This window comes from Bradyrhizobium oligotrophicum S58, from assembly GCF_000344805.1.
Classification (GTDB): domain Bacteria; phylum Pseudomonadota; class Alphaproteobacteria; order Rhizobiales; family Xanthobacteraceae; genus Bradyrhizobium; species Bradyrhizobium oligotrophicum.
On the sequence record NC_020453.1, the window covers coordinates 1489113 to 1545043 of the forward strand.

54 protein-coding genes and 1 tRNA gene (1 of these 55 only partly in view) are annotated in these 55931 nt (G+C 64.7%); 30 read left to right on the top strand and 25 right to left on the bottom strand.

Annotation, left to right across the window (positions count from 1 at the left end):
• The 12 genes from S58_RS06420 to S58_RS06475 form a co-directional block, all read left to right on the top strand.
• Positions 1-982 carry the final stretch of a M3 family oligoendopeptidase gene (locus tag S58_RS06420; protein ID WP_015664445.1) on the top strand. It extends 1007 nt beyond the left edge of the window, so 982 of the gene's 1989 nt are visible here — the last part of the coding sequence; its start codon lies beyond the left edge, outside the window; the stop codon is at positions 980-982.
• A gap of 79 nt (positions 983-1061) precedes the next feature.
• Entirely contained in the window at positions 1062-1286 is a 225-nt protein-coding gene (locus S58_RS06425; protein WP_015664446.1) for an AbrB/MazE/SpoVT family DNA-binding domain-containing protein, read from the top strand.
• Positions 1283-1678, top strand: coding sequence for a type II toxin-antitoxin system death-on-curing family toxin (locus S58_RS06430; protein ID WP_015664447.1), 396 nt, complete (start codon positions 1283-1285; stop codon positions 1676-1678). Before S58_RS06425 ends, S58_RS06430 begins: the two co-directional genes overlap by 4 nt.
• Before the next feature lie 108 nt (positions 1679-1786).
• On the top strand, positions 1787-1939 hold the full coding sequence (locus S58_RS06435; RefSeq protein WP_015664448.1) for an aa3-type cytochrome c oxidase subunit IV: 153 nt from the start codon (positions 1787-1789) through the stop codon (positions 1937-1939).
• Between the two features lie 138 nt (positions 1940-2077).
• Positions 2078-3205 carry a Re/Si-specific NAD(P)(+) transhydrogenase subunit alpha gene (locus S58_RS06440; protein WP_015664449.1) on the top strand — a complete coding sequence of 376 codons (1128 nt, stop codon included), beginning with the start codon at positions 2078-2080 and terminating at the stop codon, positions 3203-3205.
• A gap of 11 nt (positions 3206-3216) precedes the next feature.
• Positions 3217-3534, top strand: a complete 318-nt coding sequence (locus S58_RS06445) for a proton-translocating transhydrogenase family protein (RefSeq protein WP_015664450.1) — start codon at positions 3217-3219, stop codon at positions 3532-3534.
• A 45-nt stretch (positions 3535-3579) separates the two neighbouring features.
• On the top strand, positions 3580-4977 hold the full coding sequence (locus S58_RS06450) for an NAD(P)(+) transhydrogenase (Re/Si-specific) subunit beta (RefSeq protein ID WP_015664451.1): 1398 nt from the start codon (positions 3580-3582) through the stop codon (positions 4975-4977).
• A gap of 18 nt (positions 4978-4995) precedes the next feature.
• On the top strand, positions 4996-5796 hold the full coding sequence (locus S58_RS06455; RefSeq protein WP_015664452.1) for an alpha/beta hydrolase: 801 nt from the start codon (positions 4996-4998) through the stop codon (positions 5794-5796).
• Between the two features lie 100 nt (positions 5797-5896).
• Positions 5897-7231, top strand: coding sequence for a sodium:proton antiporter (locus S58_RS06460; RefSeq protein WP_015664453.1), 1335 nt, complete (start codon positions 5897-5899; stop codon positions 7229-7231).
• Positions 7232-7345: 114 nt separating this feature from the next.
• Positions 7346-8443: a calcium:proton antiporter gene (locus tag S58_RS06465; protein ID WP_015664454.1), complete on the top strand. Its 1098-nt coding sequence runs from the start codon at positions 7346-7348 to the stop codon at positions 8441-8443.
• Between the two features lie 15 nt (positions 8444-8458).
• Positions 8459-8743 (top strand): cupin domain-containing protein, encoded by a 285-nt coding sequence (locus S58_RS06470; protein WP_015664455.1) that lies wholly within the window; start codon positions 8459-8461, stop codon positions 8741-8743.
• A gap of 237 nt (positions 8744-8980) precedes the next feature.
• Positions 8981-9904: a hypothetical protein gene (locus tag S58_RS06475; RefSeq protein ID WP_015664456.1), complete on the top strand. Its 924-nt coding sequence runs from the start codon at positions 8981-8983 to the stop codon at positions 9902-9904.
• A gap of 206 nt (positions 9905-10110) precedes the next feature.
• Here the strand turns inward: S58_RS06475 and rpsU are convergent, their stop codons facing one another.
• From rpsU to purE, 3 genes are all read right to left on the bottom strand, one after another.
• Positions 10111-10413, bottom strand: coding sequence for a 30S ribosomal protein S21 (gene rpsU, locus S58_RS06480; RefSeq protein ID WP_009028248.1), 303 nt, complete (start codon positions 10411-10413; stop codon positions 10111-10113).
• A 167-nt stretch (positions 10414-10580) separates the two neighbouring features.
• On the bottom strand, positions 10581-11690 hold the full coding sequence (locus S58_RS06485) for a 5-(carboxyamino)imidazole ribonucleotide synthase (protein WP_015664457.1): 1110 nt from the start codon (positions 11688-11690) through the stop codon (positions 10581-10583).
• Positions 11687-12175, bottom strand: coding sequence for a 5-(carboxyamino)imidazole ribonucleotide mutase (purE, locus tag S58_RS06490; protein WP_015664458.1), 489 nt, complete (start codon positions 12173-12175; stop codon positions 11687-11689). The genes S58_RS06485 and purE overlap by 4 nt, the downstream gene beginning before the upstream one ends.
• A gap of 163 nt (positions 12176-12338) precedes the next feature.
• On the opposite strand from purE, the gene S58_RS06495 reads away from it, so the two are divergent.
• Entirely contained in the window at positions 12339-12995 is a 657-nt protein-coding gene (locus S58_RS06495; RefSeq protein WP_042340594.1) for a GGDEF domain-containing protein, read from the top strand.
• Between the two features lie 57 nt (positions 12996-13052).
• Here S58_RS06495 and S58_RS06500 read toward each other — a convergent pair whose 3' ends face one another.
• Together S58_RS06500 and S58_RS06505 are read right to left on the bottom strand one after the other, a co-directional pair.
• On the bottom strand, positions 13053-13304 hold the full coding sequence (locus tag S58_RS06500) for a hypothetical protein (RefSeq protein ID WP_042340595.1): 252 nt from the start codon (positions 13302-13304) through the stop codon (positions 13053-13055).
• Between the two features lie 80 nt (positions 13305-13384).
• Complete coding sequence (locus tag S58_RS06505) at positions 13385-13597, bottom strand: hypothetical protein (RefSeq protein ID WP_015664462.1); 213 nt, start codon at positions 13595-13597, stop codon at positions 13385-13387.
• Here S58_RS06505 and S58_RS37290 point away from each other — a divergent pair.
• Positions 13596-13781, top strand: a complete 186-nt coding sequence (locus tag S58_RS37290; RefSeq protein WP_144058256.1) for a hypothetical protein — start codon at positions 13596-13598, stop codon at positions 13779-13781. The two genes, S58_RS06505 and S58_RS37290, sit on opposite strands and share 2 nt — an antisense overlap.
• Here the strand turns inward: S58_RS37290 and S58_RS06510 are convergent.
• Positions 13754-13960, bottom strand: coding sequence for a YdcH family protein (locus S58_RS06510; protein ID WP_015664463.1), 207 nt, complete (start codon positions 13958-13960; stop codon positions 13754-13756). The two genes, S58_RS37290 and S58_RS06510, sit on opposite strands and share 28 nt — an antisense overlap.
• 290 nt (positions 13961-14250) lie before the next feature.
• Here S58_RS06510 and S58_RS06515 point away from each other — a divergent pair, with 290 nt between their 5' ends.
• Entirely contained in the window at positions 14251-14436 is a 186-nt protein-coding gene (locus tag S58_RS06515) for a YdcH family protein (RefSeq protein ID WP_015664464.1), read from the top strand.
• Between the two features lie 152 nt (positions 14437-14588).
• Here the strand turns inward: S58_RS06515 and S58_RS06520 are convergent, their stop codons facing one another.
• Positions 14589-15692 (bottom strand): NAD(P)/FAD-dependent oxidoreductase, encoded by a 1104-nt coding sequence (locus tag S58_RS06520; protein ID WP_015664465.1) that lies wholly within the window; start codon positions 15690-15692, stop codon positions 14589-14591.
• 210 nt (positions 15693-15902) lie between these two features.
• On the opposite strand from S58_RS06520, the gene S58_RS06525 reads away from it, so the two are divergent.
• The 5 genes from S58_RS06525 (at position 15903) to S58_RS06545 (ending at position 23237) form a co-directional block, all read left to right on the top strand.
• A complete protein-coding gene (locus S58_RS06525; protein WP_015664466.1) occupies positions 15903-18608 on the top strand; it encodes a sensor domain-containing protein in 2706 nt (901 codons plus the stop codon).
• 131 nt (positions 18609-18739) lie between these two features.
• Complete coding sequence (locus tag S58_RS06530; RefSeq protein ID WP_015664467.1) at positions 18740-20290, top strand: glycerol-3-phosphate dehydrogenase; 1551 nt, start codon at positions 18740-18742, stop codon at positions 20288-20290.
• 51 nt (positions 20291-20341) lie between these two features.
• Positions 20342-21511 carry an ABC transporter ATP-binding protein gene (locus S58_RS06535; RefSeq protein ID WP_015664468.1) on the top strand — a complete coding sequence of 390 codons (1170 nt, stop codon included), beginning with the start codon at positions 20342-20344 and terminating at the stop codon, positions 21509-21511.
• A complete protein-coding gene (locus S58_RS06540; RefSeq protein WP_015664469.1) occupies positions 21508-22422 on the top strand; it encodes an ABC transporter permease in 915 nt (304 codons plus the stop codon). Before S58_RS06535 ends, S58_RS06540 begins: the two co-directional genes overlap by 4 nt.
• On the top strand, positions 22422-23237 hold the full coding sequence (locus S58_RS06545) for an ABC transporter permease (RefSeq protein WP_015664470.1): 816 nt from the start codon (positions 22422-22424) through the stop codon (positions 23235-23237). Before S58_RS06540 ends, S58_RS06545 begins: the two co-directional genes overlap by 1 nt.
• 312 nt (positions 23238-23549) lie before the next feature.
• Here S58_RS06545 and S58_RS06550 read toward each other — a convergent pair whose 3' ends face one another.
• The 5 genes from S58_RS06550 to S58_RS06570 all read right to left on the bottom strand — a co-directional run bounded on the left by S58_RS06550 (position 23550) and on the right by S58_RS06570 (position 29847).
• Positions 23550-24536: an alpha/beta hydrolase family protein gene (locus S58_RS06550; protein ID WP_015664471.1), complete on the bottom strand. Its 987-nt coding sequence runs from the start codon at positions 24534-24536 to the stop codon at positions 23550-23552.
• A gap of 7 nt (positions 24537-24543) precedes the next feature.
• Positions 24544-25395 (bottom strand): carbohydrate ABC transporter permease, encoded by an 852-nt coding sequence (locus S58_RS06555; RefSeq protein WP_015664472.1) that lies wholly within the window; start codon positions 25393-25395, stop codon positions 24544-24546.
• Positions 25392-26267 (bottom strand): carbohydrate ABC transporter permease, encoded by an 876-nt coding sequence (locus S58_RS06560; protein ID WP_015664473.1) that lies wholly within the window; start codon positions 26265-26267, stop codon positions 25392-25394. The genes S58_RS06555 and S58_RS06560 overlap by 4 nt, the downstream gene beginning before the upstream one ends.
• A gap of 116 nt (positions 26268-26383) precedes the next feature.
• Positions 26384-27766: an ABC transporter substrate-binding protein gene (locus S58_RS06565; protein ID WP_042338877.1), complete on the bottom strand. Its 1383-nt coding sequence runs from the start codon at positions 27764-27766 to the stop codon at positions 26384-26386.
• A gap of 131 nt (positions 27767-27897) precedes the next feature.
• Positions 27898-29847: an AsmA family protein gene (locus S58_RS06570; protein ID WP_015664475.1), complete on the bottom strand. Its 1950-nt coding sequence runs from the start codon at positions 29845-29847 to the stop codon at positions 27898-27900.
• Positions 29848-30157: 310 nt separating this feature from the next.
• On the opposite strand from S58_RS06570, the gene S58_RS06575 reads away from it, so the two are divergent.
• Positions 30158-30886 carry a CoA transferase subunit A gene (locus tag S58_RS06575; protein ID WP_015664476.1) on the top strand — a complete coding sequence of 243 codons (729 nt, stop codon included), beginning with the start codon at positions 30158-30160 and terminating at the stop codon, positions 30884-30886.
• A complete protein-coding gene (locus S58_RS06580) occupies positions 30886-31536 on the top strand; it encodes a CoA transferase subunit B (RefSeq protein ID WP_015664477.1) in 651 nt (216 codons plus the stop codon). The genes S58_RS06575 and S58_RS06580 overlap by 1 nt, the downstream gene beginning before the upstream one ends.
• A gap of 7 nt (positions 31537-31543) precedes the next feature.
• Here the strand turns inward: S58_RS06580 and S58_RS06585 are convergent, their stop codons facing one another.
• The 4 genes from S58_RS06585 to S58_RS06600 form a co-directional block, all read right to left on the bottom strand.
• On the bottom strand, positions 31544-33262 hold the full coding sequence (locus S58_RS06585; protein ID WP_015664478.1) for a nucleoside phosphorylase-I family protein: 1719 nt from the start codon (positions 33260-33262) through the stop codon (positions 31544-31546).
• A 170-nt stretch (positions 33263-33432) separates the two neighbouring features.
• Complete coding sequence (locus S58_RS06590) at positions 33433-34314, bottom strand: SUMF1/EgtB/PvdO family nonheme iron enzyme (protein WP_015664479.1); 882 nt, start codon at positions 34312-34314, stop codon at positions 33433-33435.
• Positions 34315-34366: 52 nt separating this feature from the next.
• On the bottom strand, positions 34367-35461 hold the full coding sequence (gene nirK / locus S58_RS06595; RefSeq protein ID WP_015664480.1) for a copper-containing nitrite reductase: 1095 nt from the start codon (positions 35459-35461) through the stop codon (positions 34367-34369).
• Between the two features lie 339 nt (positions 35462-35800).
• A complete protein-coding gene (locus tag S58_RS06600) occupies positions 35801-36010 on the bottom strand; it encodes a hypothetical protein (RefSeq protein WP_015664481.1) in 210 nt (69 codons plus the stop codon).
• Between the two features lie 195 nt (positions 36011-36205).
• On the opposite strand from S58_RS06600, the gene hemN reads away from it, so the two are divergent.
• Positions 36206-37558 carry an oxygen-independent coproporphyrinogen III oxidase gene (hemN, locus tag S58_RS06605; RefSeq protein WP_015664482.1) on the top strand — a complete coding sequence of 451 codons (1353 nt, stop codon included), beginning with the start codon at positions 36206-36208 and terminating at the stop codon, positions 37556-37558.
• Between the two features lie 107 nt (positions 37559-37665).
• Positions 37666-37857, top strand: coding sequence for a DUF1858 domain-containing protein (locus S58_RS06610; protein ID WP_042340596.1), 192 nt, complete (start codon positions 37666-37668; stop codon positions 37855-37857).
• On the opposite strand, the gene S58_RS06615 is transcribed toward S58_RS06610, so the two are convergent.
• Positions 37858-38577, bottom strand: a complete 720-nt coding sequence (locus S58_RS06615) for a Crp/Fnr family transcriptional regulator (RefSeq protein ID WP_015664484.1) — start codon at positions 38575-38577, stop codon at positions 37858-37860. It lies immediately after the preceding gene.
• 164 nt (positions 38578-38741) lie between these two features.
• On the opposite strand from S58_RS06615, the gene S58_RS06620 reads away from it, so the two are divergent.
• Complete coding sequence (locus S58_RS06620; RefSeq protein ID WP_083938515.1) at positions 38742-39953, top strand: NnrS family protein; 1212 nt, start codon at positions 38742-38744, stop codon at positions 39951-39953.
• Here the strand turns inward: S58_RS06620 and S58_RS06625 are convergent.
• Entirely contained in the window at positions 39938-43375 is a 3438-nt protein-coding gene (locus tag S58_RS06625; RefSeq protein WP_015664486.1) for a PAS domain S-box protein, read from the bottom strand. The two genes, S58_RS06620 and S58_RS06625, sit on opposite strands and share 16 nt — an antisense overlap.
• Before the next feature lie 589 nt (positions 43376-43964).
• On the opposite strand from S58_RS06625, the gene S58_RS06630 reads away from it, so the two are divergent.
• The 4 genes from S58_RS06630 to S58_RS06645 all read left to right on the top strand — a co-directional run bounded on the left by S58_RS06630 (position 43965) and on the right by S58_RS06645 (position 46371).
• The gene (locus tag S58_RS06630) at positions 43965-44399 is read left to right on the top strand and encodes a phasin (protein ID WP_015664487.1); all 435 of its coding nucleotides are present in this window, start codon (positions 43965-43967) and stop codon (positions 44397-44399) included.
• Positions 44400-44660: 261 nt separating this feature from the next.
• Positions 44661-44737: transfer RNA gene (locus tag S58_RS06635), tRNA-His, on the top strand.
• Positions 44738-45057: 320 nt separating this feature from the next.
• Positions 45058-45411: a hypothetical protein gene (locus S58_RS06640; protein ID WP_015664488.1), complete on the top strand. Its 354-nt coding sequence runs from the start codon at positions 45058-45060 to the stop codon at positions 45409-45411.
• A gap of 282 nt (positions 45412-45693) precedes the next feature.
• Positions 45694-46371: a ParA family protein gene (locus S58_RS06645; protein ID WP_015664489.1), complete on the top strand. Its 678-nt coding sequence runs from the start codon at positions 45694-45696 to the stop codon at positions 46369-46371.
• Between the two features lie 96 nt (positions 46372-46467).
• Here the strand turns inward: S58_RS06645 and S58_RS39290 are convergent, their stop codons facing one another.
• From S58_RS39290 to trxB, 4 genes are all read right to left on the bottom strand, one after another.
• Complete coding sequence (locus tag S58_RS39290) at positions 46468-46602, bottom strand: hypothetical protein (RefSeq protein WP_277996605.1); 135 nt, start codon at positions 46600-46602, stop codon at positions 46468-46470.
• Positions 46603-46803: 201 nt separating this feature from the next.
• Positions 46804-47724, bottom strand: coding sequence for a 4-hydroxy-tetrahydrodipicolinate synthase family protein (locus S58_RS06650; protein WP_015664490.1), 921 nt, complete (start codon positions 47722-47724; stop codon positions 46804-46806).
• A 444-nt stretch (positions 47725-48168) separates the two neighbouring features.
• Positions 48169-49092, bottom strand: a complete 924-nt coding sequence (locus tag S58_RS06655; protein ID WP_042338881.1) for a LysR family transcriptional regulator — start codon at positions 49090-49092, stop codon at positions 48169-48171.
• 7 nt (positions 49093-49099) lie between these two features.
• Complete coding sequence (gene trxB, locus S58_RS06660) at positions 49100-50065, bottom strand: thioredoxin-disulfide reductase (RefSeq protein WP_015664492.1); 966 nt, start codon at positions 50063-50065, stop codon at positions 49100-49102.
• A 283-nt stretch (positions 50066-50348) separates the two neighbouring features.
• Here trxB and S58_RS06665 point away from each other — a divergent pair, with 283 nt between their 5' ends.
• Positions 50349-50828 (top strand): Lrp/AsnC family transcriptional regulator, encoded by a 480-nt coding sequence (locus tag S58_RS06665; RefSeq protein WP_015664493.1) that lies wholly within the window; start codon positions 50349-50351, stop codon positions 50826-50828.
• 158 nt (positions 50829-50986) lie between these two features.
• Here the strand turns inward: S58_RS06665 and S58_RS06670 are convergent, their stop codons facing one another.
• The 3 genes from S58_RS06670 to carB all read right to left on the bottom strand — a co-directional run bounded on the left by S58_RS06670 (position 50987) and on the right by carB (position 55786).
• Positions 50987-51391, bottom strand: a complete 405-nt coding sequence (locus S58_RS06670; protein ID WP_015664494.1) for a DoxX family protein — start codon at positions 51389-51391, stop codon at positions 50987-50989.
• 245 nt (positions 51392-51636) lie between these two features.
• The gene (gene greA, locus S58_RS06675) at positions 51637-52113 is read right to left on the bottom strand and encodes a transcription elongation factor GreA (RefSeq protein ID WP_015664495.1); all 477 of its coding nucleotides are present in this window, start codon (positions 52111-52113) and stop codon (positions 51637-51639) included.
• Positions 52114-52321: 208 nt separating this feature from the next.
• Positions 52322-55786, bottom strand: coding sequence for a carbamoyl-phosphate synthase large subunit (gene carB / locus S58_RS06680; RefSeq protein WP_015664496.1), 3465 nt, complete (start codon positions 55784-55786; stop codon positions 52322-52324).
• Positions 55787-55931: the final 145 nt, after the last annotated feature.

Genomic DNA, 55931 nt, shown 5'->3' on the forward strand with positions numbered 1-55931 from the left:
GGTGGCGTCGGTGCGCGCGGCCTATCCGAAGCTGTCGCATCGCTACTATCAGCTCAAGGCGCGCTGGTTCAAAAAGAAGAAGCTCGCGCATTGGGACCGCAATGCGCCGCTGCCATTCGCCGCCAATGCCACCATCGCCTGGCCGGAAGCGAAGAACATGGTGCTGACGGCCTATCGCGGCTTCTCGCCGGAAATGGCCGACATCGCGCAGCGCTTCTTCGACGACAGCTGGATCGATGCGCCGGTGCGGCCGGGCAAGGCGCCCGGCGCATTCTCGCATCCGACCACGCCGTCGGCGCATCCCTATGTGCTGATGAACTACCAGGGCAAGCCGCGCGACGTGATGACGCTCGCGCATGAGCTCGGCCATGGCGTGCACCAGGTGCTCGCGGCCAAGAACGGCGCGCTGATGGCGCCGACGCCGCTGACCTTGGCGGAGACCGCAAGCGTGTTCGGCGAGATGCTGACCTTCAAGCGGCTGTTGTCGGAGACCAAGGATGCCAGGCAGCGCCAGGCGCTGCTTGCCGGCAAGGTCGAGGACATGATCAATACGGTGGTGCGGCAGATCGCGTTCTATTCGTTCGAGCGCGCCGTGCACACCGAGCGTAAGAACGGAGAGCTCACCGCGGAGCGGTTGGGGCAGATCTGGCTGTCGGTGCAGACCGAGAGCCTCGGCGAGGCGATCGAGATCAAGCCGGGCTACGAGAATTTCTGGATGTACATCCCGCACTTCATCCATTCGCCGTTCTACGTCTACGCCTACGCGTTCGGCGACTGTCTGGTGAACTCGCTCTACGCCGTCTACGAGCACGCCGCCGACGGCTTTGCCGAGCGCTATCTGGCGATGCTCGCGGCCGGCGGCACCAAGCACTATTCCGAGCTGCTCAAGCCGTTCGGCCTGGACGCCAAGGATCCCAAATTCTGGGATGGTGGCCTGTCGGTGATCGCCGGCATGATCGACGAGCTCGAGGCGATGGGGTAAGGGTGTAAAACATTTGTTGAACGCAACAACGGGCGTGTTATACATCTGTATAACGCGCCCGTTTTCGATGGATCGGCCCATGAAGATCGAGATCAAGAAGATCGGTAATTCCGACGGCCTGCTGCTGCCGCGCGAGCTGATGCAGCGGCTCGATCTCAAGCGCGGTCAGCAGTTGCATATCGTTGAGTTGCCCGGCGGCGGGTTCCAGGCGCTGCCCTACGATCCGGATTTCGAGCGGACGATGGAGATCGCTGACGAGATCATGGATGAGTATCGCGACACCCTTGCCGCGCTCGCCAAATGAGCGAGCCGCAAGAGCCGCTCGGGATCACCTACGAGCAGGCCATCGCGATCCACGCCCGGCAGCTGCGCAGGTTCGGCGGCGCGCCTGGACTGCGCGACGAGGGCATGCTGCGATCGGCCCTGGAGCGGCCGATCAACAAATGGAGCTATGAGCAGGCGACGCTGCCTGAGCTTGCTGCAGCCTACGCATTTGGCTTGGCCAAGAACCACGCCTTCGTCGATGGCAACAAGCGCATCGCCTTCATGGCGATGATGACGTTTCTGCGAAGAAACGAGATAGCGTTCGCGCCGGATCCGGCCCACGCCACGACCGTCATCCTCGCCCTCGCTGCCGGCGAGGTCAGCGAGGCCAGCCTGACCCGCTGGATTCGCGATAATTGGCCTCCCCAATAGAGCGATCGGAAAAACCGATAAAACCACCTTGCATGCCAGCCGTTGCCCTTGCATCGGCTTTGAGGTATGCGACCTTAACAAAGCAATTTCTTCTTTTGGGGGACCCCGATGGCAAACCATGGCGAGATCGCCTACTCGACGGCTGACGGCAACGACTATGCGGCGCATGAGGCGACCTATGAGGGCTTCATCAAGCTGGTGAAGTATGGCTCGATCAGCGTCGCTCTGATCGTCATCTTGATGGCTATTTTCCTCGTTTAATGTCGCCTCGGCCCGCCGGCGTCCCCGCCGACGGGCTTTCAGTTGACTGCCGAAGCCGATCGCTCACCAAGCGTCGTGCTGAAGCCAGTAGACGTCCCGCCCTTTAAAGCTCGCGCGCGCATTCGCGCCGGAGGCCTCATGAAGATTGCCGTCGCCAAGGAAATCGACCCGTTGGAGCCGCGGGTCGCCGCCTCTCCCGACACGGTGAAGAAGTTCAAGGCGTTGGGCGCCGAGATCGCCGTCGAACCCGGCGCCGGCATCAAGTCCGGCCTGCCGGATTCGGAGTTCACGGCGGCGGGCGCAACCGTGAGCGCGGATGCGCTCAAGGACGCCGACATCATCATCAAGGTGAAGCGGCCGGAAGCCTCCGAGCTCGCCAATTACCGACGCGGCACGCTGGTCTTCGCGATCATGGACCCTTACGGCAACGACGCCGCGCTCAAGGCGATGGCCGATGCCGGCATTGCCTCGTTTGCGATGGAGCTGATGCCGCGCATCACCCGCGCGCAGGTGATGGACGTGCTGTCGAGCCAGGCGAACCTCGCCGGCTACCGCGCCGTCATCGAGGGCGCCGAGGCGTTCGGCCGGGCCTTTCCGATGATGATGACCGCGGCCGGCACCGTGCCGGCGACGAAGGTCTTCGTGATGGGCGTCGGCGTCGCCGGCCTGCAGGCGATCGCGACCGCGCGCCGGCTCGGCGCCATGGTCTCGGCCACCGACGTGCGTCCGGCCACCAAGGAGCAGGTGGAAAGTCTCGGCGCCAAGTTCCTGGCGGTCGAGGACGAGGAGTTCAAGAACGCGCAGACCGCCGGCGGCTACGCCAAGGAAATGTCGAAAGAGTACCAGGCCAAGCAGGCTGCTCTGACGGCGGAACACATCAAGAAGCAGGACGTCATCATCACGACCGCGCTGATCCCCGGCCGTCCCGCTCCGCGCCTTGTCACCATGGAGATGGTGAAGTCGATGCGCCCGGGCTCCGTGCTGGTCGACCTCGCGGTCGAGCGCGGCGGCAACGTCGAGGGCGTCAAGCTCGGCGAGACCGTCGAGATCGACGGCGTCAAGATCATCGGCTACCCCAATCTCGCAGGCCGGGTCGCCGCCTCGGCCTCCAGCCTCTACGCGCGCAACCTGTTCTCCTTCATCGAGACGATGATCGACAAGAAGGACAAGGCGCTCGCCGTCAATTGGGACGATGAACTGGTCAAGGCCACGGCTTTGACAAAGGACGGCGCCATCGTCCACCCGAACTTCCAGCCGAAGGCCTAAGGAGCAAAGCCATGGAGCATGTCGTCCAAGCCGTCGATCCGTTCGTCTTCCGGCTGTCGATCTTCGTGCTGGCGGTTTTCGTCGGCTATTTCGTCGTGTGGTCGGTGACGCCGGCGCTGCACACGCCGCTGATGTCGGTCACCAACGCGATCTCCTCGGTGATCGTGGTCGGCGCGCTGCTCGCGGTCGGCGTTCCCATGGTGTCGAGCGGCAGCGGTCTGGCGCGGGCCTTCGGCTTCATCGCGCTGATCTTCGCCTGCGTGAACATCTTCGGAGGCTTCCTGGTCACCCAGCGCATGCTGGCGATGTACAAGAAGAAGTCCAAGTAACAACGCCGCACGACGCGGGATGACAGGCACAACGGGGCATCTGCAATGAACGCCAATCTGTCGGCACTCCTTTATCTCGTGGCAGGTGTGCTGTTCATCCTGTCTCTCCGCGGGCTGTCGAGCCCGGCCTCCAGCCGCCAGGGCAATTTCTTCGGCATGGCCGGCATGGCGATCGCGGTCGCCACCACCCTGGCCGGGCATCCGCCGGCGGATGCGATCGCCTGGATCCTCGTGATCCTCGGCGTTGCGATCGGCGGCGGCATCGGTGCGGTGATTGCGCGCCGGGTGCCGATGACGTCGATGCCCGAGCTCGTCGCCGCCTTCCACTCGCTGGTCGGCATGGCCGCGGTGCTGGTCGCCGCCGGTGCGTTCTTCGCGCCGGAAGCCTTCGACATCGGCACGCCCGGCAACATCCATCCGCAGAGCCTGGTCGAGATGTCGCTCGGCGTCGCCATCGGCGCGCTGACCTTCACCGGCTCGGTCATCGCCTTCCTCAAGCTGTCCGCGCGGATGAGCGGCGCGCCGATCATCCTGCCGGCCCGTCACATCATCAACATCGCACTCGCCGTGGCGCTCGTCTTCTTCGTGGTCCGCCTGGTGATGACGGGCGGCGGCTTCGACTTCCTGATGGTGACGCTGCTGGCGCTGGCGCTCGGCGTGCTGATGATCATCCCGATCGGCGGCGCCGACATGCCGGTCGTGATCTCGATGCTGAACTCCTATTCGGGCTGGGCCGCGGCGGGCATCGGCTTCACGCTCGGCAATTCGGCGCTGATCATCACCGGCGCGCTGGTCGGCTCGTCCGGCGCGATCCTGTCCTACATCATGTGCCATGCGATGAACCGGTCCTTCATCTCGGTCATCCTCGGCGGCTTCGGCGGCGAGACGGCTGCGGCCGGTGGCGGCACGGGTGAGCAGAAGCCGGCCAAGCTGGGCTCGGCCGACGATGCGGCCTTCATCATGAAGAATGCCTCGAAGGTCATCATCGTGCCCGGCTACGGCATGGCCGTCGCTCAGGCGCAGCACGCGCTGCGCGAATTGGCGGATACGCTGAAGAAGGAAGGCGTCGAGGTGAAGTACGCCATTCACCCGGTTGCAGGCCGCATGCCGGGCCACATGAACGTGCTGCTCGCCGAAGCCAACGTGCCCTATGACGAGGTGTTCGAGCTCGAGGACATCAACTCGGAATTCGCCCAGGCCGACGTGGCGTTCGTCATCGGCGCCAACGACGTCACCAACCCCGCGGCGGAGGAGGACAAGACCTCGCCGATCTACGGCATGCCCGTGCTGCAGGTCTGGAAGGCCGGCACCGTGATGTTCATCAAGCGCTCGCTCGCCTCCGGTTATGCCGGCATCGATAATCCGCTGTTCTACCGCGACAACACGATGATGCTGCTCGGCGACGCCAAGAAGATGACCGAGAACATCGTCAAGGGCATGTAGCCGACGACGTCGGGAGCCGTGGCCTTTCTCAAATGGCTCCTGATCGTCGTCGTCGCGATCTACGCAAGCGTGCTTGCGTTTCTGTTCGTCCGCCAGCGCGCGATGCTGTTTCCAATCCCGCCGGTCGGCCGCATTGCGCCGGCCGCTGCGGGATTTGCGCAGGCCGAAGAGCATGTGCTGACGTCGGCCGACGGTGAGAGGGTCATCGTCTGGCACGTGCCGGCGAAGCCCGGCCGCAAGGTCGTTCTGTATTTCCCGGGCAATGGCGATTTCCTCGCCGGGGTAGTGTCACGTTTCAAGGCGCTGACGGCCGACGGGACAGGCCTCGTGGCGCTGTCGTATCGAGGCTATGCGGGCTCCAGCGGCAGCCCGAGCGAGCATGGGCTGCTTCAGGACGCCGCGGCCGCCTATGCGTTCACGACCGAGCGCTACGAGCCGGCACGGATCGTGGCCTGGGGCTTCTCCCTCGGCAGCGGCGTTGCCACGGCGATCGCGGCGGAGCATCCGATCGCCAGGTTGATCCTCGAGGCGCCGTATACGTCCACCGTGGACGTCGCTTCCGAGATGCTCAAGGTCGTTCCGGTCAGCCTGCTGATGCTCGACCGCTTCCATTCCGATCAGCGTATCGCCAACATCCGTGTCCCGCTTCTGATCATGCATGGCGAGAAGGATCCGGCGATTTCGATCCGGTTCGGGGAACGATTGTTCGCGCTTGCGCATGACCCCAAGCGCTTCGTACGGTTTCCCGACGGCGGACATAATGACCTGGATCTTTTTGGTGCGACCGCGACCGCAAAGAGTTTCATCGACGGCCCGTAGCGCCCGTGAGGCGCGGTGGCCGGCTCTGCTCGCGGCTGTCGCCGTCCTTGCATGTCTGCCGCTTCGAGCGCACGCCGCCACCGGGCTCGACGGTGCTGCGATGACCTGGCCGTTCGCGCTGCCGTTTGCGGGATTGCTGCTGTCGATCGCGCTCGGCCCGCTGCTGTTTGCCGGCTTCTGGCACCATCATTACGGGAAGATCGCCGCGGCATGGGCCCTGGTGACCCTGGCGGCGCTGACCTGGCGGGCTGGGCTCGGAGCTGCGCTCGCGTCTTTCATTCATGCGCTGCTCGCCGAATATCTCAGCTTCATCGTGCTGCTGTTCGCGCTCTATACCGTCGCCGGCGGGATCCTGGTGACCGGCGACATCAGGGGCACGCCTGTGACCAACACCGCCATCCTGGCGCTCGGCACGATCATCGCGAGCGTCGTCGGCACCACGGGCGCCGCGATGATCCTGGTGCGTCCGCTGATCCGCGCCAATCTGGCGCGGCCGCACAATGTGCATGTGCTGATCTTCTTCATCATCCTCGTCGCCAATGTCGGCGGCGCGCTGAGTCCGCTGGGTGATCCGCCGCTGTTCGTCGGCTTCCTGCGCGGGGTCGACTTTTTCTGGACGATGCGGAACATCTGGTTGCAGACCATGATCGTGGCCGGGCTGCTGCTCGTCGTCTTTGCCGCAATCGACGCGTGGCGCTTTCGCACGGAGCCGGCTTCAAAGGCTCCCGAGAAGAAGGAGCCGGTTCGTGTCCGCGGGCTGGTCAACGTCGTCCTCATCGCGGCCATCGTCGCCGACATCATGGTCTCGGCTGTCTGGAAGCCGGGCATCTCCTTCGAGGTCGTCGGGACGCATGTCGAGCTGCAGAACCTCGTCCGTGATGGCATCCTCGTCGTGATTGCCGGCCTGTCGCTCTGGCTCACGCCCGACGAACACCGCGAGGCCAATGGCTTCAATTGGGAGCCGATCCGCGAGGTCGCGAAGCTGTTCGCCGCGATCTTCACCGCGATCGTGCCGGTCATCGCCATGCTGAATGCGGGCCACAGCGGCTCGTTCGGCTGGCTGCTGAATGCCGTGACGACGCCGACCGGTGCGCCGCGCGAAGTCGCCTATTTCTGGTCCACGGGATTGATGTCGGCATTTCTCGACAACGCCCCGACCTACCTGCTGTTCTTCGAGCTCGCCGGCGGGGATCCCAAAGTGCTGATGGGCGAATTGTCGGGCACGCTGGCGGCGATCTCGATGGGCGCAGTCTACATGGGCGCGCTGACCTACATCGGAAACGCGCCGAACTTCATGGTCGCAGCAATCGCCAATGAGCGCGGCATCAAGATGCCGAGCTTCTTCGGCTACATGCTGCGGGCCGCTGCCGTCCTGATCCCGCTGTTCGTGCTGTTGACCGTGCTGCCGATCCATCCACTGTTCAGCTCCAGTTGAAGCCCGCCAGAATCGGATCTGGAGACCGGCGGGTCCGAGCTGCTATGAACGTGTCGGGGTGACGATCGGCTCGTCGTCGCGCATAGTCGGCCAGAACAGAAGGGGCGACGGACCATGAGCGTGAAGGGCGCGACGCCGGCATCATCGGTGATCTTCCCGGGCCTGGCGGTCGCGCTGGTCGCGATCGTGACGGCGACGCATTATGACTTCACGCCTTCCGCCTCCGGCCTGGTCTTCGCCGCGGTGCTGCTGGTGATCCTGTTCGGCACGGTGTTTGCGGCCGTTCATCACGCCGAGGTCATCGCGCACGAGATCGGCGAGCCGTTCGGCACGCTGCTCCTCACCTTGGCCGTGACGGTCATCGAGGTGGCGCTGATCGCCACCATCATGCTCGGCGACAAGGCGGCTCCGGCGCTGGCACGCGACACGGTGTTCGCGGTCGTGATGATCGTCTGCAACGGCCTGGTCGGTATCTGTATCTTCATCGGCGGCCTGCGCTACCGCGAGCAGGATGTCCTGGTCTCCGGGGCCAATTTGTATCTGAGCGTGCTGTTCACGATGGCGACCATCACGCTGGTGTTGCCGAATTATACGCTGACTTCGCCCGGTCCGGTCTATTCGGCCGTGCAACTCGGCTTCGTCAGCGTCGTCACGATCCTGCTCTACGCCGTGTTCCTGTACACCCAGACCACCCGCCATCGCGATTATTTCGTCGGCGCCGCTGCCGGGTTCAGCGATGACGATGTCCGGCTTCCGCCCGCCAAGATGGCGCTCAGTGTCGGGCTCCTGCTGCTCGCGCTGCTGGCGGTGGTGCTGCTCGCCAAGAAGTTCTCGCTGGTGGTCGATGCCGGCGTTGCGGCAACAGGCGCGCCGCCGGCGGTCGCAGGCGTGCTCGTGGCGCTGCTGATCCTGCTGCCGGAGAGTGTCGCCGCCCTCTCGGCAGCCCGCGCCAACGACCTGCAGAAGAGCATCAATCTCGCGCTGGGCTCCTCGCTCGCGACCATCGGGATGACCATCCCGGCAGTGGCGGTCGCCGCCTATGTGCTCGACAAGCAGCTCGTCCTTGGGCTGGACGCGCAGGGGACGGTGCTGCTGGTCCTGACCTTCGTCCTGAGCATGCTGACCTTCGGCACCGGACGGACGAACATCCTGTTCGGGCTGGTACACATGGTCGTATTCGCGATATTCCTGTTCCTGCTCTTCGTGCCCTGATTCCAAGAGATCCCCATGCTCAGCGCCCAATCCGATGTCCAGGTCGATACGCCCGAGGTCCGCGTCACGGAGTGGCGGCTGGCGCCCGGCAGTGCCACGGGTCGCCACATTCATGAGATGGATTACGTGATCGTGCCAGTCACCGCGGGCGAGATGACGATCGTGGCGCCCTCAGGCGAGCGCTCGAAGGCGCAGCTCGCGGTAGGGAAATCCTACTTCCGCAAGGCGGGGGTGGAGCACGACGTGCTTAACGAAACCGGATCTGAGATCGTCTTCCTGGAAGTTGAACTGAAGCCGTAACCAATTCTTTACCGGGATGCCGCTGATTGTGGTATCTCGAGCCGGCGATCCGAAAGCTGTGGCAGTGCCCGCGTGGTCTCGGACTGCGGCACGGCTTCGGTCTCAAAGGGTTTCAGGAAAACGACTTTCCGGCGTTCGCTCCCCGTGTCGCTGCTGGGCTGCGCGCTTCGGAAGGTGGGGAATGGTCCCTTAATTGTGCCTCAAAGTTCCCGCAAATACCGCGCGGGAGTGGTCAGCATGCTGAAATATCTCACCAAGTTCGCCATGGAGATCGTCCCCTCGGTGGTCGCCACCATCATCGGGGCGTACATCGTCAATCACTACATCAATACCAAGCCCGACGCGCCGCCATCGACCGTGGCCTCGATCGCGTCGGCTGCCTATGCCAAGCTGACCGGCTCCAAGTCCGATACCAAGGCCGACACTCCCAAATCCCTCGACAAGGGGGCCGACGGCGCCAAGCTGGAGGCCAAGGCCGACGCGAAGCCGGCTGAAACCTCTGCCGAGGTTTCGAATGTTCCCGCCCCGGGAATCAAGGCAAAGGGCATGTCGGAGAAGTCGCTGGCGGACAAGGCGGCCGAAAAGGCGGTCGAGGTGAAGCCGACGGAGACCGCGAGCCTGCCGGCCGAAACGGCGCGGCATCCGGTCTCGCCGCGCGAGAAGCTGATTGCGCGCGGTGCGCCGGCCGACGCGCCGGCAGCCCAGCAGGAAGACCGCCGCGACGCCGCCGATCTGGCGCGAGCTGCGATCGAAAGGTTGCGCGCCAGCGAGGGCAGGGGCGAGAAGCCAGCTGCCGAGAAGCCGTCTGGCGATGCCGGTCGTGACACGCCGCGTATCGTAACGGTGGCCCCGCAGGTCACTCCCGTGCGTCCGCTGCCGCCGCCGATCACCGTGTCCACGCCTCAAGCCGATCAGAGCGTCGCCGCTTCGACTGCGCCTGGTTCGATTGCGCCTGGTTCGTCCGGTGCGAACCCGTCCTACACGGGATCACTGCAGCCTGATGGCCGTCCCACGCCGCCAGCCGAGATTCCTGCGCGCCAGTTGCGTCCGCTCGACCTGCGCGCCGAGAGGGATCCGTCGATCAAGGACCAGATGTCCAGCGTGGCACAGGACATGATGTCCGCGGCCAAGTCGGTGTTCCACTCGGTGCTGCCGAAGTAACGCCGGTCCGACCAGATCAGGTGCTACGATCTATCGAAGCGGCGGACCGGTTGGTCCGCCGCTTTTCGTTTGATCGCCTGAAATTGGCTGATCGCCCGGGATCGGCAGCCGGCTGATCAAAGCAGCGCCAAAAAAAAGCACCAAAACAAAAACGCGAGCCCCAAGGGGCCCGCGCTTTCAGAAATCGTCGGATTGATCTGTGCCGATCAGCGCGGCGCGCCCGGACGGGGACCTGCGCCCGGACCACGACCGGCGCCACGATCACCACCTGCGCCGGCGCCGAACACCGGCTTCGGCTTCATCGGCAGCAGGCCTTCACGCTGCAGCTTCTTGCGGGCCAGCTTGCGCGCACGGCGCACGGCTTCGGCCTTCTCGCGGGCTTTCTTCTCGGAGGGCTTCTCGTAATGGCCGCGGAGCTTCATCTCGCGGAAAATGCCCTCGCGCTGCATCTTCTTCTTGAGCGCCTTGAGGGCTTGATCGACATTGTTATCGCGAACGAGAACCTGCACGCGGCATCCTCTTTCTCAGTCTATCGGTTTGAATTCGGCTGAAGCAAAGGGCCGGCAAATGGCCTCGCCCTTAACCTTGAGGGCGCCCGTGTATCAGACAAGCCCGCCCCTGTCCACCCGCTGACGGGCTCTTAACGGCAAGTTTCACGAGGTGGAAGCGGTTTATTTCAGCCCTGCTTGGGAGGGAGTGGCGAGACCTGGGTGACGTGCCCCATTTTGCGGCCCGGGCGAGCAGCGCCCTTGCCATAAAGGTGCACGGTTGCGCCGGGAACCGTGAGCCATTGCTCATAGCTGTCGATCTCGTCGCCAATCAGATTGGTCATCGTGACATGCCCGTGGCGTAGCGGCTTGCCCAGCGGCCAGCCGGCGATCGCCCGGATGTGTTGCTCGAACTGCGAGATCGAGGCGCCATCGAGGGTCCAGTGACCGGAATTGTGCACCCGGGGTGCGATCTCGTTGACCAGCACGCCGGGCGCGCGCCCGTTTGATACGACGAACATTTCCACGGCCAGCACGCCGACATAATCGAGCGCGGTCGCGATCCGGCTCGCGATGTCCCTGGCTTCTTCGGCGAGCGCATCCGGAATGGCCGCCGGCGCGCGCGACACCTTCAGAATGTGATCGCGATGCTCGTTCTCGGTGACGTCGAAGCACTCGACCTGTCCATCGGCGGCCCGTGCCGCAACCACCGAAATCTCGCGCTCGAACGGAACGAAGGCCTCGAGAATTGCCGATTTGGTGCCGAGCTCGGCCCAGACCCGCTCGAGGTCGTCGCCCTGGTGGATCTTGACCTGGCCCTTGCCGTCATAGCCGAACCGCCGCGTCTTCAGCACGGCCGGCTGGCCGATCAGAAAGGCCGCTTCGCGCAAAGCGGCCAGCGAGGACACGTCGGCATAGTCAGCGGTCCGGATGCCGAGAGAGGTGACGAAATCCTTCTCGGTCAGCCGATCCTGCGTCGTCTCCAGCGCAGAGCGGCTCGGCAGCACCGGGCGCCGTGCCGCCAGCACCATGGCGGCGGCCGAGGGCACGTTCTCGAACTCATAGGTGACGACGTCGACGTCGTTTGCGAACAGCTCCAGTGCTTCGACGTCGGCATATTCAGCGCAGGTGGCGTTGAGGACCACGTCGAAGGCGGGGGAGTCCGGGTCTGGTGAGAACACCTGGCAGCGCAGTCCGAGCCGCGCCGCGGCAAGGGCCAGCATGCGGCCGAGCTGGCCGCCGCCCAGGATGCCGATGGTGTCGCCGGGCTTCAGCTTCACCCGATTGGACCCGGTCACGCCGCGCCCTCCGGACGTTCGGCGATCGCATTGGTCTGCGCCTGGCGCCAGGCCGAAAGGCGGTCAGCCAGCGCGGGATCCGACAGCGCCAGTACGCTTGCCGCCAGCAGCGCCGCATTGATCGCGCCCGACTTGCCGATGGCGAGTGTTCCGACCGGAATTCCGGCCGGCATCTGGACGATGGAATAGAGGGAGTCGACCCCGGACAGCGCCTTGGATTCAACGGGAACGCCGAACACGGGCAGCTCCGTCAGCGACGCCGTCATGCCCGGCAGGTGCGCTGCGCCGCCCGCGCCGGCGATCACGACCTTGAAGCCGGCCGCCTTGGCGCCCTTCGCAAATGCAAACAGCCGATCAGGGGTGCGGTGTGCCGACACGATCCGGGCGTCGTAGCTCACGCCAAGTGCACCGAGTGTATCGGCGGCATGGCGCATGGTATCCCAGTCCGACTGGCTTCCCATGATGATGGCGATCGGGGCGGTCATGAACTCAATTCTTCTCGGGAATCCATCAGCATGGGCCGGAGTATAGGATCGGTCCCGACAGCGGCAAGCCATGGCATGGAGGTCTGAATGGACTATCCTGTCTTGGTTAAACCCGGCAAGTCCAAACCTCGGTGCGGCAAGGGATCCGATGAAAAAGAAGCGGATGAAGAAGCTGGGACCAGCCGGCAGGCGCGGAACCCGCTACCGCCGAAAGGCCTTGCCGGGGGTACGATCGCCGGGTCCCGGCTCCGGACCGGCAGGCGCCCGGCAGACCATCCGACGGCTCAGGACTGAGCTCGTCGTGGCGCGGGCTCGCATCGAGGAGCTGACGGCCTCCGCCGAGCGCGATTTCCTGCTCGACATCTTCAATCGCCGCGGCTTCGCTCGCGAGCTCCACCGCTCGATCGCTTTCATCAAGCGCTATGACGCCACCGGTGCCCTGGTCGTGCTCGATGTCGATCGTCTGAAGCCGATCAACGATACGTTCGGCCATGCAGCGGGTGACGAGGTCCTGAAGGCCGTCGCACGCATCCTCAGTGAGCAGGTCCGTTCCTCCGACGTGATCGGCCGGCTTGGTGGCGATGAGTTCGGCGTGCTGCTGTGGCACCTCAGCGAGTCCGATGCGCGCGCCAAGGCGGCCGAGCTGGAGGAAGCGATCGACAGGCTGAGCTTCACCTTCGGTGATCAGACCGTCCGTGCAGGCGCATCAGCCGGAGTGGCCCTGCTGGACAAGCGCGTCAATCCGGTGCGCGCGCTGGAGGAGGCCGACCGTGCGATGTACATCCGCAAGGCGCAGCGTCGGCACGAGGTCCGTGCCTGACCGGCAGGGGGCTCTCGAAGTCTCCGCCAGCTACATGCCGTTCGCCGGCAGGGCGTGTCACAGCTCGCCGAGATCGTCGGGCAACTCGCCGAATGTGTGCAGCAGCCGCGCGTCGTTGAATTCCCCCATCAACGGATCGCCGCTGCGGCTGAAGGCGACGGCCCCGATGTTGTCCGGCAGGCGCGACATTGCCTCCGCCCGACGGAGCGCCGCCGACGAGCTCTGGCATTCCTCGGCCGCTCCTGCAACCAACATGCCTGCATCGTCTCGCCTGAACGGCATTGCGACGTAGTAGGTGATATCAGGCATTGCACGCTCCTCCTCGTCCTTGTCGAGACTCCGGGCAAGTGCAGTCGTGATCGTCTGGAGGGCCTCAGAGGGCGGCGTGCTCAAGCCGCATTGCTCTGCGCGTCGTCCGAGGCAGTGTTCGGCATGCAGCCGCAGGAGATCGCGACGCGCAGCTCCAGCAGCTCGAGTTCGAGATATTCATTCGCCATGATCAGCGCCTTGATGGTCGAGCGCAGATTGCCGTCGCACATTGCGATGGCCTGATCGCAGGCCTGTTCGTAGAGTCGGTCTTGTGGGGAGAAGGAGGCGGGCATGAGATCCATCCTTGTTGCCGTCGGAGGGCGCGCGAATGGTTTAATTGTTCCTGTTTTGTTCCAGATTGTCAATACGCCTCGTACGCCAAGCGTTCACGGGGCGATCCGCACCGAAAAGGCCAAGAGCGCTCAAGGGTCAAAAGTGCTGACGCTTCGTCAGGCGATGATGTCGGGAGTAATCTGATCTTCGATGAACGCGATCCGATCGCGGAGCAGGAGCTTTCGCTTCTTCAGCCGTTGCAGCCGCAACAAATCGGGCGCGGGCGATTGATGCAAAGCGTCAATCGCCGCGTCGAGGTCGCGGTGCTCCTGCTGCAGGCGCGCGAGTTCGGCCTGCAGTTCGCGCTCGTCTTGTTCAGCCATGATCTATGATAGCAAAAAAGCGGAAGGAAGTGGAAAGCCTTGCAAAGGCGGGCGCAAATATTGCGCTTGCGAAGCTGATGCGCAAGTCGTGAACAACATGATCTCTGCAGCTGTCCCGTGAATTTCGGGTTGGCGTCAGCTTTAGATTCGTCCGCATCTGCTCACGCTTCGTTACACACGGCGCTCAAATTTGTATGTGCGGTCTTTTGGCCCCATCGACAGGTCAAGCGACTTGTGTACACTCGTTGGTCCTGGTCGAATCTCAGGTTCACCTACCGAGGAGGTTTCGAATGGCCATTCAGGCGCATCTCGTTGAACTGGAGCGTAAGCACAAAGTTCTTGAAAACGAATTGCACCAAGCGCTCCTGCATCCATCGACGGACGATCTGAGAATTGCTGAGCTGAAGCGACGTAAATTGATGGTGAAGGATGAGATCGAGCGCCTGAGACAGGTCACCACCGAAACAATTCACTGATCTGTGACTGACAACAATCCACGCAACATCTGACCGCAAGTTCGCGCGCGCTGGGATGGTGATCGCTCCATCCCAGGCGCAATTTGATGCAAATCGTGATCGAGCTTACGCGCCAGTCCGCCGCGCTATCTGATTTCGATTGTCGTTATTCGTCAGCTCTCGGTGAGTTCGCCGACATGAGCCGCGATCGCCAGCGATGACGTCAATCCCGGCGATTCGATTCCAAACAGGTTGATCAGCCCGTCCACGCCGTGATCGCGCGGGCCCTGGACGACGAAGTCCTGCGACGCCACGGCAGGCGGTACGATCTTCGGCCGGATGCCGGAATAGCTCGGCATCAGCGCGCCGTCCGGCAGCGCCGGCCAGTATTTGCGGATCGCCGGATAGAAGCGCTCGGCGCGCGCGGGATCGACGGCGTAGTCGATCGTATCGATCCATTCGACATCGGGACCGAACCGTGCCTGGCCCGCCATGTCGAGCGTCAGATGGACGCCGAGACCGCCGGGCTCCGGTACCGGGTAGATCAGGCGCGTGAACGGCGCCCTGGCGTTGCAGCTGAAGTAGTTACCCTTGGCGAGATAAGGGGTGGGCGCCAACGACGGCGGCATGCCGTCGATCAGCCGGGCCACGTCGGGCGCGTTCAGGCCGGCTGCGTTGACCAGCAGACGGCAGGCCAGGGTCATCGGCTGTTCGCCGCCGGTCTCGACCTCGATCACGCCACCTGCGACCTTGGCGCGCAACAGCGGCGTGTGGAAGGCGAGGGCGCCGCCGGCGTCCTCGATCTCGCCGCGCAGCGACAGCATGTAGGCATGGCTGTCGAGGATGCCGGTGGAGGGCGACAGCAGGGCCGCCTCGCAGGCGAGCGCCGGCTCCATGGTCCGGGCTTCGGAACCCGACAACAGTCGCATGCCTTCGACGCCGTTGGCCTCGGCATGGGCGCGGATGCCCTGCAGCTTCTCTGTCTCGGCCGGATTGGTGGCGACGATCAGCTTGCCGCAGTTGCGGTAGGGCACGCCATGCTCGTCGCAATAGCGGTATAATAGACGTTTGCCGGCCACGCAGAACCGGGCCATCAGGCTGCCGGCCTTATAGTAGATGCCGGCATGGATCACCTCGCTGTTGCGAGACGATGTCACCGTGCCGATGCCCTCGGCCGCCTCGAGGACGATGACTTCCCGGCCTGCCTTGGCCAATTGGCGGGCTACGGCAAGTCCGACGACGCCGGCTCCGACGACGACGCAATCGACGCTATCCATGGGTAGTCCCGAGACGATCCGGAGAAGTCATTGCTTGTTGCAATCCCTGGTGGGTGGAACCTTGGCCCCGCACGCCGCGGCTTAGCAATCCGTTCATCATAGGAGGTCATTGACCGAATTTGCTTCGTCTTTTTCGAAGTTTCTGCAAGCCGTTTACCCGATCCCAACAGGTGAAGCCAGACAATGCCATCCGAATACCGCGGGTGATTGATGGCTGGCAAGAATTGGCAGGCGAGCGGCAGAAACGCGTTTCCTGCGCGTGTCGTTGCGGCCTCGATGGCCGCCATGGCCGTGGGAGCGGCTGCGTCGACGCGCGTCTGGGCCGCCTCTGTCGATGTCTCGCCCTTCAGCTATGTGGGCGCCGTCGAACCCGAGGTGCTCTGGAAGGTGCTGATCGGGGGCATCGTCGTCTGTGCCTTCCTGGCTTCGGTCCTGATCTGGATCCATTCCGCATTGCGGCGCACCAAGCGGGCGCAGCTGCGGCGGAACGCCTTCATCAGCTCGGCCCTCAACAATCTCAGCCAGGGGCTGATGCTGACTGACGCCGCCAACCGCGTCGTCTTCTACAACCATCGCTTCCTCGAAATCTACGGCATGAGCCGGGCAGATATTCCGCCCGGCTGCACCGGCCGGGATCTCGTCGAGTTGCGCCGGCAGCGCGGCCTGCTCCATCTGACGGTCGAAGACTATGCGCGCCAGGCGCGGCAGCCAGACGGCTGCCTGACCGAGTTGCCCGGCGGACGCGTGGTCCGCGCCCAGATGTTCCGTCTTCCAACCGGTGGATCGATCGGCATCCACGAAGACTGTACGGCGCAGCACCGGCTGGAGCGCGAGCTCGCCTCGACCAAGCAGTTCCTGGAATCAGTGGTCGACCAGGTTCCGGTCTGCGTCGCCGCCAAGAACATCGACGATGGCCGCTACATCTTCGCCAACCGGGCGTTCGAGCAGTTCTCGCGGGTGCCGCGGGACCAGATCATCGGAAAGCGTCCGAGCGACCTGTTCGGCGACGAGACGGCGGCCGATATCGCGGCTGCCGACCGCGCAGCGATGCTGGCGCCCGGCACCACCTATTGCAGCGAACTCGTGGTTCAACGCGGCGACGAGAAGCGCATCCTCGACGCCCACCGGGTCGTCGCACGCAACGACAAGAACGAACCGCAATTCCTCATCGCCCTGTTCGACGACGCCACGGAGCGGCGGTCGCTGAGCCGTGAGCTGGAGAACACCAAGAAATTCCTCGAGCTCGTCGTCGACAACATCCCGGTCTCGCTGATCGTCGAGAGCGTCGATAACGGCCGCTATCTGCTCGCCAATCGCAGCGCCGAGATCATCCTCAACCGCAAGCGCGAGGACGCGATGGGCCTGACCGCCGCCGATGTCTTCAATCCGCGCGAGGCCAGGCTGATCATCGCCCGCGACGAAGCCGCCATCAAGAAGCGCAGCCTCCTGACCGAAGAGCACCCGATCTCGACCAAGGACGGCCTGCGGCTGTTCCTGACCCGGCGGGCGACGGTGCTGGGCGAGACCGGCGAGCCGCAATATCTGATCAAGACCTATGAGGACGTGACCGACCGGCGCCAGACCGAATCGCGGATGGCGCACATGGCCTATCATGACGGCCTGACCGATCTGCCGAACCGCGCCGCATTCCTGCAGGCCCTGAGCCAGATGATCGAGGCCTGCGCGGATACCGACGAGGAGTTCGCGGTCCTGAACGTCGACCTCAAGGGCCTGAAGGACGTCAACGACGTCTTCGGCCACGCCATCGGCGACAAGCTGTTGATCGAGGTTGCCCGCCGCGTTCAGACCGTCGCCCGGGGCGGGGTGGTCGCGCGTCTCTCGGGCGATGAGTTCGGGCTGATCATCGACGGCAAGCAACCGGAAGTGGGCAGGGCGCTGGCCGAACAGCTGGCGGCGGCGATCGCGGTGGACTTCCAGATCGACGGCAAGTCGATCCGCACCGCGCTGACGACGGGCATCTCGGTCTTCCCGCACAATGGCTCGGACCCCGCTTCGCTGCTCGCCAATGCCGGCGCCGCCCTGTTCCGCGCCAAGGCCAAGTCACGCGGCAGCATCACCTTCTACGAACCCGAGATGGACCAGCAGATCCGCGACCGCCGCGTGCTGCACCAGGAGCTCTCGGTCGCGATCAAGCATGGCGAGCTGTCGCTGTATTTCCAGCCGCAGGCGAGCTCGGGCCACACCGTCGACTCCAGCGAGATCATCGGCTTCGAGGCGCTGGCGCGCTGGCACAATCCGGTTCGCGGCTTCGTGCCGCCGAGCGACTTCATTCCGCTCGCCGAAGAGAGCGGGATGATCGTCGAGATGGGCGAGTGGATCCTGCGCGAGGCCTGCCGTGAGGCCGCGTCCTGGCCGAAGCCGCTGCAGGTTGCGGTCAACCTGTCTCCGGCCCAGTTCGTCCATGGCGACCTCGTCGCGCTGGTCCATTCGATCCTGCTCGAGACCGGGCTTGCGCCTGGCCGGCTCGAGCTCGAGATCACCGAGGGCGTGCTGATCGAAGACTTCGATCGCGGTGTCGCGCTGCTCCGCCGGCTGAAGGCGCTCGGCGTTCGCGTCTCGATGGACGATTTCGGCAGCGGCTACTCGTCACTGAGCTATCTGCAGGCGTTTCCGTTCGACAAGATCAAGATCGACCGCGCCTTCGTCATGAATCTCGGCCGCAACCCGCAATCGGCGGCGATCATCCGTGCGGTCATCGGTCTCGGCCATGGCATGAACATGTCGATCGTGGCGGAAGGTGTGGAGACGCAGGAGCAGCTCGGATTCCTCGCCGAACAAGGCTGCGACTCGGTTCAGGGCTACCTGCTCGGCAAGCCGCTGCCGATCGACAAATATGACGGCGTGGTCGGCCGTGCTCACGACGACGTCGTGGAGACGGTGCGCAAGACGGGTTGACCGTCCAATTGCGGCGAGAGGCTATCGCGCAACAGCGCGAATTTATCCGCTTCCCTGCAGGCTGAGCCGCTACGAGAATCATCGACGCGAGTCTACGATCGCACGTCCTGACACGCTCGAAGACGTTGCGTATGGCGGACTACGATCTTGCAATCATCGGCGGTGGTCTGAACGGCGTCAGCCTGGCGCGTGACGCGGCCGGCCGCGGCCTGCGCGTCATCCTGATCGAGCAGGGCGATCTCGGCGGTGCCGCTTCGTCGGCGACGTCCCGGCTGGTGCATGGTGATCTTGCCGCGTTGGAGCGCCGGAGCTTCTTGCGCGTGCGCAATGCGCTGGCCGAGCGTGACGTGTGGCTCAGCATCGCTCCGCATGTGGTGCGGCCGACCCGCTTTGCGGTTCCCGCTCACGCCAATGAGCGTCCGCAATGGCAGCTGCGCGCCGGGCTATGGCTCTATGACCGTCTTGCGAGCCACAACCGTCTGCCTGCCGCGACGACGCTCGACGTCACGCATCATCCAGTCGGCGACGCCTTGAAACGTCCGATCGGAACGGCGTTCGAATATTCGGACTGCGTCGTCGATGATTCCCGCCTGGTCGTGCTGACGGCGCTCGATGCGGCCGAACGGGGGGCTGCGATCCGTACCGGCGCCCGGTGCGTGCGCGCCGATCGCGATCGCATCTGGCGGCTCGCGATCATCGACCGCGGCCATCGCCGCATCGTCACCTCACGCGCACTCGCCAATGCCACGGGAGCCTGGAGCGTCTCGACCGCGGAGACCGTGTTGCGTCAGCCGGCGCCGCGCGTGACCGCCCGGCAGGTCAGCCAGATCGTGGTGCCGCGCCTGTTCGATGCCGACGCCGTCTACGTGTTCCAGAATTCGGACGGACGGTTGATCTTCGCGCAGCCTTACGAGCGTGACTTCACGCTGATCGGCACCGTCGCCCATGGCTTCAAGGGCGATCCGGCGGTTGTCGCGATGCCGGCGGCCGACGTGGCCTATCTCTGCAAGGCTGCGACCCGCTACTTCCGGTCGGACATCCAGCCTGCCGACGTGGTCCGCACCGTCTCCGGCGCCAACATGATGCTGCTGCGCGGCACCGATGGCGAGCGGCTGGAAACGGTCATGAGCCTCGATGCCGGGCGCGCCAAGGCACCGCTCTTGACCATGTGCGGCGGTGACGTCACGACGGCCCGCCGCCGGGCGGAGCAGGCGGTTTCCGGACTCGCAAAATTCTATCCGATGTCGCCGCGCTGGACGGCGAAAGCGCCGCTTCCGGGGGGCGACTTCGCATGGGAGCGGTTCGAGGATCTGATCGATGACGCAAGGGAGCGCTGGCGCTTCCTGAGCGAAGCCGAGGCACGGCGTCTGACCGGCGCCTACGGCACCCGGCTGGCGGAGATTCTCGGTGATGCCAACAGCCGGGCCGACCTCGGCGCGGCATTCGGGCCGCAGCTGACGGAGGCGGAAGTCCGCTATCTCATGACCAGGGAATGGGCACGGTTTCCTGAGGACGTGCTGTGGCGGCGGACCAAGCTTGGCCTGACCCTCCCTGCTGCCGAGCGCGATGCCCTGGCCGCCTTCATGGCGACGGCAACCGGCGATCGGGGCATCTTGCTCGCGCGCGAAGGGGACGGGGATAGTCCGGCTCGTGCGGTTGAGCTGCAGTCGATCGGCGGCTAGCTTGCCCACCGGCCGGGCCGTTTTGGTCAGGCAGGGTGATTTGATCGGGACATGGCTGACGACATCGCGACCCCAGAGCCTGCCGCCGAGCCGGCGCCATCGCCGCCGCCAGAGCCGCGTCCCGATGCGCAACCGCCGCTCCTGCGAATCGAGAACGTCGTCAAGAGCTTCGGCAGTTTCCGCGCCGTCGATGGCGTCTCGCTCGACATTCGCGCGGGCGAGTTCTTCGCGCTGCTCGGGCCCAGCGGCTGCGGCAAGACCACCTTGCTGCGCATGCTGGCCGGCTTCGAGACGCCGGATGACGGCCGCATCCTGCTGTCGGGAGAAGACATCGCGCAGGTGCTGCCGCATGAGCGGCCCGTCAACATGATGTTCCAGAACTACGCGCTGTTCCCGCATCTGAACGTGCGCGACAACATCGCCTTCGGCCTGAGGCGCGCTGGCATGCCGCGCGCCGAGATCGCCACGCGCGTCGCGGAGATGGTCGCTCTGGTGCGGCTCGAAGGCCTCGAGAAGCGCAAGCCCGATCAGCTGTCAGGCGGTCAGAAGCAGCGCGTGGCGCTGGCGCGCTCGCTGGCGCGCCGGCCGCAGGTGCTGCTGCTCGACGAACCGATGGCCGCGCTCGACAAGAAGCTGCGCGAGAGCACGCAGCTTGAGCTGATGCAGCTGCAGCGCAAGCTCGGCATGACCTTCATCATCGTGACCCACGACCAGGACGAGGCCATGACGGTGGCGAGCCGGATCGGCGTGATGAATGCCGGACGGCTCGAGCAGGTCGCGGCGCCGCGCCGACTGTATGAAGAGCCGGCGTCGCGCTGGGTGGCGGAGTTCGTCGGCGACATCAATCTGTTCGAGGGCGAGGTGACTGCGCGGGAGCCGTACCGGCTTCGGGTCACGACCGCCAACGTTGGCGAGCTCGTCGCGGCCCAGCCCGTTGCTCCGACCAGCGAGAGCAAGGTCGCGGTCGCGATCCGTCCCGAGAAGATCCGCCTCGCGCTCCGCCGGCCGGCGGCCGATGCTGCGATCAATTGCGTCGCAGGCGCCATCACCGACGCGAGCTATCTCGGCGGCAAGACCGTATACAAGATCAAGCTCGATGGCGGGGCCGTCATTCACGCGGCGCAGGCCAACACCGCGCGGCTCGACGCCGACGGCTATGGGCTCAACCAGCGCGTGGTGGCCTGGTTCACGCCCGATGATTGCGTGGTGCTGGAGCGATGAGCGCGCGCCGCATCTTCTCGCGACCGGCCCGCTTCGCGGCGATCGCGCCGTATGTCTGGATGGTGCTGTTCTTCCTGGTGCCGTTCGCCTTCGTCGTGAAGATCAGCCTGTCGCAGACCGCGATCGCACAGCCGCCCTATACGCCGGTGTTCTCGCTATCAGATGGCTTTGCGGCGCTTTGGGATGCGTTCGGCGCGTTGTCGCTGGATAATTTCCGCCTGCTGCTGTCGGACGATCTGTATCTCGCATCCTATCTGCGCAGCGTCATCGTTGCTGCGACGTCGACGGCGATCCTGCTCCTGATCGGCTATCCCATTGCCTACGGCATGGCGCGGCTGCCGAGGGGATGGCAGGGCATCGCGATGATGCTGGTCATCGTGCCGTTCTGGACCTCGTTCCTGATCCGCATCTATGCCTGGGTCAATATCCTGCAGCATGACGGGCTCCTGAACCAGATCCTGCTCGCGCTGCATCTGGTGTCCACGCCGGTGGTATGGCTGTCGACCGACAGCGCGATGTATGTCGGCATCGTCTATTCCTATCTGCCGTTCATGATCCTGCCGCTGTTTGCGACGCTGACGAAGCTGGAGCCCGCGCTCGAAGAGGCCGCCGCCGATCTCGGCGCCTCGCCGCGCGAGACCTTCTGGCTGGTGACGTTTCCGCTCTCGCTGCCCGGTGTCGGCGCTGGCTGCCTGCTGTGTTTCATCCCGATCGTTGGCGAGTTCGTCATTCCCGATCTCCTCGCCGGCTCCAAATCGCTGATGATCGGCCAGACCCTGTGGCTGGAGTTCTTCACCAACAAGGACTGGCCGGTGGCCTCGAGCCTCGCCGTGGTGCTGCTGGTCGTGCTGCTGCTGCCGCTGCTGCTCTATGACCGCCTGCAGCGCCGGCAGCTGGAGGAGGGCAGGTAATGGCTGCGAAAGCGTCTCGCCTGTCCCGGTTCAACGTCGCCTCGCTGACGCTAGGGCTCGCGTTCCTGTATCTGCCGATCCTGATCCTGGTGATCTACTCGTTCAACGCCTCACGGCTGGTGACGGTGTGGGGCGGCTGGTCGTTGCGCTGGTATCAGGAGTTCTTCAACGACCGTGCGATGATCGATGCAGCGTGGATGAGCCTGCGCGTCGGCGCGACCTCGGCGACGGTCGCGACGGTGCTGGGGACGCTCGCTGCCGTGGCGCTGTCGCGCGGGCACGGCTTTCGCGGCCGCATGCTGTTCTCCGGCATGCTGTATGCGCCGCTGGTGATGCCCGAGGTGATCACGGGCCTGTCGCTGCTGTTGCTGTTTGTGGCGTTCGATGCCGAGCGCGGCTTCTGGACGGTGACGATTGCGCACACCACCCTGACGATGTGCTTCGTCGCCGTGGTCGTGCAGTCGCGCCTGGTTTCGCTGGACCGAAGCCTGGAGGAAGCCGCGATGGATCTCGGCTGCGATCCGTTGCGCGCCTTCGTGATGGTGACCCTGCCGCTGATCGCGCCCGCAGTCGTCGCAGGCTGGATGCTGGCCTTCACCCTGTCGCTCGACGATCTCGTCATCGCGAGCTTCACCACGGGGCCCGGCTCGGCGACCCTGCCGATCCGGATCTATTCCGAGGTCCGGCTCGGGGTCAAGCCGGAGATCAACGCGATCTGCACGCTGGTGATTGGGCTGATCGCGGTGGTGATCGTTGTCGCATCGCTGGCGTCGAAGCTGTCGAGCGACCGCGGCGAAAGCGCTGCCCCGCTGTAAGAGCCGTCATTGCAAGCGCAGCAATCCAAAGTCGTCGCGGGACTCTGGATTGCTTCCGCCTTCGCTCTTGGAGCTACGGCGGACACGTCGCTTCGCTCGCAATGACGATGGTGGTTCGTCTGGTCGCCCATCACAGCTGTCATCGCCCGGCTTGACCGGGCGAACCAGTACGCCGAGACGCCCGTGAGTCTGCCGAGAGGCCGCGGCGTACTGGATGCCCGCCTGCGCGGGCATGACAGCCGGGGTTGTGGCGCCTTGCGTGGTCATCGCGAACGCGGCTCGCGATGACCACGCATGCTGTGGCAGCGTCATTCATACCGCGAACAGCTTCAAGGCGGCGGCGATCACCGTGCGATGAATTGCGCCGCGATCGACTGATGGCGGATCGACGCAGGACGCCGGATCGCTCTGCCGGCCGAGTTCGGTGCTCTCAGGCAGGAACACGTAGTGGCCGGCATCGTCAGCGACGACATCGAGTGCGCTGTGCGGCAAGCGTTGCTGCAGCCAGCGCGCGGACGGCAGCAGCGCGTCGCCACCGCCGACCATGACGTGCGTCGGCACGCCGATCGCGGCGACGCTGTCGTCGGAAAAGCCCTGCACTGAGCGTCCCGGCGCGAGCAGCAGCGCCGCCTTGATGCGGCGATCGTGATAGGAGGCCGACATCCGCGCCCAAGAGTTGCGGAAGATCTCGCTCTCCTCCATCAGGCGTGGAAGGTGATCGACGAGATCGGGAAACTCGCGCGGTCCGCGGCCGAGATTGGCGCCTGGCTCGAATGGCGATCGGATCATGATGGCGCCGAGCAGGGCGGTAGCCGTGACGCCGCCGAGCGAATAGCCGACGGTGAAGATGCGGTTGAGGCCGATGCGGCCTTCGAAGGCGCGATGAGCCAGGATGTGGTCGATCAGCAATGACAGGTCGCGCGGACGTTCCCATGAGCAAAGGAATCCCTCGGCTCGGTACGGCTCGGCATTGCTGTTGCCGTGATGATTGACGGCGACCGCGATGAAGCCGCGACTGGCCAGCTCACGCGCCAGCCATTCGAACTGCAGGCCGTTGCAGCCGGTGCCGTGCGAGTAGACCACGAGCGGAGAAGACCTTTTGGCGGCCAGCGGCGCATCCAGCGCCGCTTGTCCTGCCTTGAACCAGCCTGGCGGCCACGGCGCGACCGGAAGCGCCGTTTCGTCTGCTCCGTCGGCGGCGGGATACCAGGCGAACCAGTCGACGGGACGGGGCCCGTCGCCATCCCAGTTCGGCCGCGAGGCGTCCTCGAACCGCCCCTGACGAAACCCGACCTTCATTGCTCCGTCACGACTTCACGGCGCCGGCAGTGAGGCCGCCCACCATGTAGCGTTTGAAGGCGTAGTAGACCGCGGCCGGCGGCAGCGCGTAGATGAAGCCCGTGGTCATCAGAAGCTCCCAGGGCGAATCGTCGGCAGCCAGGAAGTTGCCGAGCGCCACCGGCAGCGTAATGGCTTTGTCGTTCGACAGCAGCAGGAAGGCGTAGAGATACTCGTTCCAGGCCAGCAGAACCGCGTAGGTGCCGATCGCGACCAGCGACGGCATCATCAGCGGCACGTAGACGAGGCGGAAGATCTGCAGCGGGCTGGCGCCATCCATGACGGCGGCTTCGTCCAGCTCGACCGGCAGCTTGTCGGAGGCCTGCTTCAGCACCCAGATCGCGTAAGGCGAGGCGATCGTGACCATCGCCAAGATCAGCGACCAGTCGTTGTTCAACAGGCCGTATTTGCCCATGGTGCGATACATCGGCACGGCGAGGAACGCGGCCGGGATGAAATAGGTGAACAGCGCGAGGTTCATCACCACGCGGCTGCCCGGCACGCGCAGGCGCGAGATCGCGTAAGCCGCGCACGTCGCGATCACCAGCGTCAACGCGCCGACGGCGACCGCAATGACGACGGAATTGCCGAACTGGATCCAGAAGTCGCGCAGGAAGTAGTGCTGCTGGTGAAACACGATCGAGAAATTGTGCAAGGTCGGATGGTCCGGCCACAGCTTGCCCGAGAACGCGTCCTCCTTCGGCGAGATCGCAAACAGGAACATGTGATAGATCGGGATCATCGTCCAGATGAAGACGGGGATGCCGATCAGGAGCAGCCGGGCCTCGGTGCCGACTTCGCGCAGAGTAGGGAGCTTCATCGCGACAACCGCTTCATCATGAAATAGACCAGGGGGAGCACCAGCGGCATTGCGCAGACGATCGACGCCATCGCGAGACTGAGCTGATCGAGCCGGAGATAGCGGATGCCGAGCGTCGACAGCACATGGGTGAGATCGGCCGGCCCGCCGCCGGTCAAGAGATAGACGCTGTTGAAGTCGCCGAGCGTCCAGATCATCGAGAGCAGCGTGCAGGTGATGTAGAGTGTCTGCATCGACGGCCAGGTGATGAAGCGGAACTTCTGCCACCAGGTGGCCCCGTCGACCTCGGCGGCCTCGAACAGGTCATGCGAAATCGCGAGTCGGCCGGTCATCAGGATCAGGGTCCAGAACGGCAGCGACTTCCAGATGTGCATGCCGATGGCCATCGACAGTGCGACCGTCGGGTTGTTCAGCCAGTTCGGGCCGTCTTCGCCGGTGAACTTGAAAATGAGCTGGTTGATCACGCCCCATTCGGGATTGAGCATGAAGCGCACCGACAGGATGGTCGGGATCGACGGCACGGCCCAGGGCAGGATGAAGATGACGGACAGCCATTTGATCCAGCCGCGCTGCTGAATGAAGAAGCCGGACAGGAACAGCGCGATCAGCATCTTCAGATTGATGCCGACGAGAAGGAAGATCAGCGTGTTGACGGCGGCGCGCGCGAAGATCGGGTCGTTGTACAGCGCGACATAGCTGGCCGGATCTCGCGCCAGCCACAGGCCGTAGCCGACGGGGTAGACGACGAAGGCGAGGAAGACGAGCAGGTAGGGCGCGAGCATGACGATGCCCCACACCTGTGACGGTGTCAGCAGCACCGGGCGCGGCGCCTCCGCGAGCGCGGAATCGGAAGCTGAGAGCGTGATCGCCATGGTGGTTTCTTCCCGGGTCGTCTCTTCCCGCCGATAGCCAAACCGGCCGCATACGTTGCGGCCGGCACGTGTTGTCGTTGTCAGGAGCTCAGGCTAGTGCATCGCGATGCCAGTGACTAGCCGGCAACCTCCTTCAGCCGCGCGATCAACTCGTCGACGGCCTTCTCGACCGGCACCTTCTCGCTGACCACGCGGTTCATGGCCTTCGCCCAGACGTTCTCATTGTTGAGGATCGTGAACTTGTAGTTCTTGGTGAAGTCGAACGGCGTGGTGCCGCCCGTGAACTGGGTGTAGACGGCCTTGCGATGGCGGTCGGCCTGCCAGAACGGGCTCTTCTGGCCGGCGGTGGTCACCGGGAACCAGCGGCCCAGCGCGCCCTCGACGTAGGGACCGAGGTTCTCTTCCTGCATCAGGAACTTGATGAACTCCTTGGCCTGCGCCTTGTGCGGCGCATTGGCAAAGATCAGGCCGGTCTTGACGTCGGAGCGATACTTGATCGGCGTGCCGTCCGGCTTGTTGGGGAAGGACGCGGTGATGATGTCCTCCTCATAGGCCTTCTTGCCGGCCGCGCGCTGTTCGGGGGTCAGCGCGGGGTTGGTGGAATCCTCGAACCACTTCGCCGCGATCGAGATCGTGAAGTTGTGCGTCATCACGATCGTCTTGTTGTGGAAGGCAACGTTGTTGTCCGGATCCTTCCAGGTCGTGGACGACGGCGGCGTGCAGCCCTTGATGTAGGTGTCGGTGTAGTCCTTCATCGCCTTGACGAGGCCGTCGCGCACCTTGGGATCGTCGACCAGCAGCTTGCCGTCGTCATCGACCAGCTTGACGTTGTAGGCGTCCATGAAGGTGTAGAACGACTGGAACGAATCGGTCGATTCCACGCCCATCGGCTGACCGACGCCATACATGCGCTGCCCGGTCGCCTTGCGGACCGCCGGCTGCACCTTGTCGCACCAGAACGTCCAGTAGTCCTCCCACTTGGTGGGGATGTCGCTCTGCTTGAAGCCGGCCTTGTCCAGCAGGTCGCCCCAGATCTGGACGTGCATGCTCTGCTGCTTCAGCGGGAAACCGTAATAGGCCTTCTTCTTGGTGACGTTGTTATAGAGATAGGCGGTCTCGACCGTGTTCGGAGCGAACGCCGATTTCATCGGCTCGAGAATGTCGGTCAGATCCTCCAGCTTGCCTTCGAACGCCCACTTGCCCTGGGCCTGGACGTCGTAGGTGTCGGCATAGGCGACATCAGGCACGGTGCCGGAATCGAGCGCGGCGACCGTCTTCGGGATCATGTCCTGGATCGCGTATTGCGACAGCTCGACCTTGATGCCGGTCTTGGCCTCGAATTTCTTGACGACGTTGAGCAGCGCATCGTCTTCGGACTTGTAGAAGCCCTTGCTCCACCAGATCGTGATGGTGTCCTGAGCGATGGCTGGTGCTGCAGCGCAAAAAAGCCCGGCGGCTGCGACTGCGATTGAAAGCGCACCCATTCCCCTGGATTTCACGTGTCTCTCCCTGATCCGCCGATCTTGTTTGATCGGTTGACGGGACACTAGCCCACGGGATCGATGCGATCCAGAAGTAATATATCAGCCATAGGTCGTGACACCGGAGGCCAATGGACGCGACCGTCGCATCAGTTCTGTTTTGTGGGACTGCCTGCCGGAGCATCGGCCTGCGGCGGAGTGCTGTCCTGCTCGGCAGGGCGCAGCCCGCCGCCGGTGAAGCGTTCCAGCACCGAGCGCACGGCATCCCGCGTCTTGCGGTCCTTGACGGCGTCGAGCAACGGGGCCGCCGCCGGCGCGCGGCGGATCAGGCTTTCAGGATCGGGGAAGATCAGCGGATCCTCCCACGGCCCCTGCACGACGAAGGGCAGCTCGAAGCCGTTGCTGCCATTGCCTACCGACAGCAGGCTTGCCACGCCCTTGAAATCGTATTCGCGGGTCGGCACCGACGCCGTTCCGGTCATCGTGATCCGCGCGGTCGGGCTTTCGACGCGGATGTCTTCCGCGGTGGCGATGCCCTCGGCAAACTTCACCGAGACCGTCAGCGCATCGTATGGCGTCGACCCGGAGCGGAAATTGCCGCCGCGCGACAGCGGGCTGCGTTCCAACCGCTTGAGCAATTGCTCGACATTGAAGCCGGAGATCGCGCCTTCACGGCCCTGCAGCGTGGCGCTGCCGTCGAGCGACTGAGCAAGCCCGAACGGGCTGGAGCCCGATGCGGTCAGCGAGACGTTGAGGTTGCCGCGTCCCGATAGTGACGACACGCCGAACATCTCGTTGGCGCAGGCCTGCAGGTCGACATCGGTGAATTGCAGCTCCGCCTTCACGTCGGCGACCGTGTCGGCGCGGGCGATGCCGAACGAGCCGCGCACCACGCCGCCATACATCTGCGCCTCGCCGACCGAGAGCGCGAGCACGCCGTTGCGCAGATTGGCGCCGAACGCCGTGCGCCCGAGCTTCGACGAGCCGACGGTGACCTTTGCGGCCGATAGTCGCATGTCGAGGTCGGTCGTCGACAAGGCCTTGAGGTCGAACAGCTGCCGATTCCAGTCGCGCGCGCCGTTGGCGAGCAGCCGGAACGTCGAGATATAGGGCGTGAAGTCGAGCGCATCGGCGGCGAGAGTGGCCTGCAGCGCCTGTCGGCCGTTATTGGCGTAAGTCATCACGCCTTCGGCCGTGTTGCCGTCGAGTTCGACATTGACGTTGGTGAGCGCGATCGAGGCGCCGACCACGTTGGCGCGGGCGCGCAGCGCAAAGCGGCCGAAACCATTGCCGCCGAGCGGCGCCTGTCCGGTCCAGCGCATCGCGTCGCGCAGCGACGGGCTGTCCACTGTCAGCGTGCCCTCCATCAACGCGCTGGTGCGGTTGGCGACGGTGCCGTCGAAGGCAACCTTCAGGGGCGGGCTGGCAAGGCGCATCTTGAGACCGGACCGGTCTCCCGACAGCGCGGCGAGGAAATCGCTGACGCTGATCGAGCCCTCGATGCGCTGGCCGCGCCAATCGAATTGCCCGGTCGCGGCGAAGGAGCGCGAGATCGACGGCCAGGCCAGCGACAGGTCGATGTCGTCGAGCCGCTCGGAGGCATGGTGGCTGCCATCCTCGTAGACCAGGATGCCATCCTGGATGCGGATCTCGGAGAACGACATCTGGCTGTCGGGACCCGGGCGCATCGTACGCGCGATGGTGTCGATGAAGGGAGTCCAGTTGCTGTTGCCGTCGGCCTCGCGGACCACGTTGATCTGCGGCCGCAGCATCATCACGTCGGCGATCTCGAACCGCTGCAACAGCAGCGGCAGCAGCTGCAGATTGGCGGTCAGCACGTCGACGCGCAAAGCGGGGTCTTCGGTGCCGCTGCCCTTCAGGCCGACGTCATGGAAGGAGACGTAGCTGCCGGGGAACAGGGAGACGTCGATATGTCCCTTGACGACGAGCTCGAGCCCGGTCACGGCGCGGATCTGGGCCTCGACCGCTTGGCGCAGGGCGTCGCGATTGACCAGCCAGGAGCTCGCCAACAGGCTCACGAACGCGATGCCGAGCAGCACCGCGATCGGTGTGCCGAGGCGCCTCATTCCTTGGGCCATGGTCACTGACATGTCCTGGGATCGTCGGATCGCTGGTTACTGGGGATGGGTAGGGCGCGCCGAAAACCCTTGCCAACATCAACAACTTGATGCGTTTTCTTGACGCTTTCAAGGCCGCGCCGCGGGTGTGGCCGGATTACGGCGGCGCATGCGGATTCCGCACCCCGGATCGTTTCGGGGCCGCAAGCCGGGCTGACAGCTAAAGCAGGATTTGCGCGTTGGGAAGGCGTCATTGACGCATTGCGAAGATTTCGCCTAATAATCCGGTCGATATCCGCGCGGTCGTCGCTCTCCATCAGGTCATTCCCGTATGAACAAGGTCTATCCGGACGCCAAATCCGCCCTTGCTGGCCTCCTCAAGGACGGCATGACCATCATGTCGGGTGGGTTTGGCCTTTGCGGCATCGCGGAAACCCTGTCCGACGCCATTCGCGAGTCGGGGGTGAAGAATCTCACCGTGATCTCCAACAATGCCGGCGTCGACGGTATTGGCCTGAGCCGGTTGCTCGAGACGCGGCAGATCAAGAAGATGATCTCGTCCTATGTCGGCGAGAATAAGCTGTTCGCCCAGCAATATCTGGCCGGCGAGCTGGAGCTGGAATTCTGCCCGCAGGGCACCTTGGCCGAGCGCATCCGCGCCGGCGGCGCCGGCATCCCGGCCTTCTTCACCAAGACCGGCGTCGGCACGCTGGTCGCCGAGGGCAAGGAGGTGCGCGAGTTCGACGGCGAGAAATATCTGATGGAGCGCGGCCTGTTCGCGGACATCGCGATCGTGCACGCCTGGAAGGGCGACACCGCCGGCAACCTCGTCTACCGGAAGACCGCGCGCAACTTCAATCCGATGATGGCCACGGCGGCCAAGGTCACGGTTGCGGAGGTCGAGCATCTGCTGCCGGCCGGCCAGATCGACCCCGACCACATCCACACGCCCGGCATCTTCGTGAAACGCATCATCCAGGTCGGCACCGCGCTCAAGCGCATCGAGCAGCGAACCGTCCGCAAACGTGAGCCCGCTGCTGCAGCCGGGGAGGAAGTCTGATGGCCTGGACGCGAGAGCAGATGGCGGCGCGCGCCGCCAAGGAGCTGCGGGACGGCTATTACGTCAATCTCGGCATCGGCATTCCGACGCTGGTCTCGAACTACATTCCGCCGGGTGTCGACGTGGCGCTGCAGAGCGAGAACGGCATGCTCGGCATGGGTCCGTTCCCCTATGAAGGCGAAGAGGATCCCGACCTGATCAATGCCGGCAAGCAGACCGTCACCGAGCTGCCGATCACCAGCTACTTCTCCTCGGCGGATTCGTTCGCGATGGTTCGCGGCGGCCACATCGACCTGTCGATCCTCGGCGCCATGCAGGTGGCGCAGAATGGCGACCTCGCCAACTGGATGATCCCGGGCAAGATGGTCAAGGGCATGGGCGGGGCGATGGACCTCGTCGCCGGCGTCAAGCGCGTGGTCGTCGTGATGGAGCACAGTGCCAAGGACGGCCCGAAGCTGCTGAAGTCCTGCAACCTGCCGCTGACGGGCGAGCGCGTGGTCGACATGGTCGTGACCGATCTTGCGGTGTTCACGATCGACAAGCACGGCAATGACGGCATGGCCCTGATCGAGCTTGCCGACGGCGTGACGCTCGACGAGGTCAAGGCGAAGACCGAAGCCGAATTCCGGGTCGCGCTGAAGAACAGCTGAGGCGCAACTACCAGCGCCGGCACAGGATCTCCGCGACCTTGACCGCCAGGCGGCACGCTTCATTGCGTGCCGGGTGCGCGGGAGCCTGCGGCGTGATCTCCGCCAGGCTCTGGATGACCAGACAGGGCACGCCGCGGCTGAGGCCGATCAGTCCCATCACATAGGCGGTGTCATCGGCGGCAAGGGCGCCGGGAAACGCCGTCGAAATCTCGGCGTCCATGCCGTCGCCATCGCGCGTCACCGTCATCCCTTCGAAGAACACTCCGATCTCGTCGAGCATGGTTGCCGCCGATTCATGCGCGAGGCGGTAGAGCTCGGGATCGGCAGGAATGATCATGCCCCCGTCATTCGGAAATGGCTCGGCAATGCTGAGCGCGTCCCGCATCTTGATCTGGATCCGGAACGGCGCCACCGAGGTCGCGATGACGAGATTGCCCGGCCCGGCGCCGACATAGCGCGGTCCCTGCGAGGCTTGCGCAAGCGAGGGGCCGAGCGCGTGCGCCCGTCCCGGCATGATCAGCCATCGTGCGCCATGCTCCTCGATCGCAACCGCCGCGGCGCTCGCGACCTCGGTCATCGACCGCCCCAGGCAGATCACGGCATGGAAGCAGGAATGCCTGATGATCGCGCGCGCCGCGTTGCGCTGCTCGATCAGCGTCCCCGGACCCATCGCCTGGATGAGGGCTTCGATGTCTTCGGGCGTCTCGACGAGGAAGCCGATCGTATGCGCTTTTGCGTGGAGGAAGCGCAGTGCATCGAGCATCGCGTTGATGCTGGCTTTTTCGCGATCATCGAGCTGCGCCCATAGCGCCTCGAGCACGTCCAGCGAGGCCTCGATGTTGGCGCCGATCACGCCCTGGCCGAGCGGGCGGCCGGGCGTCTCGCCGCGATACAGCTCTTCCAATGCCTGCAGCACGGTTCGGCGGTCCTTGACCGCACAGGCCCCCTGCAGGACGCGTGCGAGAACCTGGGTGCGCTTGCTTGCATCGAGCGGCACCGCCAGCCAGGCAAAATCGGCGAGTTCGGCCGCCTGTTCGCTCGCAGCGCGCTGGAATTCGCCGACCACCTGGCCGTAGTGCCAGCTGAGCTGCCATGGCGTCACCTGCCGGCCGCGATATCTGCCACGCTCGATGCGTTCGAGGGCTTGCGCCTGTAATTCGTTGCGCAGATCGGGGTCGAAGCCCGATGCGCGCGTATCGAGCAGGTGATGGGCGCGCGTCGCGATCGCCGGACCGAACCATTCATGCTCGGGGTCGCCGGACGAAAGCCCGCTCGGCATGCGGATGTGAACGGTCCTGCGGAATTGGTCCAGCTCGCGTCTGGCCACCTGCGTCGCGGTGGCCGAGACCTTCTGCACTTCGCAGAACGCGTCGACGACGCTGGCCCAGTCCCAGAAATCGTCGCCGTAGAACGGAACGCGATATTGGCGGCTTGCGACGATCCGCACACAGATCTCTTCGATGGCCGGCGCCACGCGGGTGAGAATGTCCTGGCGTGCCAGCGCTGGATCCGCGAGACATTGGTGGACGATGCGCGCGGCGTTCGCATTCACCACGTGCCAGTCCTTGGCGGCGAATTTCGGCGCCGTCCGCAGATATTCCAGCGCGTCGACGAGGCAACGTCCGGCCAGCGCGCGTGGCGAATTGTCGTCGAACCAGCTGGTGTTGCCGATCCCGTATCCGTGCAGATCGGACGTGAAGAAGACCGGCGGATGTCGAGAAACCACACTCGCCTCCTGGTCCGCTCATCGCGTCTCTCAACAACGATTGTGTAACGTTTGTACCTCGATTGTCGCAACCAAAAGTTGATTTGGCGTGACTGTCATTTGTGCCAGTGTCAGCGCACCGTCACACATGGCGTATTGGACGAGCAGGCTTGCGGTTGCGGGCTTCGTCGTCAGGCGCGCATGGCGTTGATCAACCGGCTGAGCCGCTGCGCCACACCTCGGCTCCACGCCGGCTGTTCGCGGACTAGCCGGAAGCCCAGATTGGTCGGCGGCGTGCCCGCGGCGCAACCGCCGGCGCGAGCGTCGCGAATGAAATCGGTCACGTAGGCCCGGTGTGCGCCTTCGGCCAGGCGGACGCCGCAGTTGTTGACGGTCTTGATGACGCGACCGGCACTATCCTGCACCTTGCGCGTGAAGCAAGTCGAGGTCCACTCCCAGACATTGCCCGCCAGATCGGCTACGCCGTGTTCGTTGGTGCCGAAACCGCCGAAGCTTCGCGTCTTGGGATCGTCGGGCAGGGCGGCTTCCCGTTCGTAGCGGGCGATCCAGCGCCGCGACGGATCGGCGTCATCGACAGAGACGCCATCGTCCTTGAAGCGGCTTCCCGCCGCATGAGCCCACTCTGCGTCAGTCGGCAGGCGATAGCTATCCCCAGTCGTGTGCGAGAGCCATTCGGCGTAGGCCACGGCGTCGAGCCAGCTCACCTGCACGGCCGGACGATCGATGGCGACGGCAACATCGCGGTCGAGTGCGCGGCAGGCGCGGGCTTCGACGCAGGCCTGATAGTCGGCGGCGCTGACCTGGTTGGTCATGATCGTCAGCGGGCGATCGAAGCGGACCGTCATGGTCGGAGCCTCGGCCTGGCGGCCGTTGCGCAGATGATCGCCGGAATCGCGATAGCTGAGCATCCCCGGCGCGATCTCGCTCAGGGCCGGACCTACGATAGGAATGGCCGGGCTTTGCAGCCCTGTGATGATCGGCGTCATCGCCGCAGGGCCAGCCAGTCCGACGATGCAGGCAAAGGTGAGTTTGATCTTGAAAGCGAGAAGCATGGCAGCACGCTCGAAGAGAGCGGGGGCCGGACAGGCCGGCCCCCTGAGCCGATCAGTTGGTCGAGCCGGTCGGAATGTCCGCCGGGGCCTTCACCTGCGTCATCAGGTCGTCGTTCCATTTGCCTTCGACCTTGAAATGCGCGGTTGCGCCGAGATTGGCCGCCTCGATCAGGTTATGAGTGACGTAGGCGTAGATGCCGGGCTGCAGGAATTTGTAGAGCGCGGCACCGGCCGAGCCACCACGGATGAACCAGGTCTCGAGCCCGGTTTCAGGCGCGTTGGAGAACTTGCCGGTCTCCCACACATAGTCGCCGTGGCCGCCGATCAGATGCGGACGGCTGTCGCGGTTGGCCTGCGAATGCACGATCAGGACGTTCTCGCCGACATTGGCGGTGAGCGCATTCTTGCCGGTGAGCGCGCCGGCCTTGCCATTGAACACCACATGGGTCGGCGTGAGCTTGCGCATGACCTCCTCGGTGTCGCTATAGGCCTCGCCGGGCGAATCATAGGACTTGAAGTTGCCCTTCTCGTCGCGCGGAACGTAGAGGTCCTGCTCGCCGATGTAGTAGACGCGGTCGTAGCGCAGCGCATGGCCGTGACCGTCATTGAGACCGTCGCGCGGCAGCACCATCACGGCGCCGTTCATGCCGGAGACGACGTGCCAGGGGATCATCGGACCACCCGGGGCGCAGTGATAGACGAACACGCCGGTTCGCGTTGCCTTCCAGCGCAGCACGACCTGCTCACCCGGATTGACCAGGGTCAGCGCAGCGCCCCCGAGCGCGCCGGTCGCAGAATGGAAATCGATGTTGTGCGGCATCGTGTTGGTCGCCGGATTGACCAGCGTCACCTCGACATAGTCGCCTTCGTGGACCACCATCAGCGGGCCCGGCATCGAGCCGTTGAAGGTCATGGCCTGGAAGGTGGTGCCCTTCTCGTCGATCACCATCTTCTTCTCCTGGACCACGAGCTTGAACTCCATGATCTTCGGACCCTGCTTGGTGGCCTGCTCATGCGCATGCACGAACGGTGGGGCGACCAGATCGACCGTCTGGCGCGGCAGCTTGAGGTCCTCGGCAACAGCGGGAGCCGCAAGCATCATCGCGGCGATGGCTGCACTGAGCAGGGCGGTGCGGCGGGTCAACATGGATCGCTCCTTCGTTTGGATCTGTTGTATGCCGCGATCAGCATGCGCTCGTTGGAACCAGGTCTGTTTGTGCTGCAACAAGCAATCTCGCGTTTGCGAAATCGGCCGCCGGACTCGAGGTGGTCCGCACCGAGGCACATGATCGCGCCGCCGCTGCTGCAACGGTCGCAGCCGCAGAATGCTTCGTGAAATTCGGAGAGGAGAGAAAGCGGGCGGTCTGCGCGGACAATCCGCGTGATCTGTCCGTGCGCCGTTGAACCGGCCGTCGTCGAGGTATGGCGGGATGCTACGGCTTTACTAATGGAAAAGGAGAGCGGCCAATAAGGTCTGACAAGTTCGTTAGCTCAGCCAGCGCACGGCCAGCAGCACGACGAAAGCCACTCCGGCTGCGATGCAAAACACCGTGGTCATGAACATTGCGATATTGCCCAGCAGGCCGGTCGGCCCGGACTCGTCGCGAAAGGATTCGAAGCCGTCGGATTGGGGAATATGGCCGCGGACGTTGGAGACGAGAGCAAAGACACGGATCAGCAGTCCCAGAGCATCCATTGCAGGTCCCTCAAATCATCACTTGATGATGATCGAAAATCGACCGGCCACTTTGATGAAGCGCAAAGTCCGGGGCGAAAGCCCGCGTTCTACTGACATCGACGGGGCATCTGCCGGCCGTGCCTTGAGGAAGCTCAAGGCCGTCCTCCTTGCCTCGTGTCACAGACAGCCGAACATAAGGTGGACAGGCAGGACATGAGACCCGATCTTGCGGCATGCTACGGACAGGAGCGCCTCCCGCGCTACACCAGCTATCCCACGGCGCCGCATTTCTCGGCTGCGGTGGGCGCATCGACCTATGCGCAGTGGCTGCGCGCGATCCCGACGAATGCGACGGCATCGCTGTACCTGCATGTCCCGTTCTGCCGTTCGATGTGCTGGTATTGCGGCTGCAACACCATGGTTGCCAAGCGCGACGAGCCGATCGCGGTCTATGAATCTGCGCTTCGCTGCGAAATCGACATGGTGGCGCGTCAGATCGGCCGACGGCTTCAGGTCGGGCATATTCATTTCGGCGGCGGCACGCCCACCATCATGGCGCCGGACTCGTTCGTCGATCTCGTCGGATCGCTGCGACATTCGTTCTTCGTGCTTCCTTCAGCAGAGATTGCCATCGAGATCGATCCGCGCACGCTGACGCCGGCGATGATCGACGCGCTGGGAGTGAGCGGGGTCAACCGCGCGAGCCTGGGCGTTCAGAGCTTCGATCCGCGGGTGCAGCAGGCCATCAACCGGGTGCAGAGCTTCGAGCAGACCGCAGCGGCCACCAATGGGCTGCGTCGGGCCGGCGTTGCCGGGATCAATTTCGACCTGATCTACGGGCTGCCGCATCAGAGCGTGGCGTCTTGTCTGGACACCGTCCGGCGCGCCCTCGAGCTGCGTCCGGACAGGCTCTCCGTGTTCGGCTATGCGCATGTCCCGTCCTTCAAGACGCACCAGCGCAAGATCCAGGACTCCGCGTTGCCGGACAGCCTGGAGCGTTACGATCAGGCCTGCGCAATTGCCGACTCCCTGAAGGAGGCCGGCTACGTCCAGATCGGGCTGGACCATTTTGCGCTACCGACTGATCCGATGACCGTCGCCTTCCGCGAGGGCCGGCTACACCGCAATTTCCAGGGCTACACGACCGATGCCAACGATCTCTTGATCGGCTTTGGCGCTTCGGCCATCGGCCAGTTGCCGCAAGGCTATGTCCAGAATGCGCCTCAGGTTCGCGCCTATGAAGAGAAGATTGCAGCGGGCAGCCTGGCCACGGTCAAGGGCTATGGCCTGACCGATGATGACCGCCTGCGGGCTGACATCATCGAGCGCATCATGTGCGACTACGGCGTCGACCTCGATGTCATCTGCGGCCGGCACGGCATGGGTGCCGACGAGATGCTGAGGTCGGCACCGCGGCTGCAGTCGTTGATTTCCGACGGGGTCGTCGAGCTCAACGGCAGCGCATTGGCGGTGACCGAGCATTCCCGGTTCCTGGTGCGAAGTGTGGCCGCGGCGTTCGACGCGCATCTCGATGCGTCGAAACAGCTGCACAGCCGGGCGGTCTAGCCCGGCAGACCTGATCTCATGCCGTGATACTTGCGCGCGGTGCTTGTGCCGCGACAAAGACGGCCGCGGACGTGCTCGCTACCATTCGCTCTGGAATGGAGGCGCGCATGCAAATCTCCTTTGATGAACTGGTCGACGACGTCATGCGGCGAAGGCCGGAGACGATCCACGTCTTTCTCGCCTTCCAGATGCGCTGCGTCGGCTGCCCTATCGCCTGCTTTCACAACGTCGCGGACGCCTGCCGCGAGCATAGCGTCGATCCCGACGCGTTCCTGTCGGCGCTGTGTGCCTGCACGTGATCAGGATCGAGAGGTCGTCGTGTCCCCCGAGCCTTGCTCGGCCAGCAGCACGATCTTGTGCGGTTCGCGCAGCACGATCTTCTGACGGCCGCTTTCGACGAGACCGAGCTGCTCCCAGGCTGAGAGAATGCGGCTCACCGTGTGCAGCGTCGTTCCGGTCATCTGCGCAATGTCCTGCCGGCTGATTGGAAAGTCGATCTGCACGCCGTGATCGAGCTTGCGGCCGGCCTGGTTGGCGAGCCTAAGCAGCGCATGCGCGATGCGCTGCTCGACCTGCTGCGTGGACATCTCGATCACGCGCGCATGCGTTTCCTGCAAACGCTGGCCGATGGTCTGTAACGTATTTGCGCCGAGTGACGGGAACCTGGCGACGAGGCGCGGCCATGCGGCGGATGGCCAGGCCAGCACGATGCTGTCGTCGACGGCAGTGGCCGTTGCCGGATAATGCTGGAGGCCGATCGCAGGCGCGACGCCGAACGTGTCGCCGGGCACGACGTAGCGGACCACGATCTGGTCGCCCGTCGGCGTCGTCTTGCTGGCGCGGACATGGCCGTGGAGCAGAAGGAAGAACGAGGTCGCATCGGCGCCCTGCTCGAACACCGCGCCGTTGCGGGCCACGCGAATGGACCGGGCCTCGCGCAACACGTCCGTGAGATCTTCGGCGGAAAGGCCCGCAAACAGCGGCAGATGCGCGACCAGCGAACGGTCGATGGAAGCCATGATGTTCTCCGCGGCAAGGCGTGCCGGATCGGGCCGCTCAATAGCACGTTTTTGCGAACCATCGGAAGTTTGTGCTGGCGCAATACCTCCATCCCCACACCCAACTACACGTAGCGAGAGGCGCCGTGCCCGGCGCGGTTCCCGTCGTCAGAGCGAGCATGCACATGGCCATTCCACGCAACTATCAGGGCTGGACCGTCCTCGCCAACGGTTTCCGGCCGTTCTTTCTGCTCGGTGCGATCCAGGCCGCGCTGGCGATCCTGATCTGGCTCCCGGCCTTTTACGGCGAGCTGAAGCTGAGCTCGGCTTTCGCCCCACGCGACTGGCACGTGCACGAGATGCTCTACGGCTATCTGCCCGCCATCGTCACCGGCTTCCTGTTTACGGCGATTCCGAACTGGACCGGACGCCTGCCGATCCGCGGGCTGCCTTTGGCGACGCTCGTGACGGTATGGCTGGCCGGGCGGATGGCCGTGACCTTGTCCGCGTTCGGACCCTGGTGGGCCGCGCTGCTGATCGATGCGAGCTTTCTGCTGCTGGTGGTGCTGGCGGCGGCGCGCGAGATCGCCGCGGGCCGGAACTGGCACAATCTGCCGGTGGTCGCGATCGTCGCAGTGCTGTGTGCCGGCAACGTCGCGTTCCATGTCGAGGTCCATCTGCGCGGTTCGGCGGACTATGCCATCCGCACCGGCGTCGCCGTGATCGTGCTGCTGCTCGCGCTGATCGGCGGCCGCATCACGCCGAGCTTCACCCGCAACTGGCTGGTCAAGCACAATCCCGGCCGGTTGCCGGTGCCGTTCGGCCGCTTCGACATGGCCGTCGTGCTGTTCAGCGCGCTGAGCCTGCTCGGCTGGATCGTGGCGCCGGATAGCGCCCCGATCGGGCTGGCGCTCGCTGCAGCGGGCGGCCTGCACGTCGTGAGACTGGCGCGCTGGGCCGGCGATCGTACGCTGCGTGAGCGGCTGCTGGCGATCCTGCACATCGGCTATGCCTTCGTGCCGCTCGGCTTCCTGCTCAATGCGGCCGCGAGCTTCGGTTGGGTTCTGCCGAGCGCCGGATTGCATGCCTGGATGACCGGGGCTGCCGGCGTCACGACGCTGGCGGTGATGACACGCGCCACGCTCGGCCATACCGGCCAGGCGCTGACGGCCTCGATCGCGACGCAGACGATCTATCTGGCGATCGTCGTCGCCGCGCTGACGCGCATCTGTGCGGTGTTGGCGCCGGCCTACGCCGAGGCCCTGCTGCATGTCGCGGCGTTCGCCTGGATCATCGCATTCGCCGGCTTTGCGCTGGCTTTCGGGCCGTTGCTGCTCGGTCTCAAGCTGCGTGCCCTGGCGGTGCGTCGCCCAGGCGCGGCTCAGCCCGTGCTCTGATTGCGCGCGACCGCCCGCGAGAACACGACTTCCAGCAGCGTGCCGGATTTCGGCGCCGCCTTGACGTGGAATTGCGCGCGGTTGGCTTCGACGAGCGCCTTGGTGAGCGACAGGCTGAGACCCGATCCGTCGGCGGACTGCTCGGCAGCCGCCGGTGTGCGGAACGGTTCGAGCGCCGCGGCCATGGCCTGATCGTTCAGCCCATGCCCGGTGTCGCGCACGCGCAGCACCACCTCGCCGAAATCAGACGTCGCCGTGGACACGATGACCTGGCCGCCGGGATTGGCGAGCGAGATCGATGCGGAGATCAGGTTCATGGCGATCTGGCGCAGCGCCCTGGCGTCGGCGACGACCGGAGCAAGCGTTTGCGACAGGGAGGTACGGATGATGATGCGCGCGCGGTTGGCCTGTGGCTGCATCACTGCGACGCAGCTCTCCACCAGTTCGTTGAGGTTCTGGCTGGTGAAGGCGAGCTCGAGCTTGCCGGTCTCGATGCGTGATAGTTCGAGCAGGTCGTCGATCAGCGACACCACGCGTTCGCCCGAGGTGCGGATGTCCTTCATGTATTCGGCGTAGCGGGTGTTGCCGAGCGTGCCGAAGCGCTCGCCGATCATCACCTCGGCAAAGCCGATGATCGCGTTGAGCGGCGCGCGCACCTCATGGCTGATCCGCGCCAGCATGTCGGCCTTGGCGCTGGCAGCCCGGTCGGCGACGCGGCGGGCCTGCAGCAGCTCGCTTTCGCCGCGGCGCAGCTGCGACAGATCGCGGAACACGGCAAAGAAATTCGGACCGTCGGTCCTGGTCCGGCCGATCGTCATCGACAACGGGATCACGCCGCCCTGGGCCAGTTTGCCCAGCACCTCGTGGCCTTGACCCAGCAGGCCCGACGCACCGGCCTGCTGAACGCCGTCGAGATATTCAAGCACGAGGCGGGCGCTCTCCGGCGCGAACAGCTCGATCAGATTTCGGCGCACCAGGGCTGCGCCGTCATATCCGAACAGCACCTCGGCGCTGCGATTGCAGGCGTGGATGTTGCCACCGGCATCGAACAGGAGGATGCCCTCGGCAGTGACATCGAGGATGGTGGCAAGGTCTTCAGCCTCCGCATGACCGGGAACGGCAGGCGGTGCGACGACGAGCGGCGGCGGTGCGGCCGGTGTCGTTGCCATTGCAGGCGCAGCTTCAATAGTTGGGGCCAGCACTGCAGCTGGACCAGGCGTCGGCGCGAAGATCAGCGCATGCGCGCTGTCGCCGTCCCAGGTGATCGTGAACAGGCGCGCTTCGGCCTTCACCTCCTCGCTGGAGGAGCCGTCCGCCGCCGAGATCGTCACCGGCGTGCCGGCTTCGGACTTGCTGGACGACGATGAAACGCCGGGCTCGACATACAGTGCATCAAGGCCGCCGGCCTGTTCCAGCGCCGCCAGGTCGGCATAGCCCATCTGCTTGAAGAAGGCGGGATTGCCGTACAGCAACCGATCGAGCCGGTAGATCAACATGCCGGTCGGCAACAGGTCCAGCAGGATGCGGTCACGCTGGCTGTCGCCCTGGGGCGGCGGCGCTTCGGGCGTCAGCCATTCGGTCTGGAGCGCGATGCCGCGATCGCCGGTAATGTCGGCGGTTGCCGATGGATCCTGGTGCGGCGGGTCGAACGGGTCGCTCACGCGCGAAGCCGGTTCGGGCGCCGAGCTGCCGGCGTCCGCCGCCGAATTGCGGATTTCACCTTCGAGCCGGGCCGATAGCTGGCGCGCAAGTTCATGAAACGCATTGTTCTCCACCGGCGTGAGCGCCGGATGCTTGGTTTCCCCTGGGGCGCGGAACGGAACAACGTTGCCGGTCGCTTCGAGTCCCATGCCATCGATGTGGGGCGCTTCTTGCGCAATGGAAGCGTCACGCGCCGGCACTGTAGTGTTGTCCTGCCGCGGCGGCACATCTGCGGCCGGCGCAAGGTCGGATTGAGCAGGGTCGGTTGCACAGAATTGCGGAGCTTCCCCGGTCGCCGCATCGGCCGAGGCCGCGCGCCTGTCCAGCCGGTCCATGGCGTCGAGATCGCGGCAGACGCCGAAGCCATGATACCCGGCATAGCTCTTGTCCTCGGTGAAGACAGGCAGGCCCGACAACTCGATCGCGAGCCGCTCGCCGCCGGCGGCAGGCCAGGTGACGATGAGGCCGCTCCAGGTCTCTCGAGTCTCGACTGCAGTAGCAACGCGCCCTTCGGGATCGAGTTCGAGGGCGACGGCCAGGTCGTGCCAGCGACGGCCGAGTTGAGCCGCGCTGTGGTCGCCGATCAGACGTGTGAACGCGTCGGACCCGAGCGTGAACCGCCCCTCGGCGTCCATCTGCCACGAAAAGCGCAGCGGATGGCGGCGGCCCGCGTCGGTGTCGCCGGCCTCGACCCCGCCGACGTCGTCCTCGTGCGGCATCGGTCGTGCCGTGGCTGCAGTGACGGACTCCTGGCTGGACGAAGTCTGCAGCGGAGCGGCATCGGAGGGAGGCGTATCGGTCGTGGTCTGCAGCACCGGCGCGAGAGGTTCGAACAGCCCGGCTTCGGCCGGCTCATCGATCAGCAGGAATTCGGCGGGCGCTTCGTTCGACAGCGCGGGGGCTTCATAGTCGGTGTGGCGTTCGGTCATTGCGTCCATCGGAGGAGGAGGCGGAGTCTCGGCCGCATCGGCGTGGATCGTATCCACGCGGGGGAATGATGCCGGGGCGGCATCGGCGGTCGGCTCTGCGTCAGGTGTCGGCGCCGGGGTTGGCGCGTCGATCTCTTCGGGCAGGATGGGTAACGGTACGGCGACCAGCCCGACCTGGTTGCCGCTGCCGATACGATAGAGCGCAACGCGCGCGGCTCCGAACGTCACCGCGGCCATACCCTCGGCAAGAGCCGTCCGGCGCGCTTCGGCAAAGCCGGATTCGCTCAGATCCTGCATGCCGAACAGGCGGCGGCCGGCTGCGCTGATGCCGGCGAACTGGCCGTCCTGGGTGAACGCGATCAGTGCATGCCCGCTGCTTTCCACGAGACGCGTCAGACGTTCGGGCCAGGCGAAGCCGCGCCCACCGGCGTCGGTGCTGGTGATCAACACCGCGCGCGTGCCGTCCGGCAGGTCGATTCTTGCGCAGCCGCAGGTCGCGAGCGTGCCGAGCGGCGCGCCGAAGCCGCGCAGGCGTTCGAGCCGGAGCGCGCCATTCTCAGGCAATTGTCGTCCCAGCTGGGCGATCTGGCGGCGATGCGAATCGGCCGGGCCGAATGTCTTCGCGACCAGGGCCGCTGCAGTGGCGGCACCGAGGGCGCGCGCACCGATCGCATTGGCCCACAGCACCCGGCTGCCATCGGCCGACCAGAGCCACGCCGGCAGGCTGCCCGCGGCATGGACGGCCAGCCGGGGGTCGCTCAGAACCTGCAATTCGAGATCGGCGTTGTTCATGTGGCGACGGTGGTGAACGGCTCTTGTGTTGATCGGGGCCGGAAGGGCAGCGTTAAGAATTCGTTACTATCGCGCGTTTTGAGGGCGGAGGTCCACGGCCCGGCCGTGGGGCGGTCCTGCTAAAGCTTGGATAACCTTAATGTGTTCCCGCCGGGCCATTTGCGGGCAAAATCAGCGGCACGAGCCCGGGGCTCGCGCGTTGCAATGCGGACCTGGGCGATCGGGTCGCAAAGCCGGCCGAACGGCCCAAGCGGGCTGGACGGTGGCGGCCAGCCGGACCGATGTTTGGCAGCCGCCGCTGCGAGATTAAGATAAGCCATCAGCAGGCGGCGATCGTCGCTGCAGGTCCTTGAAGCGTGACCGGGGCCAGAGCTCGAAATATCAATTACTGGTTGTGTAATGGCTCCTGCTAGATCGAGCGTGCGACAAAGAGTTCCTGATTTTGGAATTTCCGTTGCATTGCACAAAATTGACACGATATAGCTCTACGCGAGGTTGTTACCTCCCAGGGGCGGTTCCTCTGCGTGATCCGAAGTGACTTCCCGGTGCCGGGACGGTCCAGTCTCAATTATTTCCAAGGATGCATGCCATGACCAATGCCACCGATCCTTTCTCCGCGTCGATCATTCCGTTCGAGGTTCCCGAACAGGTGCGCGCGTTCGCCGAGAAGGGCGTATCGCAGGCCCGTGAGAACTACGCCAAGTTCAAGGACGCCGCAGAGACCCACAATTCGGCCGTCGAGGCCTTCTTCGCGAATGCCAGCAAGGGCGCCGGCGCCTATTCGTCCAAGGTCATGGAGTTCACGAAGGCCAATACGACGGCTTCGCTGGACTTCGCCCAGGAGCTGTTCGGCGTGAAGTCGCCGTCGGAAGCGATGGAGCTGTGGACGGGCTTCGTCCGTAAGCAGGTCGAGACGTTCACGGTTCAGGCCAAGGAGCTCGGCGAGCTCGGCCAGAAGGTCGCGACCGAGACGGTCGAGCCGATCAAGGCGAGCGCCACGAAGCTGTTCAAGCCGGCTGCCTGAGCTGGCCGGACGTCGGCCGCGCGCGGCACGTCGTGCGCCGGCTGAACGGCGGACGTTTCATTCAGGGCCCGGGCGCGACGCGTCCGGGTTCGATGCTTTTAGGGGCGCTTTTTCGGTCGTCCGGGGAGCTAGCTCAGAGCGGTGCTAAAAACGCCGGCATGGCGGCAGACTTTATCCGTTCTCGGCCTTGCCAAATTCGCCCGTTGCACCTAGTTTCCGGCGCGTTCGGACCCCCCTTGGCGGGACGGTCCCATGGCGGATGCAGTTGTAGCTCAGTTGGTTAGAGCGCCTGTCTGTGGAACAGGAGGTCGGTGGTTCGAGCCCACCCAACTGTACCATGCGCCGAACGATCGCCATCCCCCTCCGCAAGCCCACTCGTCTGATCGTCGACGCCCTGTCGCGTGTCGCTCATGGCTGCGCCTCGCGGTTCGAATCGTGCGCCATGGCGACGTCTCGCTTATGTCTTTGCACCGTGCCGTGCGTGCGCCGCGCTTTCGTCGCGGACGCCTGATCCCGATCTCCGTATTTCGACGGATATATCGACGGCGCGTCCGTTCGCTTTCAGTCCGCGCAGCTGGATGAGTAACGCGGCGGGACGCCGTTGCTTGCGAATCCGACCTCCTTCACTCACTATTTGCGGCAATGAGGGGAGGGGACAATGAGAGGGATGGATCTCAATCCATGCATCGCTGCCGTCCTGATCGTGACAGCCGCGCTGTTAGCGCCCGTAGCGGCACGGGCCTACACGGCCGAGCAGGAGCAGGCGTGCACGAGCGATGCCTTCCGGCTTTGTAGTTCCGACATTCCCGATGTCGATCGCGTCACCGCATGCATGGTCCGTCGCAAGGCTGAGCTGTCGCCGCCGTGTCGTGCTCAGTTCGGGCCGGAGCCGCGCCGGGCTGCGTCATCCGGACGCGCGCAACGGCCGATGAGCATCCGCCCCGCCAGCAAGACGCCGGTCACTGCACGGGCCGCCAAGACGAAGAAGTCGACGCGGCCGGACGCGACCTGAGCAACACCTGTTGCCGCATTCGACGGCATTCGGAACGAGCGTGATCAGTGGACGCGTTTCGTTCGCGTCTCGATGCGCAGCCTCAACATGCAAATGCGCTCGGAGAAGACCGGATGTTGTCGAGCAATGCGGTCGATCTGCTGCTTTTGCTGTTTCGGTGTGACTCAAAAACCAATGCGTTTCAGCAATCAGGAGTTACGTCTTATCAATCGCTAAATTTATCTTCCGCGAATCAGTGCGGTGATTCATTTTCGCGGCCGGGGTCAATCTGGAGGCCAAGTGATGAACGTTATTGTTTTCGCATCGCGTAAGGGCGGTTCAGGCAAGAGCACCCTGGCCGCCCATCTCGCTGCGCAGATCAAGTCGAGCAAGTCCTGTCTGCTGATCGATGCCGACCCCCAGGGGTCGCTGACGCTCTGGCACAAGCTGCGCGGCACCAACGAGCCGCCGATCAAGACCGCCGTGAACTCGGTGAGCGCGATCGTGTCCGCCGCTCGCCGCGACGGCGTCGAGTGGGTGCTGATCGATACGCCGCCGACCGTGTCGGCGGTCGTCGAAGATGCGATCAAGAACGCGACCATGGTGATCATCCCGGCGCGCCCCGGTGTGTTCGACGTCAACGCGGTCCAGGAGACGATCCAGACCTGCCGCTCCGCGCGCAAGCCTTATGCGGTCGTCCTCAATGGCGCGCCGGCGCGCCGCGACGATGCCGAGAGCCCGATCGTCACCATCGCCCGCGAGGCGCTGGCCAAGTTCAAGGCGCCGGTGTGGGGTGGACAGATCACCAACCGCGCCGATCTGCTGATGGCACTGGGGCAGGGCGAAGGTGTGCGTGAATATTACGCCGAAGGCCGCGCCGCGGCTGAGATCGCGCGTCTGTGGGCTGCGATCGAGCGTTCGGTGAGGGCGATTCGCGGCACGGTGTCCGCCAACGGCGCCATGCACAAGCAGGCAGCCTGATCTCAAAATCCTGTCGCCACGCACGCGCGGTTCTCCGCGCGTTTTCGTGCGCGGTCGGTTCGTCGCCAAGCCGCCCGGTGGGGCCGCGCAGCGACGTCAGGCGATCATCAGCAGATAGAAGGCGATCGCCGGCGTCAGGGTCAGGATCACGGACCAGATCCCGACCGCCCATAGAATATCTTCGACGCTGAACCCAGGCTGTTCTGGGTATGGATGATCCTGCAAAGCCACGACGCCCCCGTGCTTTTGACGTTTTCAACATCCATAGCGGAACATCTTTAAACACGAGGTTGCGGACTGCGCCGCATTTGAGCGCGCCTGGTAGCTCGGATTAACCACGCAAGTCCGGTCTCGGTGTTGGCAGTGGTCGCGTCGCCGGCTCCGTCGTCGCGATCGGGACGAGTCGGAGCCGGCGATCGCGTTGGCGACGGTTCAGGCGACGCGGCTCTGCGCCGCTGCCGTCCGGCGCTCGATCTCCTTATCCAGTCGCGCGGCGAGTGCGGCGCCGACCTCGACCATCGGCAGGCGCACCTCGGGGCTTGCAATCACGCCGGTGCGCGCCAGCCAGTACTTCGCCGGGGCAGGGCTCGGCTCGGTGAACAGCAGCCGCGTGAGATCCTCGACCTCGGTCCAGCACGCCGCCGCGGCGTCGTGTCGGCCCGCCCTCACATGCTGCAGGATCGCGGCAAACGTCTCGGTCTCCAGATGTGCTGAAAGCAGGATGGCCCCTTCGGCGCCGGCCTGCAGGGCGTCGAAGCTCTGGGCGTCTTCACCGGTCAGGAGGCGGAAGCCTGCCGGCTTGCGCGCGATGAGATCCCGGGTCTGCATGCGGTTAGCGCAGCAATCCTTGAGGCCTGCGATGGCGGGATGCTCGGCGAGCTGCAGCAGCGTCTCGTTGTCGAGCCCGACGGCCGAGCGATAGGGAATGTTGTAGAGCACGATCGGGTGCGTGGTGCGCTCGGCCAATGCGGTGAAATGCGCCAGCAGGCCGCGCTGCGACGGACGGACGTAAGGCGGGCTCGAGATCAGATAGAAGTCGATCGGCCAGGATGCGGTTCGGTCGAGCGCCTCGATCAGATCGGCCGTCGCGACGCCGCCGACGCCGAGACAGATCGGCAGCGGTCGGCCTGTCGCTGCGAGTTCGTCACGGACCACGCCGACCAGGCGCGCGCGCTCGTCCCATGACAAGGCCAGTCCTTCGCCTGACGTCGCGCCGAGCATCAGCCCATCGATCGGCCGGGCGGCGTAGTGTCGAATCAGATTGCGCAAGGATGGCTCGTCGAGCGCGCCGTCGCGAAACGGCGTGATCAGCGGCAGCCAGAGTCCTTGCAGTCGCGTTCGAGGGTCGGTCATGGTCCATCTCCTTGGGGAATTGCCGGAGACGGGACATGAAAAAACCCCGTCCTTGCGGCGGGGCTTGGTGATGCGGCGGCGAAACTTTTGAGAGCTTCTAACGCACGCGTCCACACATCCCCGGGAGGGGTGCTTTTTTCGACGACAGCTTCGCGTGCGAAAAGGTGGACATGCGATCTACATGCGCAATGCTGCCGATGCTGTCAACGCTGCATCGGCAGTGACGGGAAACAACCGGCAAAAAAGAAGCCGGGCCCAATGAGCCCGGCTGGAGGTATTGGCCAACGCGGCCGACACAATCACCTTCCAAGAAGGATTTCTGAGCGCTTGCGCCGCTGGAGGAGGGGGGACAATGCGCAACGCCAACGCTCAGCACACCAAGAGTATGAGCTTCGATGCGGCCCTCCAGCAACCATGCGGGCCGCATGTCAGACATGCACAATCTCAAGCCGGCCAGCGCTGCGCTTTGCTCACGACAAAGTCACGGAACACCTGCACGCGCGCCACCGTCTTCAATTCCTCGGGATAGACGAAGTAGGTGTCGAGCTGAATCGAGTCGGACTCGCCGAACAACTGCACGAGGCGGCTGTTCTCTTCGACGAGGTAGTCGGGCAGCGCGGCGATGCCGAGGCCCTGCTGGCAGGCGCGGACGAGGCCGAGAATGTTGTTGACCCGGAAATAGGCCTCGCGCGGGCCGGAGCCGTTGCGGCCGGCATCGACCAGCCAGCTGCGGTTCTGCAGGTGCGGCGCGACCTGGCCGTCGGCGAGCATGATGATGCGATGATCGTCGAGCTCGTCCAGAGTCCGCGGCGTGCCGAAGCGCTTCACATATTCCGGTGAGCAATAAGCGTGGAAGCTGATCGCGAACAGCTTGCGCTGGATCAGGTCAGGCTGGGTCGGCTTGCGGGTGCGGATCGCAACGTCGGCCTCGCGCATCGACAAATCGAGCTCTTCGTCGGTGACGATCAGCGAGATCCGGATCTCCGGATACAGCGCGGTGAATTCGCCGAGCCGCGGAATCAGCCAGTTGATGCCGACGCCGGGCGTGGTCGTGATCTTCAGGTCGCCGCTCGGCCGCTCGCGGCTGTCGGTGAGCTTGGCCCGCGCCGCCTGCAGCTGCATGAAGACGTCATGCGCGGTGCGGAACAACAGGTCGCCCTGCTCGGTGAGGATCAGGCCGCGGGCGTGGCGATGGAATAGCGAGACCGCCAGCTCTTGTTCGAGCGCGCTGACCTGGCGCGACACTGCCGATTGCGACAGCCCGAGCTGCTCCCCGGCATGCGTGAAGCTCCCCGCTTCCGCCGCTGCGTGAAACACCTTCAGCTTGTCCCAATCCATGTCCTTAAATCCATCCCGTGATCGTGGCATCGTCAGTTCATTCCGCCGCGGCGCGTTCGCTCGCAGCGTGGGCGAGGAAGCGTTCGGCTTCGAGGGCGGCCATGCAGCCCATGCCGGCCGCGGTGATCGCCTGCCGGTAGGTTTCGTCGGCGACGTCGCCGGCGGCAAACACACCGGGGACGGAGGTCGCGGTCGTGCCCGGAACCACCTCGACGTAACCGGAAGGTTTCAGTTTGAGCTGGCCGGCGACCAGCTCCGTTGCCGGTGCATGGCCGATCGCGACGAACACGCCGTCGGCGGGCAGCTCGGAGACGGCGCCTGTCTTGACGTTCTTGAGCCGGACATGCGTCACCTTGGACGGCGCGCTGCCGCCGCAGATCTCGTCCAGCGCGCTGTCCCACACCACCTTGATCTTGGGGTGCTTGAACAGCCGCTCCTGCAGGATGCGCTCGGCGCGGAAATGATCGCGCCGATGCACGACCGTCACCGTCGAGGCGAAGTTGGTCAGGAACAGCGCCTCCTCGACCGCGGTGTTGCCGCCGCCGACCACCACGACCTCCTTGCCGCGATAGAAGAAGCCGTCGCAGGTGGCGCAGGCGGAGACGCCAAAGCCCTTGAAGGTTTCCTCCGACGGCAGTCCCAGCCAGCGCGCCTGCGCGCCCGTGGCCAGGATGACCGTCTCCGCGAGATAGATGTCGCCGGAGTCGCAGGTCAGGCGAAACGGACGCTGTCCCAGCTCGAGCTTGGTCACCAGGTCGGTCTTGATCTGGGCGCCGACATGCGTCGCCTGCTTCTCCATCTGCTCCATCAGCCAGGGGCCCTGGATGACGTCGGCAAAACCCGGATAGTTCTCGACGTCGGTCGTGATCGTGAGCTGGCCGCCCGGCTGGATGCCCTGGATCAGCACCGGCTCCAGCATAGCCCGTGCCGCGTAGATCGCCGCCGTGTAGCCTGCGGGGCCGGACCCGATGATGACGACTTTGGCATGGATCGGAGCTTGCATGGGGCCGATAACTCGCTCGAAAAGGGAGGATTGACGACGTAGCGAGCGGATTGCGCGGAAGAAACGCCCCGAAGCCCCATCGAAAATGTCAAATCCAAGTCTAAGCCATCTGGCCAGCCATGCAAGAATTGCAACGCATCTCGGCGAATTTTCCCTTCACGAGCCGGTCAACAGGGGAAATCTTGAGTAATAAAATTGCGCAAATTGGCCGGGTTGCGCTAAGAGAGTTGCCATCCGCCCGGGGGCACGCCTCCCGCATGTTCCCGCCAGACCCCCGCTCCCCGTGTCCAAAAATCTTGACGAGATCGATCTCAAAATTCTGAGCGAAATCCAGGCCGATGGCAGGATCACCAATGTCGAGCTCGCCAAGCGGGTCGGCATTTCGCCGCCGCCATGCCTGCGGCGGGTCCGGACCCTGGAAGAGGAAGGCTACATCACCGGCTACCGGGGCCTGCTCGATCCCCGCAAGCTCGGCTTCGACGTGACCGTGTTCGCCTCGGTCCACCTGTCGAGCCAGGCCGATGCCGACCTGAAGGCGTTCGAGGAGTTCGTGCGGTCGGAGCCGCTGGTCCGGGAATGCTGGATGCTCTCGGGCGAGGTCGACTTCATCCTGAAATGCGTGGCGCCGGACATGGCGACGTTTCAGGAGTTCGTGACGCATCTGACGGCGGCGCCCCATGTGCGCAACGTCAGGACCTCGCTGGTGCTGCACAACTCCAAATACGAAGCGGCCGTGCCGCTCGAGGTCAAGGGGCGGAGCTAAGCCCCTTGGAGATCATTCTTGAAGATCATTCTTGGAGGTCATTCCGGGGCAGCCCCCACAGGGGCTGAACCCGGAATCTCGAGATCGTCTCGCCAGCTCTGGATTCCGGGTTCGGTGCTGTCGCATCGGCCCGGAATGACGATGCAGAGCGTCGAAGCTCAGCTTTTCTTCCGCAGCATCGCGTCCAGGCTGATCGGGCCGCCGCCGGCCGTCGCCAGGTACAGGCAGGAGAAGCAGAATGCGATCGCCGCGGTGCCGTTGTTCAGGAGCGGCAGCCATACCGGCTCGCCCGTCTTGAACATGTGGCCCATGAAGTAGGCGAAGGCCATCTCGCCAGCCAGGATGAACGCGACGGGCCGAGTGAGCAGGCCGACCATCAGCAACGCGCCAAGCACCAGCTCGATCATGCCAGCCGTGTAGATCAGCGGCGGAATGTTGGCGAAGTACGGGATGACAGGAAACTTGAAGATCTTGGCCACGCCGTATTGAAACAACAGCAGGCCGGTGATGAAGCGAAACAGGCTGAGTGCAGCCGGTTGCCATTTCGAGAGCATCTGCTCCATGTGTGATCGTCCCCCAACAGAAAACCATGATGCGACGATGGCCGGATCGGTCGTTGCCGCCCCGCTCGTCGCCCCAGATTTAGCTGATTGCCGGAACTGCGTCACCGGCATGTGTCGTGACATCAGATGAATTGGGCGTGTACTGCCGAAGTGGTGCCCTTTCGCCGCCGTGCAACCGCGGAAACGACAAAGGGCCGCGCCCTGGCGCAGCCCTTCGATGCGTTGAGACGGGACTTTGCCTCGTCTCAGCGCCACTCGACCTTGGCGATTTCGTAGGACTTGGCGCCGCCCGGCGCCATGACCTCGACGGTGGTCCCCATCTTCTTGCCGATCAACGCGCGCGCGAGCGGCGAGGTGATCGAAATCTTGCCCTTCTTGGCGTCCGCTTCGACCTCGCCGACGATCTGCCAGACCGCCTTCTTCTCGGTGTCCTCGTCGATCAGGGTCACCGTTGCGCCGAACTTGATCGTATCTCCGGAGAGCTTGGTGACGTCGATGATGTCGGCGCGTGCGAGCTTGTCCTCCAGCTCGGCGATGCGGCCCTCATTGTGCGACTGCTCTTCCTTGGCGGCATGATATTCCGCGTTCTCCGACAGGTCGCCGTGCGAGCGCGCTTCGGCGATGTGTTCGATGATGCGCGGCCGGTCCACCGATTGTCGCTTCTTCAGCTCGGTCTCCAGCGCGGCGTAGCCGCCCGAGGTCATCGGAACCTTTTCCACCATCTCTTCTCGTCCTTCAGTCGTGCGGGCAAAGCGCGCACGATCAGCATCTCCAGAACAGGCCTTTATAGCCCAAGCATAGCCGCTCGGCTCGATGATAGCGACCCGCCAAGGGCCTGACCAACATCAAACCGCGCGGCGAGTTCCTGCCGAGAGGCTTTATTGCCGATTGTTGCCAACCGCTTAGTGGGCCTTCGCCCGCTCGACGCGATTAGTTTTCGGAAAAGTAACTCTGCAGGGTGCGGACCTCAAGGTCTCCCCCAAGATAGGCACGGATGCCTTGCGCGGCCGCCACGGCACCCGAAAGAGTGGTGTAATACGGCACTTTATGCAAGAGGGCAGCGCGCCGCAGCGAGCGACTGTCGGCGAGGGCCTGCGGGCCTTCGGTGGTATTGAACACCAACTGGATGTCGCCGTTGGTGATCGCGTCCACGATGTGCGGCCGCCCCTCCAGCACCTTGTTGATCTTCTCGGTCGGCACGCCCTGATCGGTCAGGAAGCGCTGCGTCCCCGACGTCGCCACCACCTTGAAGCCGAGTTCGTGCAGCATCCGCACCACCTCGGTGATGCGGGCCTTGTCGCTCTCGCGCACCGACACGAATACCGTGCCCTTGCGCGGCACCCGCGTGCCGCCGCCGAGCTGGCTCTTGGCGAAGGCCACCGCGAATGAGCGATCGATGCCCATCACCTCGCCGGTGGAGCGCATCTCCGGGCCGAGCACGGTGTCGACACCGGGAAAACGGGCGAAGGGGAAGACCGATTCCTTGACGCCGACGTGCTTGGGAGCGCGCTTCTTGAGGCCGAAATCGGCGAGCTTCTCGCCGGCCATGATTCGGGCCGCGATCTTGGCGACCGGCGTTCCGACGACCTTGGCGACGAAGGGCACCGTGCGCGAGGCGCGCGGATTGACCTCGAGCACGTAGATCGTTCCGTCCTTGATCGCATATTGCACGTTCATCAGACCGACCACGTCGAGTCCGAGCGCGAGCTCGCGGGTCTGCCGCTCCAGCTCGGCGATGGTGGCCTCGTCGAGCGAATGCGGCGGCAGCGAGCAGGCCGAGTCACCGGAATGGATGCCGGCCTCTTCGATGTGCTCCATGATGCCGACGACGAAGGTGTCCTTGCCGTCACAGAGGCAGTCGACGTCGATCTCGGTGGCGTCGGACAGATAGCGGTCGAACAGCAGCGGGTTCTTGCCGAGGACCGTGTTGATCTGGCCGGTCTTGTCGTTGGGGTAACGGGCCTTGACGTCGGCCGGCACCAGCTCGGGCAGGGTGCCGAGCAGGTAGTCGCCAAGCTGATTGTCCTCGCGGATGATCTGCATGGCACGGCCGCCGAGCACGTAGGACGGGCGTACCACGAGCGGAAGGCCGAGATCGGCCGCGACCAGCCGGGCCTGTTCGACCGAATAGGCGATGCCGTTCTTCGGCTGCTTCAGCCGCAGCTTGTCGAGGATGCGCTTGAAGCGGTCGCGGTCCTCGGCGAGGTCGATGGCGTCCGGCGAGGTGCCGAGAATCGGCACGTCGGCAGCCTCCAGCGCGCGGGCGAGCTTCAGCGGCGTCTGGCCGCCGAACTGCACGATCACGCCGTGCACGGTGCCGTTCTTGCGCTCGGTGGCGATGATCTCGAGCACGTCCTCGGCCGTCAGCGGCTCGAAATAGAGCCGGTCCGCGGTGTCGTAGTCGGTCGAGACCGTCTCCGGATTGCAGTTGACCATGATGGTCTCGTAGCCGGCGTCGGCCAGCGCGAAACAGGCGTGGCAGCAGCAATAGTCGAACTCGATGCCCTGGCCGATGCGGTTCGGACCGCCGCCCAGGATGATCACCTTCTTCTTGTCGGATGGCGCGCTCTCGTCGGCGAGGTGGCCCGCGAACGGCGTCTCGTAGCTCGAATACATATAGGCCGTGGGCGAAGCGAATTCGGCAGCGCAGGTGTCGATGCGCTTGAACGCGGGGCGGACGCCGAGCGCGTGCCGCTTGGTGGAAACTTCGCCTTCGGTGGTGTTGGCGAGCACCGCGAGCCGCGCATCCGAGAAGCCCATCGCCTTCAGCGTGCGCATTCCATTCGCGTTCGGCGGCAGGCCGTGCCGGCGCACCTTGTCTTCCATCTCCACGATGCCGCGCATCTGCGCCAGGAACCACGGATCGATCTTGCAGGAGTTGAAGATGTCCTCGTCCGACCAGCCCAGGCGCATCGCCTGCGCCACCTGCAGGATCCGGTTCGGCGTCGGCGTGCCCAATGCGGCGCGGATCGCGTTCTTGTCGTCGCCGCGGCCGAGCCCGTCGATCTCGATCTCGTCGAGCCCGGTGAGGCCGGTCTCGAGGCCGCGCAACGCCTTCTGCAGGCTCTCCTGGAAGGTGCGGCCGATCGCCATCACTTCGCCGACCGACTTCATCGAGGTGGTCAGCGTGGTCGACGCGCCCGGGAATTTCTCGAACGCGAAGCGCGGAATCTTGGTGACGACGTAGTCGATGGTCGGCTCGAACGACGCCGGCGTGGCGCCTCCGGTGATGTCGTTGGCGATCTCGTCCAGCGTGTAGCCGACGGCGAGCTTGGCCGCGACCTTGGCGATCGGGAAGCCGGTCGCCTTGGAGGCCAGCGCCGATGAGCGCGACACGCGCGGATTCATCTCGATTACGACCATGCGGCCGTCGGCCGGATTGACGCCGAACTGCACGTTGGAGCCGCCGGTCTCCACCCCGATCTCGCGCAGCACCGCCAGCGAGGCGTCGCGCATGATCTGATATTCCTTGTCGGTGAGCGTCAGCGCCGGCGCGACCGTGATCGAATCGCCGGTGTGCACGCCCATCGGATCGAGGTTCTCGATCGAGCAGACGATGATGCAGTTGTCCTTCTTGTCGCGGACCACCTCCATCTCGTACTCCTTCCACCCGAGCACCGATTCCTCGATCAGCACTTCGTTGGTGGGGGAGGCGTCGAGCCCGCGCTCGATGATGTCGAGATATTCTTCCTTGTTGTAGGCGATGCCGCCGCCGGTGCCGCCCATGGTGAAGGAGGGACGGATGATCGCGGGCAGGCCGATCTCGGACAGCGCCATCAGCGCCTGTCCCAGCGCATGCTCCTGGTAGCGCTTGCGGCGCTCGTTCTCGCCGAGCGTCCATTGCCGGTCGAGTTCGTCGCGCGCCGCGCCTTCGAGCTTGTCGCGCTCGGCGTGATATTGATCGCGATACTGCTTCTTCAAGGCCGAGGCGTTGGCGAGCCGCGACTTCGGCGTCTGCAGCCCGATCTTTTCCATCGCGTTGCGGAACAGCTGGCGGTCTTCGGCCTTGTCGATCGCATCGGCGGTCGCGCCGATCATCTCGACGTCGAACTTCTCCAGCGTGCCCTGGCGGCGCAGCGACAGCGCGCAGTTCAGCGCGGTCTGGCCGCCCATGGTCGGCAGCAGCGCGAAGCCGCCCGGGATGACGTGGCGCTCCTTCTCGATGATCCTGGCGACGATCTCGGGCGTGATCGGCTCGATGTAGGTCGCATCGGCCAATTCCGGATCGGTCATGATCGTGGCCGGGTTGGAGTTGACGAGGACGACGCGATAGCCCTCCTCCTTCAGCGCCTTCACGGCCTGCGTACCCGAATAGTCGAATTCGCAGGCCTGGCCGATCACGATCGGACCGGCGCCAATGATCAGGATGGTGGAGATGTCGGTGCGTTTCGGCATTCAAGCTCACGGGCAAGAAACGGCAGGAATTGGGCACAAAAAAAGGGCGCGCGTATCGCGCGTCCCCTAAGGCCCTGGGCGCGACCAGTTCTCGCGCGCGAGCGGTCTTTAGACCAGTTTCCTCTGAGCGGAAAGGGTTTTGGGC

What these genes read in the sequence shown, in the direction of transcription:
- S58_RS06425 (WP_015664446.1), top strand. Translation starts at nt 1,062, where the DNA reads ATGAAGATCGAGATCAAGAAGATCGGTAATTCCGACGGCCTGCTGCTG.
- S58_RS06430 (WP_015664447.1), top strand. Translation starts at nt 1,283, where the DNA reads ATGAGCGAGCCGCAAGAGCCGCTCGGGATCACCTACGAGCAGGCCATC.
- S58_RS06435 (WP_015664448.1), top strand. Translation starts at nt 1,787, where the DNA reads ATGGCAAACCATGGCGAGATCGCCTACTCGACGGCTGACGGCAACGAC.
- S58_RS06440 (WP_015664449.1), top strand. Translation starts at nt 2,078, where the DNA reads ATGAAGATTGCCGTCGCCAAGGAAATCGACCCGTTGGAGCCGCGGGTC.
- S58_RS06445 (WP_015664450.1), top strand. Translation starts at nt 3,217, where the DNA reads ATGGAGCATGTCGTCCAAGCCGTCGATCCGTTCGTCTTCCGGCTGTCG.
- S58_RS06450 (WP_015664451.1), top strand. Translation starts at nt 3,580, where the DNA reads ATGAACGCCAATCTGTCGGCACTCCTTTATCTCGTGGCAGGTGTGCTG.
- S58_RS06460 (WP_015664453.1), top strand. Translation starts at nt 5,897, where the DNA reads ATGACCTGGCCGTTCGCGCTGCCGTTTGCGGGATTGCTGCTGTCGATC.
- S58_RS06465 (WP_015664454.1), top strand. Translation starts at nt 7,346, where the DNA reads ATGAGCGTGAAGGGCGCGACGCCGGCATCATCGGTGATCTTCCCGGGC.
- S58_RS06470 (WP_015664455.1), top strand. Translation starts at nt 8,459, where the DNA reads ATGCTCAGCGCCCAATCCGATGTCCAGGTCGATACGCCCGAGGTCCGC.
- S58_RS06475 (WP_015664456.1), top strand. Translation starts at nt 8,981, where the DNA reads ATGCTGAAATATCTCACCAAGTTCGCCATGGAGATCGTCCCCTCGGTG.
- purE (WP_015664458.1), bottom strand. Translation starts at nt 12,175, where the DNA reads ATGACCGCCCCGATCGCCATCATCATGGGAAGCCAGTCGGACTGGGAT.
- S58_RS06495 (WP_042340594.1), top strand. Translation starts at nt 12,339, where the DNA reads ATGAAGAAGCTGGGACCAGCCGGCAGGCGCGGAACCCGCTACCGCCGA.
- S58_RS06500 (WP_042340595.1), bottom strand. Translation starts at nt 13,304, where the DNA reads ATGCCTGATATCACCTACTACGTCGCAATGCCGTTCAGGCGAGACGAT.
- S58_RS37290 (WP_144058256.1), top strand. Translation starts at nt 13,596, where the DNA reads ATGAGATCCATCCTTGTTGCCGTCGGAGGGCGCGCGAATGGTTTAATT.
- S58_RS06505 (WP_015664462.1), bottom strand. Translation starts at nt 13,597, where the DNA reads ATGCCCGCCTCCTTCTCCCCACAAGACCGACTCTACGAACAGGCCTGC.
- S58_RS06510 (WP_015664463.1), bottom strand. Translation starts at nt 13,960, where the DNA reads ATGGCTGAACAAGACGAGCGCGAACTGCAGGCCGAACTCGCGCGCCTG.
- S58_RS06515 (WP_015664464.1), top strand. Translation starts at nt 14,251, where the DNA reads ATGGCCATTCAGGCGCATCTCGTTGAACTGGAGCGTAAGCACAAAGTT.
- S58_RS06520 (WP_015664465.1), bottom strand. Translation starts at nt 15,692, where the DNA reads ATGGATAGCGTCGATTGCGTCGTCGTCGGAGCCGGCGTCGTCGGACTT.
- S58_RS06525 (WP_015664466.1), top strand. Translation starts at nt 15,903, where the DNA reads ATGGCTGGCAAGAATTGGCAGGCGAGCGGCAGAAACGCGTTTCCTGCG.
- S58_RS06530 (WP_015664467.1), top strand. Translation starts at nt 18,740, where the DNA reads ATGGCGGACTACGATCTTGCAATCATCGGCGGTGGTCTGAACGGCGTC.
- S58_RS06535 (WP_015664468.1), top strand. Translation starts at nt 20,342, where the DNA reads ATGGCTGACGACATCGCGACCCCAGAGCCTGCCGCCGAGCCGGCGCCA.
- S58_RS06540 (WP_015664469.1), top strand. Translation starts at nt 21,508, where the DNA reads ATGAGCGCGCGCCGCATCTTCTCGCGACCGGCCCGCTTCGCGGCGATC.
- S58_RS06545 (WP_015664470.1), top strand. Translation starts at nt 22,422, where the DNA reads ATGGCTGCGAAAGCGTCTCGCCTGTCCCGGTTCAACGTCGCCTCGCTG.
- S58_RS06550 (WP_015664471.1), bottom strand. Translation starts at nt 24,536, where the DNA reads ATGAAGGTCGGGTTTCGTCAGGGGCGGTTCGAGGACGCCTCGCGGCCG.
- S58_RS06555 (WP_015664472.1), bottom strand. Translation starts at nt 25,395, where the DNA reads ATGAAGCTCCCTACTCTGCGCGAAGTCGGCACCGAGGCCCGGCTGCTC.
- S58_RS06560 (WP_015664473.1), bottom strand. Translation starts at nt 26,267, where the DNA reads ATGGCGATCACGCTCTCAGCTTCCGATTCCGCGCTCGCGGAGGCGCCG.
- S58_RS06570 (WP_015664475.1), bottom strand. Translation starts at nt 29,847, where the DNA reads ATGGCCCAAGGAATGAGGCGCCTCGGCACACCGATCGCGGTGCTGCTC.
- S58_RS06575 (WP_015664476.1), top strand. Translation starts at nt 30,158, where the DNA reads ATGAACAAGGTCTATCCGGACGCCAAATCCGCCCTTGCTGGCCTCCTC.
- S58_RS06580 (WP_015664477.1), top strand. Translation starts at nt 30,886, where the DNA reads ATGGCCTGGACGCGAGAGCAGATGGCGGCGCGCGCCGCCAAGGAGCTG.
- S58_RS06590 (WP_015664479.1), bottom strand. Translation starts at nt 34,314, where the DNA reads ATGCTTCTCGCTTTCAAGATCAAACTCACCTTTGCCTGCATCGTCGGA.
- nirK (WP_015664480.1), bottom strand. Translation starts at nt 35,461, where the DNA reads ATGTTGACCCGCCGCACCGCCCTGCTCAGTGCAGCCATCGCCGCGATG.
- S58_RS06600 (WP_015664481.1), bottom strand. Translation starts at nt 36,010, where the DNA reads ATGGATGCTCTGGGACTGCTGATCCGTGTCTTTGCTCTCGTCTCCAAC.
- hemN (WP_015664482.1), top strand. Translation starts at nt 36,206, where the DNA reads ATGAGACCCGATCTTGCGGCATGCTACGGACAGGAGCGCCTCCCGCGC.
- S58_RS06610 (WP_042340596.1), top strand. Translation starts at nt 37,666, where the DNA reads ATGCAAATCTCCTTTGATGAACTGGTCGACGACGTCATGCGGCGAAGG.
- S58_RS06615 (WP_015664484.1), bottom strand. Translation starts at nt 38,577, where the DNA reads ATGGCTTCCATCGACCGTTCGCTGGTCGCGCATCTGCCGCTGTTTGCG.
- S58_RS06620 (WP_083938515.1), top strand. Translation starts at nt 38,742, where the DNA reads ATGGCCATTCCACGCAACTATCAGGGCTGGACCGTCCTCGCCAACGGT.
- S58_RS06625 (WP_015664486.1), bottom strand. Translation starts at nt 43,375, where the DNA reads ATGAACAACGCCGATCTCGAATTGCAGGTTCTGAGCGACCCCCGGCTG.
- S58_RS06630 (WP_015664487.1), top strand. Translation starts at nt 43,965, where the DNA reads ATGACCAATGCCACCGATCCTTTCTCCGCGTCGATCATTCCGTTCGAG.
- S58_RS06640 (WP_015664488.1), top strand. Translation starts at nt 45,058, where the DNA reads ATGAGAGGGATGGATCTCAATCCATGCATCGCTGCCGTCCTGATCGTG.
- S58_RS06645 (WP_015664489.1), top strand. Translation starts at nt 45,694, where the DNA reads ATGAACGTTATTGTTTTCGCATCGCGTAAGGGCGGTTCAGGCAAGAGC.
- S58_RS06650 (WP_015664490.1), bottom strand. Translation starts at nt 47,724, where the DNA reads ATGACCGACCCTCGAACGCGACTGCAAGGACTCTGGCTGCCGCTGATC.
- S58_RS06655 (WP_042338881.1), bottom strand. Translation starts at nt 49,092, where the DNA reads ATGCCACGATCACGGGATGGATTTAAGGACATGGATTGGGACAAGCTG.
- trxB (WP_015664492.1), bottom strand. Translation starts at nt 50,065, where the DNA reads ATGCAAGCTCCGATCCATGCCAAAGTCGTCATCATCGGGTCCGGCCCC.
- S58_RS06670 (WP_015664494.1), bottom strand. Translation starts at nt 51,391, where the DNA reads ATGGAGCAGATGCTCTCGAAATGGCAACCGGCTGCACTCAGCCTGTTT.
- greA (WP_015664495.1), bottom strand. Translation starts at nt 52,113, where the DNA reads ATGGTGGAAAAGGTTCCGATGACCTCGGGCGGCTACGCCGCGCTGGAG.
- carB (WP_015664496.1), bottom strand. Translation starts at nt 55,786, where the DNA reads ATGCCGAAACGCACCGACATCTCCACCATCCTGATCATTGGCGCCGGT.